Origin of the sequence: Lentzea sp. NPDC051838, from assembly GCF_040681245.1 — a bacterium.
In the GTDB taxonomy this organism is placed as follows: domain Bacteria; phylum Actinomycetota; class Actinomycetes; order Mycobacteriales; family Pseudonocardiaceae; genus Lentzea.
In genome coordinates this window covers 1-56995 of sequence record NZ_JBFAYI010000028.1, presented here as the reverse complement: position 1 = coordinate 56995, position 56995 = coordinate 1, and the positions used below count along the sequence as shown (strand labels likewise).

Below are 56995 nucleotides of genomic sequence, written 5' to 3'. Positions count from 1 at the left end.
GTTCTCCAGCACCACCTTCGCGACGCGCTGCTCGGCGCGCGCGAGGCCCGGCAGCAACGACCGGATCCTCACCAGTGGGCTTGACTCGGCACTGCTCTCAGTGGACACGTGGGAAACTTACTAACCGCCACTGCGAGGGTCAACGGAGTGTGCCCGAAAGTCACCCTCTCGGCTCGTTACCGAACGTCCGGCTTCTTCCGCGTCGACACCGCGATCCGGTTCCACGCGTTGATGGTGAAGATCAGCGAGATCAGCTGAGCGAGCTCCTCGTCGTCGAAGTGCTTCGCGGCCCGCTCGTAGACCTCGTCGCTGACGTAGTCGTGGCTGCTCATGACCGTGACGGCCTCGGTGAGACGCAGTGCGGCCTGCTCCTTCTCGGTGTAGACGTCGCCGGCCTCCTCCCACGCGCTGAGGAGGTAGAGACGGGCCTCGGACTCGCCGGCCTTGCGCGCGTCGACCGTGTGCATGTTCAGGCAGTAGGCGCAGTGGTTGAGCTGGGAGGCCCGGATCTTGACCAGCTCGGCCAGTTGCGGGTCGATGCCCTCGCTGGCGGCGGCGTCGAGAGCGATCATGGCGCGGTAGACCTTCGGGGCCTTTTTGGCGAGGTCGATGCGGTTCGTCATGTCACAAACCTATGGCGCGGATTGGCCCTGGGCATGGTGCAATCCAGTCGTGGAATCGTGGGCCAATCTTGACTTCCACCTCGACCTGTCCGGTCCGGGTGGCCTGCGGCACCGGTTGACGGCGTCGCTGCGGGAAGCGGTCCGTTCGGCTCGGCTGCCTCCCGGTACCCGCCTGCCTGCCTCGCGGTCGTTGGCGGCCGATCTCGGGATCGCGCGGAACACCGTTGCCGAGGCGTACGCGGAACTGGTGGCCGAAGGGTGGCTGACCGCGCGCCAGGGATCGGGAACCGTGGTGGCGCAACGGGTCGCGCCGCCGCGTCCGCTCAAACGCCGCAGTCCGGGCGAGGGGATCCGGTTCGACCTGACGGAGTCCACCCCGGACGTCACCGAGTTCCCGCGCGTCGAGTGGATCCGCTCGACGCGGCGCGCGGTGACGGCGGCACCGGCGGAGGCGTTCGGGGCAGGTGATCCGCAGGGACGGATCGAGCTGCGGACGGCGCTCGCCGAGTACCTGGCGCGGGCTCGCGGTGTGCGGGCCGATCCCGAGCGGATCGTGGTGTGCTCCGGGTTCGCGGACGCCGTGCGGATGTTCAACCGGGTGCTCCAGCCGCCGGTCGTCGTCGAGGAGTACGGGCTGGGCTACCACCGGTCGTTGTGGAAGGCGACGGAGCCGTTGGCGGTGGACGACCACGGCGCGAACACCGAACTGTTGCCCGACGACCGGCGAGCCTGCCTGCTGACGCCCGCGCACCAGTTCCCGCTGGGAGGGCCTCTGCACCCGCGTCGCCGTGCGCTGGCGGTGGAGTGGGCCCGGCGTGTCGGTGGCCTGGTGCTGGAGGACGACTACGACGGGGAGTTCCGCTACGACCGGCAGCCGATCGGCGCGGTGCAGGGACTGGATCCCGAGCACGTCGCGTACCTGGGCACGGCCAGCAAGGCGTTGTCACCGGCGTTGCGAATCGCGTGGATGGTGCTGCCGGACCGGTTCGTCGACCCGGTCCTCGCGTTGAAGACCGATCGCGAGCAGTACATCAGCATGATCGACCAGCTCACGTTGGCCGACTTCCTGTCGTCGGGTGCCTACGACAGCCACGTGCGGCGGATGCGGTTGAGGTACCAACGCCGACGTGATCGGCTCGTGGAGGCCGTCGCGCCGTACACCGCGGTGTCCGGTATCGCGGCCGGGATGCACGCGGTGCTCGACACACCGCACGAGGAAGCCGTCGTGCAGGCGGCGCGGGAACGGGGGATCGAGGTTCTTCCCCTCTCGTCGTTCCGGCACGAGCTGAGCGACGCCGACCGCAGGGGGATCGTGGTCAGCTTCGGAGCGCCCGCGTTTCCACGGGCGCTCCCGCTGTTCGCCGAGGCGCTAGCGGCGTGCCAATGACCAACCGTCAGCCGTGACGTCGCCGCGTGCGTGGACGTAGACGCCACGGCCGTTGTACTGGCCTGCCTTGGTGTAGACGAACCTGGATTTCACCGGTTCGGTTGGGAGCCAACGACGTCCGGTCGTCGTGATGGTCTTCGCGTCCTGCCAGTCGGTGCCGTTCCAGTGCTGGATCGTCAGCTTGTCGCCCTTGTCCCCGTCGACGAACACCTCTGTTGGGCGTTCCGCGGTGAGGGTGCCGCCGGAAGTCGTTGCGCGCCACTGCTTTCCGTGTGACTGGACGGCGAGGGCGTTGGCCAGTCCGTCCGCCACGGCGCGGCGGGCCGGGTTGACGCTGCCCCAGTCGCGGGACGGGTGCACGCGGTTGGTCAGCAGGATCGCGATCGAGCGGGAGGCCTTGTCGATCACGAACGACGTGCCCGTGTAGCCGGTGTGGCCGGCAGTGCCCGGGCTGCTCAACGCGCCCATGTACCAGCGCTGGTCGAGCTCGAAGCCGAGGCCGTGGGCGTTGTCGGGGAACTGCTGGTTGAAGTTCGTCAGCATCAGCTCGACTGAGTGCTCGGTGAGGATCCTTCGGCCGTTGTACGTGCCGCCGTTGAGGATCGTCTGGCCGAGGACGGCGAGGTCCCTGGCGGTGCCGAAGACGCCTGCGTGGCCCGCTACTCCGCCGAGGGACCACGAGTTCTCGTCGTGCACCTCGCCGCGGACCATGCCGCGTGGTGGTGCTGTCTGGAACTCCGTGGCGGCCGTGCGGTCCTTGGCTTTCGGGTTGTAGCCGGTGTCCTTCATGTTGAGCGGCTTGGTGATGCCGTCTTTCACGGCTTCGTCGAGGCGCTTGCCGCTCACCTTGTGGACGAGCTCGCCGAGTGTGATCAGGTTGAGGTCGGAGTAGACGTACGTGGTGCCGGGTGTGGACTTCGGCCTCACGTCCATCACGGCTTTGATGCGGCTCGGGATGTCCGGGTACAGCTTCCACAGCGGGATGAACGGTTCGAGGCCGCTCGTGTGGGTGAGGAGCTGCTTGACGGTGATGTTCTCTTTGCCGTTGACGCCGAACTCGGGCAGGTAGGTGGCGACTTTCTCGTCGATGTCGACCTTGTGTTTTTCGACCTGCTGGATCACCGCGATCGACGTGAAGAGCTTGGAGATCGAGGCGAAGTCGAAGATCGTGTCCTTCTGCATCGGGACGCGTTCTTCTTCCGGCAGCTGGGTTTGCTGATCCTTGTAGAGAACCGCGTAGCCCGTGCGGTCGTGCGTGACGATCTTGCCGTCGTGCACGAGCATGGTGACGGCGCCCGCGAAGAGCGGTTTGCCGTTGGCCTGCGGTTTCTGGAACTCGCGGAGCTGGCGCAGGGCCGCGTTGATCGGCTGCGGGTCGAGGTGGGCCCAGTACGGGTTGGACTCGCGCAGAGTCGTCCAGGGATGCGCGAAACCGTCCTGGGGCTGGTCGAAGTGGCCGGGGATCGCGGCCGTCACGAGTGCGACGGCCAGTGCAGGGATGAGCATGGCGTCCTCACCGGTAGCGCAGGTAGGGCAGGCGGGTGCGGCGGAACTGCTGCAGCTCGTGTTGCCACGCACCGGTGATCTCGTCCAGCGAGGCTTGGGCGTCGATCATCTTGCGGAGGCGGTCGGAGCCGCTGAGCTTGTCGATCCAGTTGTCGGGGCGCCAGGCGAACACGCTGGGGTACAACGACTTCGCGGTGATCAGCATGGCGATGGCCGACTTGATGGCGTCGTGGTTCTGCGGATCGGTGACGTGCAGGGTGACACCGCCGCAGGTCTTGCCCTGGAACTTGTTGAACGTCGGCGAGAAGTAGGTTTCGCGGAACCGGACGCCCCGGAGGTTCAGAGCGTTGAGTTGTTCTGCCCAGCGCCAGTCGATACCTGGTGCGCCAACGGTTTCGAACGGTCTGGTGGTGCCGCGGCCTTCGGAAAGCGTTGTTCCCTCGAACAGGCACGTGCCGGGGTAGACGAGCGCGGTGTCCTGGGTGGGCATGTTCGGGCTCGGCGGCACCCACGGGAGGCCGGTGTCGAGCTGGTTCCTGCGCCACCCCCGGACGTTGACCACGTCGAGTTTCGTGGTCAGGTCGAACTCGCCCTTGAAGAAGCGGGCGAGCTCGCCGACGGTCATGCCGTGTTGCTGGACGATCGGCTTCAGGCCGACACCGGTGGCGTACGCGGGGTCGAGCTGCGGGCCGTTCGCGTTGCCGCCGATGGGGTTCGGGCGGTCGAGGACGATGAAGTCCAGGTTCGGCGCGGCCTGCATCGCCGTGTACATCGACCAGATGTAGGTGTAGAAGCGCGCGCCCACGTCCGCGATGTCGAAGACGACGGTGTCGATGCCCGCCTTGGTGAACATCGCCTGGAGCTTGGTCGCGTTGGCGCCGTACGCGTCGTACACCGGGATGCCGGTGCGCGGGTCTTGGTAGTCGCCCTCGGAGCCGCCTGCCTGGGCGGTGCCGCGGAAGCCGTGTTCCGGTCCGAAGACGGCAGTCGGTGCTGCTTGATGGGCGACCATCGAGTCGACTATGTGGGTCTGGTCCTTGAGGACGCCCGTCGGGTTCGTGAGCACGCCGACCTTGCGGCCCTTGAGCTTGCGCCAGCCGCCTGTGGCCAGCTGCTCGGCTCCCGTGGAGAGTCTCGGGGTCGCGTTGGCGGTCGTGGTGCTGACGAGAGGGACGGACAGGGCGCTTGCCGCGAGGAAGCTCCGCCTTCTCACCAGGTCACTCCGTGTCCGAACGGGTAGGGGTGCGGGCCTGGGACGTCGACCGGGAGCTTGCCCTGCGGCTTGGCCTCGCCGAGCAGGATCTTGGCCAGCGCCTCGATGGAGACGGTCGTGGTCGAGTAGGTGGCGAGCCACGTCTTCGCGTCGGTGTACGCCACGTCGTACGGGTTGCCGGTGGCCGCCGCGATGACCGGCTTGCCCGTGGCGACGAGCTTGTCGAGCAGGTCTCGCTGGGCAGGCCTGGTGCTGAGGTTGTTGGTCAGCACGACGATCTTGTCCGCGGTGGCCGCCGCTGCCAGAGCTTGCTGTGTCTGCGCGGGCGTCGGGCTGGTCGCGGTGACGACCTTGGCGGCCTTGAGCCTGGTCGCGAGGGCCGTCGTGGTGGCGTCGCTGGTGCCGATGACCAGGGGAGCGGTCGCGTTGAGCGGGATCGCCTGGCCGTCGTTGCGGACGGCGGTGATGGTGCGGTCGGCGATCTGCTGGGCCTGCTGGGTGTTCGAGCCGACGATCTGGTCGACCCTGTTCTCGTCGACCTCGGCGCCCAGCATCACGCCGCGCATGAGCTTCATCTTGAGGATGCGCAGCACGCTCTCGTCGATGCGCTGCTCGGAGATCTCGCCGCTGCGGACCGCCTTGACGACGCTGTCGATCGCGAGGCCGAGGTTCGGCGGCATCAGCAGCTGGTCGACGCCCGCCTTGATGGCGAGGATCGGGATCTCCGCGTCGTTGGGGTGGAGCTTGCGGACGCCGGCCATCTCCAGCGAGTCGGTGATGACGACGCCGTCGTACTTCAGCTCTTTCCTGAGCAGATCAGTGATGATCTTCGGGCTCAGCGTGGCGGGTTCGCCGGACGGGTCGATCTGCGGCACCTGGATGTGCGCGGTCATGATCGAGTCGATCCTGGCGTCGATGGCGGCCTTGAACGGGGGCGCGTCGATCTGACGCCACTGGTCGAGGCTGCGGTTCGAGACCGGGAGGCTGGTGTGGCTGTCCTCGGACGTGTCGCCGTGGCCCGGGAAGTGCTTGGCGGTGGAGGTGACTGAGTTCGGGTCGAACCAGCGGCGGCCCTCGTAGCCCGTGACCTGGGCCTTCATCATGTCGGCCGCGAGCTTCGGGTCGCTGGAGAAACTGCGCACGCCGATGATCGGGTTGGCCGGGTTGGAGTTGACGTCGGCGTCCGGGGCGAAGTTCTGGTTGATGCCCATCGCGCGGAGCTCTTGGGCGGTGATTCGTGCGGCTTCTTCAGCGTCTTGCGTGCTGCGGCCGGCGCCGAGGGCCATGTTGCCCGGCAGCTGCGTGGCCGGTGGGCCGATGCGCGTGACGAGGCCCATCTCCTGGTCGGTCGAGATGAGCAGCGGGATCTTCGAGGCCTTCTGCAGGCCGTTGGAGAGCTGCGCGATCTGCTTCGGGGTGTCGATGTTGTCGCGGCTCGAGTTGTTGAAGTAGATGACGCCGCCCGGCTGGTACTTGCGCACCATCTCCGCGGGCGTGGCGACACCGAAGTCGGTCTGGTTCTTGGGGTGCGGGACGTCGGCGGCCTGGCCGTTGACGTACGTGACGAAGAGCTGGCCGACCTTCTGTTCCAGCGACATCCCGCGCAGAGTGGTCACGCTGGCGTCCGCTCTCGCCACCGGCGTGAGGGCGACCATGGCCGTGACCAGTGTCAACGCGGCGAACTTCCGCACTTTGTCCAAGCCTCCCGGTGATGTTCCCACACGTAACTGGCGTATTTCGCAAGTTACTCACGGCTGCGTGGTGGGTCAACGGGCGGACATTCTGCCGTTCGGCGGGTCTTTTTGACGTAACAAGCAGACGGGGCACCCTCGAAAGGGTGCCCCGTCTTCAGCGCGGGCTTGCGAGTTACCAAGCGTGCAACTCCAGTCGTACAACCCTGGCCTCGGCGTCCGGCGTCCCGGTACGCAGGCCCTAGACGACAAGCCTCCCGCGGCGTGCTGCGCGTGGGTACTCGAAGTCCGCGCACGGAGCCCTGCCGGGGTGGAGTCTGGCTTCTCTTCGCCAGGTCCCTGGCCGACCCGAGTTCCGCACCACCCATTTAAGTGCGTGTCGCAGGTCACGGCAAGGGCTCGGACGGGTGCACCGTTCAAGCCACGTTCAGTAGTGAAAGTACTGCGGTTTCAGCGTTTGTGAGGTTTTGTACATGTTCCGGTACCGCTGACAGGGCGTGCGCGTGCACTCACGCGGGTACCACGTGTGCAGGGCGTTGCCGCTACTCGCCGGTACCGGTCTCCTTCGGTGCTGTTGTGCTTAGCGGGCTTGACTAATCGCGGTTCCGCTTGCGTCGCAGGCCGTACCAGGCGGCTCCGGCGGCGGCGACCGCGCCGAGGCTGATGGCCGTGACCGCGACGGCCTTGCCCGACGGGGTGGGGATGCGGGAGCGCAGGCTCACCGGGTCGGAGAACTGCAGCACCGGCCAGCCCTTCTGCGCGGCGGTGCGGCGCAGGCCCCTGTCCGGGTTGATGACGGTCGGGTGGCCCACGACCTCGAGCATCGGCAGGTCCGTGACGCTGTCCGAGTAGGCATAGCTCTTCGCGAGGTCGTAACCGTGCTCGGCGGCGAGCTGTTTGATGGCGACCGCCTTGTTGTCGGCGGCGCAGTAGAAGTCGACATCGCCGGTGTAGCGGCCGTCGTGAACGACCATCTTCGTTCCGACGCTGTAGTCCGCACCGATCATCTGTGCAATCGGGGCGACGAGTTCTTCCCCGGACGCACTCACGATGACCACGTCGTGCCCTTCGGCCTTGTGGTCGGCGATCAACTGAGTCGCCTCTTTGTAGACGAGTGGATCGACGATGTCGTGCAACGTCTCGTTGACGATGCTGCGGATCTGCTCGACGTCCCAACCGGCGGCCAAAGCGGTGATGTGCGCGCGCATGCGGTCCATCTGGTCCGCATCCGCGCCGGCGAGCATGAACACGAACTGCGCATATGCGCTCTTCAGCACGGCACGGCGGTTGATCAGCCCCTCCTGGAAGAAGGGACGGCTGAACGCCAGCGTGCTCGACTTCGCGATCACGGTCTTGTCGAGGTCGAAGAAGGCGGCGATCCGACTCATGTAGCTCAGCTTAGGTGTACTCGTCAGTAGGCCGTTCGGGCGGCATTTCGTTCGTGTACGAAACCGTTGTGCGACACGGTTACCGAAACTTGGCCCGCAGCTGTTGCCGAAGTTGCGCGCAGCACTGGCGCATGGGGATACAGTAGGAGAGTCCGGTTCGACGGACGGGTTCAGTCCGACCCCCCGGGACTGAACCATTGACGACCCCCGTCCCTCCCCCCTGGCGGGGGTCGTCCCATATCCGGACCCCGATTCCGGGTCGGTCCGACTGGACCTCTGCCGCTCTTGGTCTTGCTTTCGGCGCCCAACCCTTCAGCGTCGCACACCACTCCGACACTTCCTGCCGTTGCGGCGCTTCAAGATCGCGACTTGTCCACACCCGGCGATTTGTCCACATCTCGATCTTCGCCCGTTGTGTCGTTCATCACGACCCAGCAGCGTGGACCCCATGACCCACCCCATCGCCCTGCTGACGGACCAGGACCTCCTCGACGAAGTCCTCCGCATGGCCGCCGCCGCGGACTGCTCCCTCTCGTGCGCCCCCGACGTGACTTCGTTGCGCTCGCAATGGCACAACGCCCCGCTGGTCCTGCTGGACTCCTCCGCCGCTTCCGCCTGCCTGGACGCGAATCTCCCTCGCCGCTCAGGCGTCCTGGTGGTCCACGGAGGCGACCCGCCCTGGGCTCCGGCCGTGGCCCTGGGCGCAGACGCGGTGCTGGAGCTCCCTCTGGAGGGCCGCACCCTGGTGAGCGCCCTGACCGATGTGGCAGAGGGCCCACCCTCCGACCGAGGCCGAGTGGTCTCCTTCGTAGGCGGCCGAGGCGGCTCAGGAGCCTCGATCCTGGCCATCGCCTGCGGTCGCGAGGCCGTAGCGGCGGGCGGCGAAGCAATGCTCGTCGACTGCGACCCACTGGGCGGCGGCATAGACCTGGCCCTGGGCACCGAGTCCGACGAGGGAGCCCGCTGGCCAGGAGTCCACTGCACAGGCGGCCGAGTCCCGATGTCGGCCCTGCGCGCAGCCCTCCCGGTCTCCGGCAGCCTGAGCGTCCTGGCCTGCGACCGCTCCGGCCCAGACCCAGAACCAGCAGCAGTAGCAGCCGTCCTGGACGCAGGCCGCCGCTCGGGCTGCACCGTCCTCTGCGACCTCCCACGCCACCCCACCGCAGCAGCCTCAGCGGCCCTGGACCGCACCGACCTCACGATCCTGGTGGTCCCAGCAGAAGTCCGAGCCACAGCAGCCGCCAGCCGAGTGGCCACCCGCCTCCTCACTCAAGGCCGCAACCTCCGCCTGGTAGTCCGCGGCCCCTCCCCGGGCAACCTCAAAGCCACCGAAATGGCCGAGGTGATCGGCATCCCCCTCCTGACCCAGATGCGCCCAGAACCAGGCCTGCCCGAAACGCTCGAACGGGGCCGCTTCCCCCGCAACCCCAAGGGCCCTCTGGCCACAGCAGCCCGCCAGGTGCTGAAGGAACTACGCCCATGACCCGCCCACACCACCCACCGATCCTGCAGGCGACGCACCGCCCAGCCAAACGAGCCGACGCACCAGTCCCACAACAGCAACAGCCCAGCGCGAACGCTCCCCGCTCCGGGGCAACCCGCCCGCCCGAACCTCCACCCACTCCCTCGAGCAGCCCCGCCTTCACCAAACGCGGCCACCCTCCAACCGCCTCCGCCGCAACGGATCAGCAGCCGTGACCCGCCTCCGCCTCCGCGTGGCCATCTGGTTGCGCATGCTCCGTAACCTCTTCGTCTACGGCCGCCCCATCCCACCTCCCTTCGTGTTCAAGGAGGAACCCCCGGAATGAGCCGCTTCCTAGCCTGGTGCCACGAAACCTGGCTCCGCCTAACAGGCCGTGAGATCACCCACGGCCGCCACGCCCGCCGCCCAGAGGCCGCAACATGACCCCCGCCGCCACGGCTCGCGACGACCCCACCGCTCGCGACGATCCCACCGCCGCAATCTCGCCGGGCTCGTTGCGCCGCAACACCTTTGCCGGCAACGGCACCCGCCGGACCCAACCTCCGGAGGCCACCACATGACCACCGCCCTAATCGATCGCGTCCGCCACCGCCTGGCCGGCGCGGACATGGAGATGACCGCCGCCGTAGTCGCCCACGCGGTCCGCTCCGAAGCAGGCGGCGTCCTGGCCGACTCCGACGTCTTGGAAGCACTCCAAGTACTCCGCCAGGAGTTCAGCGGCACCGGCCCGCTCGACCCCCTGCTAGCCGACCCCGGCACCACCGACGTCCTCGTCACCGCACCAGACCAGGTGTGGGTCGACGGCACCGAGGGCCTGAAACGCACCACCATCACCTTCCCCGACGAAGACGCAGTCCGTCGCCTGGCTCAACGCCTGGCGGTAGCCGCAGGAAGACGCCTCGACGACGCCTCACCATGCGTAGACGGCTGGCTCCCAGGCAGCGGAGTCCGCCTGCACGCAGTGCTCCCGCCGATCGCAGACAGCACCTGTCTGTCGCTCCGCGTGCTCCGCCCAGCCACCCACGACCTCAACGCGCTCCAAGCGCTCGGCACGTTCGACGCCGAGATCGCGGACGCGCTCAGGTCGATCGTCCGCAAACGCCTGGCGTTCCTGGTGATCGGCGGCACTGGCTCCGGCAAGACGTCGTTGTTGTCCGCGCTGCTGGGGTGCGTGGCGCACACCGAACGCATCGTGTGTGTGGAGGACGCGGGCGAGCTCCACCCGGACCACCCGCAGTTCGTGCGGCTCGTGGCGCGGCCGCCGAACGTCGAGAGCGCCGGCGAGATCACCGTCAGGGAGCTGGTGCGGGAGGCGCTGCGGATGCGGCCCGACCGGATCGTCGTCGGTGAGGTCAGGGGTGCCGAGGTGAGGGAACTGCTCGCCTCGCTCAACACCGGCCACGAAGGCGGCGCCGGGACGTTGCACGCCAACTCGCCGGCTGAGGTGCCGGCGCGGCTTGAGGCGCTTGGTGCGCTCGCAGGGCTTGATCCGCAAGCACTGCGGAGTCAAGTTTCCGCGGCCGTGCAACTCGTGCTCCACATGCGCCGCGCGGACAACGGCCAGCGGCACCTCGCAGAGATCGGGAGATTCACCAGCACGGTGAAGGGACTTGAGGTCTGTCCAATCTGGACAAAGGAACACGGCTGGCACGAGAAGGAGTTGCTGTGCTGAGCCTCGGACTCCTGGCGGCAGCGCTGCTGGTGTGGCCGCAGCTCAAACAGATCAGACGGCTCAGACCGCAAGGCAAGCGCGAAGTCGTTGTGCCGAAATGGCTTTGGGTGGCCGCGGCAGCGACCATCGCCTACGCGGCAGCAGGTCTGGGCGGGCTGATTGCCGCCGCTGTCATAGCCGCTACAGCGCACCGGATCATCAAGCAGAGCAAGCGGAACAAGGCACTGCGAGCCGCGACGGAAGCGCTCAGCAACGGACTGGCCGGCGTCGTCGACGAACTGCGAGCGGGCGCCCACCCGGCCAACGCGGCCGAAGGCGCGGCACAGGACACCCCGAAGCCGGCCGACGAAGTGTTGCGCGCTGCCGCGGCAACAGCGCGACTCGGTGGCGATGTCGAGCGAACACTCCGCGAACTGAGACAGCCGCTTCTCGCGACGGCTACGGATCAGCTGGCCAAGGCGTGGCACGTGTCGGCCGAACACGGCGTGGCACTGGCGGATGTTTTGGACGCGACGAGACGCGACCTCGACCAACGGGCCGCGTTCGCGCGACAGGTGCATGCGCGGATGGCAGGGCCGAGAGCTAGTGCGGCGGTGCTGGCGGGGTTGCCGGTGTTCGGCATCCTGCTCGGCGAACTGAGCGGAGCGAGACCGCTGCACACACTCGTCGAGACCACGGCGGGACAGCTGTTGCTCGTCCTCGGTGCGCTGTTGCTCGCCGCCGGACTGTGGTGGACGCGCAGGATCACCGAGGTGGAGCCGTGACGCTCCTGCTCATAGCGCTGGCGCTTCTTGTCGCGCCGACACCGCGACGAGCGATCGACCGGTTGAGACCGAAGGCGCACGACCCGCCGCCGACAAACCAGAAGACAGAAGGACCGTTCGAACGAGCGGCGGCGCTGGACCTCATGGCCGCCTGCCTCAAGGCCGGGCTGCCGGTACCGACGGCGATCAAGGCGTCAGGCATCGGAGAGCTGAGTCGTGTCGCCGAACTGCTCGCGTTGGGCGCTGACCCGAACACCGCTTGGGCGGAAGCGCTGAACAACCCGACGACTGCGGCGCTCGCGAGGGCCGCGCGGAGGACGGCGCGGTCGGGTGCGGCGTTCGCGGGGCAGGCGCTGGAGCTGGCTGAGCGGACCAGAGCTGAAGCGAAGGACGAAGCGGAGGCCAAGGCGCAGCGAGCGGGAGTGGCTGTCGCTGCACCGCTGGCTCTGTGTTTCCTGCCGGCGTTCCTGTGCCTCGGCGTTGTGCCGGTGGTGCTGGGGCTGGCCGATCAATTCCTCAACTAGAAGGAGAACGAAGTGGAACTGCTGAAGGACGACAGCGGCATGAGCACGGTCGAGTACGCGATCGGGACGCTGGCTGCGGCCGCGGTGGCTGCGGTGCTGTACGCGATCGCCACGAGTGACTGGATGGAGCACCTGTTTCAAGGGCTGATACAGCGTGCGGTGTCGTCGGTCTGACGACAGCGGCATGGCCACGGTGGAGGCGGCGATCGCCGTGTGTGCGCTGTTGGTGGTCATGTCGTTGGCGGCGGTAGCGCTGACGGCGGTCATCGAGCAGATGCGGTGCACGGACGCGGCGAGAGAAGCGGCGCGGTTGACGGCACGCGGTGAACGGCAGCGCGGTGAGGACGCGGTTGGCCGGATCGCACCCGGAGCGAACAGCTCCATCCAGACGGATGGGGACTCGATCACCGTCGTCGTGACCAAGCGCGGGCCGTTGGGCGTGCCGCTCAGCGCGCGGGCGTTCGCCGCACTGGAGCCGCGATGAACGGTGAAGTGCCTGGTGATGAGAGCGGCTCGGCTGCGGTGAGCGGTGTCGTCGCGATGGTGCTGCTGATCATCGTGACGCTCGTCGGCGCGCAGATCGGGGCGGCGGTCGTCGTGCGGCATCGGGTGACCGGTGCGGCTGATCTGGCGGCTCTCGCCGGTGCGGCGGGATTGGTCGACGGCGACGAAAGTGCTTGTGAGCAGGCGAAACGCGTGGCGGAGGGTAACGGCGCGCGGCTCGAGAGCTGCGCGGTGAGTGGTTGGGAGGTGGTTGCGGAGGCATCGGCCGTTACGCCGTTCGGCCCGGTGAGCGCGCGGTCGAGGGCAGGTCCGGCCGAAGATCGAAGCGTTTGGAGCGCGACGAGCGGTCGTCCTCCGGCGGTGAGCGGACTCACACCGGCGCCGGGACATGCTGAACGGTGATCGAACTAAACGCGCGGAGTTCAGTGGCTCGTTCTCGCAAGGGGCGTTCGCCGTCCCGTAGCTACCAGTTGTCGCGGCGGGGGTTACCAAGCCAGGGGCCGGTGTCGTTAGTTGTAGTAGCGGCACCGACGCGGTGTCCCAAGAACACCGACACCAAGTTCGATGTCGAGTCAGAACCTAGGAAGAAGGCGACGGAAGATGGATTGGTCGGATAGCTGGCGCGGGGCCTTCCGCATCGAACTGCGTGCCGAGGCGGTCAGCCTCGCGTACCGCGGTTGGCCCGTACTGCCCGGCACCTATCCGGCCGGTTCCGAGAACGGCGTGACGCAGTGGGCGGGCCGCAGCGGGCTCGAGCTCCACGGCCCGATCCCGGTGCACCGCGACTGGGTGGACCGCATCGGCACCCGTCCCGACCAGGTCGCCACGTGGTGGACCGGTCGTTCCTACAGCCTGCTCGTCGCGACGGGCCACGTCGTTGACGCGATCGAGGTCGGCACCGACCTCGGCCGCCGCGCCGCCGTCGCCCTGCGCTCGATCGGTGTCCCCGTGCCGATCGCCGCGACCCCGTCCGGCCGGTGGATGTTCCTCGTGAAGTCCGGCTCGAAGCTCAACACCGAGCTGGCCAACAACGCGGACGTGCACCTGTACGGCAAGGGCGAGTACATCCCGCTGCCGCCCACCCCGATGGCGCACGGCGTCGTGCACTGGAGGGTCAAGCCGTCGATCTGCGGCTGGAACCTCCCGGACGCGCACGTCGTGCAGGACGCGCTGACCGAGGCGCTGCACGCCCCGGCCGGCTACCAGCTCGAAACCGTCTGACACAACTGAAAGAAGAGCCCGGCCGTGCTGGGTGTCGTCGTGGACTCTCCCCGACAACCCCGAAGGCGATGCCCTGCACGGCCGTTCCACCCAGCCCGATCCGATGATCGGCCTCTCTACCCCGCACTTGAGGGGCCACGGAGGAACGGGCGAAAAGCCGAACACGCACCCCGAAGGACAGCCTCCCGCGATAACGACCGGGCCGAGGAACGTTAGTGGCAGGGCAACCGCTCTGCCGCGGTCGGTGAAGCCGGCTCCTCCCCGGAGTTCGTCCCGATGACAGTCGACACCGTCGCCTCCCGCGTGTCCTGTCGAGACGAACAACCAGATTCCACCGATGTTCCAAGGGATCCGGTCGCGAAGCGGTAGCAGGCGGGAAAACAGTGTTCGGCACGTGGAGAGCGCGGCGCCTCGGTACCCGTGAGCCGAGGCGCCGCGCCCACGAAACAACTACAGAAGCTCGCAGTAGGCCGCGAAAGCTCGCGTCTGCTCCATGCTTCCCGGACGCGGGGCAGCGTCGGCGTCCCAGCCGAGGTCCCGGTCCTCAAGAGCTTGCTGGATCAGCGGGTGCCACGGCTGATCCAGCACAATCAATCCCCACTCCAAAGCCCCGCGCTTCGAGGTCACCTCAGCGGTGTGGAGTGTGTAGAGCGTCCGGCAGTACTGGGCGACGATGTAGCGCTGAGTCCACGCGACGTCCATCGGCGCCCACGACTTGATGCCCTCCCACAGGATCGGGAGATCAGCACGCATCGTCGAGCGCAACACCGAAGCCGGAACCTCGTCGACCAAAGACGTGATCGGCGGTCCGTCCAGCACGATGCCGTGGTTGCGCAGGATCCACCGGGCGTGGGCGCTGTTGCAGTGCGTGTCCCAGATCAGCGTGCGATGACCGTGGTCGTTGAACAGCCACGGAACCCCCAGGCCTGCCACCGAGCGCAGCGACTCGACGTCGGCATAGGAACCTTCGATCTCGGTCGACCAGTGGCCTGGCCGCAACGGGATCTCGTCGTGCAAAGCGCGCAAACCGGCCTCAGCAGCACCCGAAGGCAGCTCGGTGCAGGCGACGATGAAGTCGCAGTCGCTGTGGATGTCACCGGCGCCCAGAGCGAAAGAGCCCTGGACGTAGGCGCCCACGTAGGTGAGGCCGAGGATCTCGCGGACCGACGAGACGAGGTCGGCGAGCAGTGCGTCAAGATCAGAAAATGGCGTGAACAAGGCAGACTCCAATGAACCCGTGGCCAGAAGGGGAACGGGCGCGGCGGAGCTTTCGACACCCCGCGTCAGCGAGCGTCGGGGCGATCACGCCGCGCGCGAGGGCACGGCGAGCATTCGGCTCTACCGCGCTAGAGGCGACGAGTCCGGTCTGTGGCGTTGCAGCTGCATGCGGTCACGACCCCACCATAACCGGGCGAATCCGGCACGGTCAGGCGATTTTGCCCAGCACGACGTCGAGCACCAGCACGGCACCGGCCTTGTCCAGCGGGTCGTTGCCGTTGCCGCACTTGGGCGACTGCACGCACGACGGGCACCCCATCGGGCAGGCGCACGAGCTGATCGCCGAACGCGTCGCCGACAGCCACGCCCGCAGCGCTTCGAAGCCTCTGTCGGCGAAGCCCGCGCCGCCGGGATGGCCGTCGTGCACGAAGACGGTCGGCATGCCCGTGTCCGGGTGCACGGCCATCGACACGCCACCGATGTCCCACCTGTCGCACGTCGCGAACAGCGGCAGCAGGCCGATCGCCGCGTGCTCGGCGGCGTGCAGCGCGCCGGGGATCCGTTTGCCTTCAACACCTGCGGCGACCAGCAGCGACTCGTCGACCGTGTACCAGACCGCGCGGGTCTGCAGCGTCTGTTCGGGGAGGTCGAGCGGAATCTGGTCCAGCACCACGCCGGACGGCAGCCGTCGCAGGTAGCCGACGACCTGCGTGGTGACCTCGACCTCGCCCAGGCACACCGACACGCCACCGAAATCGGTGCGTTCGACCTCGCGCACCACTGTGATGTCCACGCAGTCGCGCGGCTGCGTCGTCCACTCCGGGTCTTCGCGGTGCACCATCGCGAGGCCGCTTTCCAGGTCGAGCTCGTCGACCACGTACGCACGGCCCTGGTGCAGGTAGACGGCGCCGGGATGCACCTGCCAGCAGGCGGATCCGGGGTCGACGGTGCCGAGCATCCGGCCGGAGTCCGCCTCCACGACCGCCACCTGGTCGCCGCCGGAGCCGCGGATGTCCACACCGGCGTGCGGCCGGTCGTGCGACGACCAGTACCAGCCGGCGGGTCTGCGGCGCAGCAGCTTCTCGGCCACGAGCTCGTCCAGCACGGCCTCGGCCAGCGGACCGCCGAAGTCGTCGAGGCAGGCCGGGGTCAACGGCATCTCGGACGCGGCGCAGGCCAGTTGCGGCCCTAATACATAGGGGTTCAACGGATCCAGCACCGTCGCCTCGACCGGTCGGTCCAGCACCGCGGCCGGGTTGTGCACCAGGTACGTGTCCAACGGGTCGTCGCGCGCCACGAACACCACGAGCGCGCTGTCACCGGACCGGCCGGCGCGGCCCGCCTGCTGCCAGAACGACGCCAAAGTGCCCGGGAAACCGGCCACCACCACGGCGTCGAGGCCGGCGATGTCGACGCCGAGCTCGAGCGCGTTCGTCGTGGCCACGCCCAGCAGGTCGCCCGTGGACAGGGACTTCTCCAGCGCCCGCCGCTCCTCCGGCAGGAACCCGCCCCGGTACGCGGCCACGCGAGAAGGCAGCTCACTGTCCACTTCGGACAGAATGCGCTGGGTGCCGAGTGCCGTCAGCTCCGCTCCGCGCCGGGACCGCACGAAGGCCAGCGACCGTGCGCCCTCGACGACGAGGTCGGCCAGGATTCGCGACGTCTCCGCGCCCGCGGACCGCCGGATCGGGGCGCCGTTCTCACCCTCCAGAGAGGTCAGCGGAGGTTCCCACAGCGCGACCGTCCGCGAGGCGCGCGGCGAAAAGTCGTCCACTACAGCGGAAACGGGCACGCCGAGCAATCGCGCGGCCGAAGCGGAAGGATCAGCCACAGTGGCCGATGCCAAAACGAAGATCGGATCCGCGCCGTATTTCCGCGCGACCCGGCGAAGTCTTCGCATCAACAACGCCACGTGCGACCCGAAAACGCCGCGGTAGGAATGGCACTCGTCGATCACCACGTACTTCAGCCTGCGGAAGAACCGGAGCCATTTCGGGTGCTGCGGCAGGATTCCGCGGTGCAGCATGTCCGGGTTGGTGAAGACCCAGTTGGCGTGCGCCTTGACCCAGTCGCGTTCGGCCATCGGGGTGTCGCCGTCGTAGGCCGCCGCGCGCACTCCCTTGACACCGAGCTCGTCGAGCGACCGGAGCTGGTCCGCCCCAAGGGCTTTGGTCGGTGACAGGTACAGAGCCGTGGCCTTCGTGTCCGCCAAAAGAGTGGAAAGCACGGGCAGTTGGTAGGCGAGCGACTTGCCGGACGCTGTACCTGTCGCCAGCACGACGTGTGACCCAGACCACGCAAGGGAAGCTGCCTCGACCTGGTGCCGCCACGGTTCGCGCACACCGGTTTCGGTGAAGGCGGCGACCACGTCGGCAGCCGCCCACGAGGGCCATTCGACGTGATCAGCCTGCCGCAACGGCAGATCACGCGCGTGTGTGAGAGGCGACTCCCCGGCGGGAACGCCCGCCAGCACGCGGTCCAGCAACCGCCGTCCCTGATCCACCACAGAGCCGAGCTTCGCATACACCACCGACAGTCCTGACTGGGCCGTGCTCGACTTCCTGCGCAGATAACGGTGTGTGCACGGATCGGGACGGTTCGTTGCCCCGTTGCAAGTACCCCCTAGACTCCCCGCTCATCGCATCCAATGAGGGATGCGTCACGTCGCGCTGGGCGGCTGGTCTGCCTTGGCGCTGCACATGGCAACTCACCAGGAGGACGGATGTCCCGGCAATTCCTCGCGGAGAGCCTCGAGCTCTCCGGGGGTGATCGCGGCGTCGTAGCCGTGGTCGCCGTGGTCGCCCTGGCTGCTCTCGCCGTCGGGTACGTGCTGCTCAGGGAGGTGCTGGCCGCGGGCCAGGGCACCCCGAAGATGCAGGACATCGCCAAGGCGGTTCAGGAGGGCGCAGCGGCCTACCTCAACCGGCAGTTCCGCACGCTCGGCATTTTTGTCGTGATCGTGTTCGTACTGCTGTTCGCGCTACCGGCGGACGATCTTGCCGAACGAATCGGCAGGTCGTTGTTCTTCATCGTCGGTGCCGCGTTCTCGGCGACTATCGGCTACCTGGGCATGTGGTTGTCCACGCGCGCCAACGTGCGTGTCGCCGCCGCCGCCAACGAAGGTGAAGGCGGTCGCGAAAAGGCGATGCGCGTCGCTTTCCGCACCGGTGGTGTGGTCGGTATGACGACGGTCGGCCTCGGCCTCTTCGGCGCCGCGCTCGTCGTGCTCGTGTACGCCGGTCAGGCCCCGAAGGTCCTGGAGGGCTTCGGTTTCGGTGCCGCGCTGCTCGCGATGTTCATGCGTGTCGGTGGCGGCATCTTCACGAAGGCCGCCGACGTCGGCGCCGACCTGGTCGGCAAGGTCGAGCAGGGCATCCCCGAGGACGACCCCCGCAACGCCGCCACCATCGCGGACAACGTGGGCGACAACGTCGGTGACTGCGCCGGCATGGCCGCGGACCTCTTCGAGTCCTACGCCGTGACGCTGGTCGCGTCGCTGATCCTCGGCACCGCGGCGTTCGGCGCGCAGGGCCTGCTGTTCCCGCTGATCGTTCCCGCGATCGGTGTGGTGACCGCGGTCATCGGCGTCTACACGACCAGCGCGAAGGCGGGCGAGAGCGGCCTCACGGCCATCAACCGCTCCTTCTACATCTCCGCGGTGATCTCTGCCGTCCTGTGCACGATCGCGGCGTTCGCGTTCCTGCCGAGCTCCTTCGCGGACCTCAACGGCATCAGCGACGCGGTCAAGGCCACCAGCGGCAACCCGGCGCTCATCGCGTCCGTCGCGGTGATCATCGGCATCGTGCTCGCCGGCGTCATCCTCTGGCTGACCGGCTACTACACCGGTACGGACCACAAGCCGGTCAAGGAGGTCGGCCAGACCTCGCTGACCGGTGCGGCCACGGTGATCCTGTCCGGTATCTCGGTCGGTTTCGAGTCGGCCGTCTACACCGCGCTCGTCATCGGTGCGGCCGTCTACGGCGCGTTCCTGCTCTCGGGTTCGGTCGTCGTCGCGCTGTTCGCGATCGCGCTCGCCGGTTGTGGTCTGCTCACGACCGTCGGCGTCATCGTCGCGATGGACACCTTCGGCCCGGTTTCCGACAACGCGCAGGGCATCGCCGAGATGTCCGGTGACGTGCACGGCGAGGGCGCGCAGATCCTCACCGAGCTCGACGCGGTCGGCAACACCACCAAGGCCATCACCAAGGGCATCGCGATCGCGACCGCCGTGCTCGCCGCGACGGCGCTGTTCGGCTCGTACCAGGACGCGATCACCCAGGCGATCATCAAGGTCGGCAACATCCCGGGCGACCTGCCCGTGTCGTTCACCAACCTGGTGTTCAGCCCGAACGTCCTCGTCGGCATCGCGATCGGTGCGGCCGTCGTCTTCATGTTCTCGGGCCTCGCGGTCAATGCCGTGACGCGCGCCGCCGGTGCCATCGTGTTCGAGGTGCGCCGTCAGTTCCGCGAGAACCCCGGCATCATGGACTACTCGGTGAAGCCGGAGTACGGCAAGGTCGTCGACATCTGCACCAAGGACTCGCTGCGCGAGCTCGCGACTCCGGGTCTGATGGCCGTGCTCGCCCCGATCGCCGTCGGCTTCGGCCTCGGCGTCGGCCCGCTGGCGGGTTACCTCGCCGGCGCGATCGCGACCGGCACGCTCATGGCGGTCTTCCTGGCCAACTCCGGTGGTGCCTGGGACAACGCCAAGAAGCTGGTCGAGGACGGCAACCACGGTGGCAAGGGCTCCGACGCCCACGCCGCGACGGTCATCGGCGACACGGTCGGCGACCCGTTCAAGGACACCGCCGGCCCCGCCATCAACCCGCTGATCAAGGTCATGAACCTGGTCTCGGTGCTGATCGCGCCCGCCATCGTCACCTTCTCCATCGGTGACCAGGCGTCCGACCCGATCCGCATCGCGATCGCAGTGGTCGCGGCACTGATCATCGTCGGTGCGGTGGTCGTGTCCAAGCGTCGCGGCACCGCGATCGCCGACGCGCCCGCGGAGACCGTGAGCAACGGCGCCGCGTAGTTCCGCCTCCGGTCGGGGTACGTTCGGGCTTCCCCCGACGTACCCCGACCGAGGAGTTACGACATGAGGCTCCGCCTCGTCGCCACTGCCGTGATCACAGCCGCCGCGCTGGCCGGGTGCACCATTGGCGGCAACTCCGGCACTTCATCGACGCCCACCAGCGGCGCGGCCAGCCCCCAGGCCGTCGCCTACATGGACAAGGTGTGCGGCGCCGCGTCCGAGTTCGCCAAGATCGAGAAGACGGCCCCGAAGCTCGACGCCAGCGATCCCGCGAAGCTCAAGGCCGAGATGGCCACCTACATGGGCCAGCTCGCCGATGCCTTCAGCAAGTCCGCCGAAGGCCTCAAGAACGTCGGTCCGTCACCCGTCGCGGGTGGCGAGGAGGCCGTCAACAAGATGGCCGAGACGTTCACCTCCCTGAGCACCGTCTTCGCCGAGGCCAAGGCCAAGGTCGAGCAGGCGGACCCGAACAACGCCACCGGAGGCCTCCAAGCCGCCGGAGAGGCGATCGCCAAGCTCTCGGAGCTCGCCGACCCGCTGCGGGACCTCAAGGGTGTTCCCGAGCTGCAGAAGGCCACCCAGACGGCGAAGAACTGTCAGGACATGCAGCGCCTCAACATCACGCCGACGAGCTGAGCGAGGCCGTTCGGAGTAGCTTCCGCGCCATGCGTCACCCAATGCGTCACACAGTCATTGCCCTTTTGGCGAGTCTGCTCGCGCTCACGGCGTGCAGCAGCGGAGGTTCGTCCACGTCCCCGACGACGGCCACTGCCAGTGAGGCCGACGTCGTGGCGTGGATGGACAAGGTCTGCGGTGCCGTCGGCGGCACCGTGAAGGCCATGTCGGACGAGCCGAACATCGACATGAACGACCCGTCGAAGCTCAAGACGGGCCTCTCGGACTGGCTCGGCACCAAGGTCGCCGCGGTCGACAAGTCGATCGCGGACCTGAAGGCGCTGGAGAACGGCCCGCACCCGAAGTCGAAGGAGCTGGTCACGGCGGCCGAACAGGGCCTGGGCCAGATCAGGACCCTGCTCGGCGACACCAAGTCGAAGCTCGACTCCGCGACCGACGCCACCCAGGTCGTCACGGCGTTCACCGAGATGATCAGCAAGGCGGCGGCGCTGGAGTCGACGGGCGCCGACGTGCAGAAGAAGTTCGACGAGACGGGTCTCGGCTCGGCCGCGCAGAAGGCCGCCAACTGCAAGGAGCTGAACATCTCGACGGCGCCGACGCCGACTTCCTGACAGATTTCAGGCAACGGATCGAATCCCCCGAACGTGTACCTTCCGCCGGTCTGGTTCGACGTTTCTGGGGGATTCCACCGTGAACACACGTTTTTCGATCATCGCCGCCTGCGCCGCGGCAGCGCTCGCCGTCACCGGTTGCTCGGGCGGCGCGGCGCCGTCCGCGCAGAACAACACGCCTACGACGACCTCGGCGACCCCGGCGGCGTCCGGCGACCCGGTCAAGTGGGCCGGTGCCTTCTGCGGTGGCACGACGCCGGTGCTGACGGGTGCGGTCGAGCTCATCGCCGTCGCCGCCGCGAACGCCGACAACCCGGCGGCGCTCAAGGACGGCATGCTCAAGATCCTCGACACGGGCTCGAAGTCGATGGCCGAGGCCGAGACCAAGCTCAAGGAGATCGGCGCGCCCGGTGAGGACGCCAAGGCCCTGCACGACGAGATGGTGAAGCTGTTCGGGACGGCGGCCAAGGAGTACGTGACGGTCGCCGAGCAGATGCGCAAGCTCGACGCCAACGCGCCCGACTTCATGGACCAGGTCGAGAAGCTCGGCGGCGACTCCGCGGACCCGTCGAAGCTCTCCGAGCAGATCAAGAAGCTCGACTCGGACCCGAAGTACAAGGACGCCATCGCCAAGGCGCCCGAGTGCGTGCAGATGCGCGAGAAGCTCGGGAAGCTGATCGGCAAGTGACGACGTTTCGCCTGGTCGCGGCCGTTCTCAGCACGGCCGCGATCGCCGTGGAGATCCCGAAGTACGGCGAGGTCTTCCGCGCGAACAAGGTGTGCGCCGACTGGCAGAAACTCGCCGGTGGAAAATAGCCACGTGAGGACACGCCTGCTCGCCGTCGCCCTGGCCGGTTCCGTCGCCCTGACCGCGTGCGGTGACAGCAAGGAAGCGCCGCTCACCGACGCCCAGGGCCAGTGGGTCGACGCCTTCTGCAACGGCGTCCTCCCGGGCATGGAAGCGGGCCTTGAGCTGCGCAAACAGGACGCGAAAGACCCAGTCGCGGTGAAGGCGGCCTACGTCAAGCTCGTCACTGCGAACGCGACGGCGTTCGGGACGGCCGAGAAGAAGCTGACCGAGCTCGGCTCGCCGGACGGAGACCTCGACAAGGTCCACGAACGGCTGCTCAAGTTCGTCCAGCAGTCGGCGAAGTCGTATCAGGACGCGCAGGCCCCGGTGGAGAAGCTCGAACCGAACGCGCAGTTCTGGGACGAAGCCGAGAAGATCCTGGCCGCGAAGAACCAGGTCAGCAGTCCGGAAGATCTGCGCGAGACCTTCCAGGACCTGCAGAAACGACCGAAGTACGCCGACGCGCTGGTCAAGTCGGCGCCGTGTTCGGAGATCAAGTCCAAGGGGCAGGTGCTGGGGCAGCAGTAGTCGCTCGACCGGCGTAGTCACACACGCACCACTGGTCACAGTCGAACGCCTGTTCTACTCTGTGGGCCGTGGTTGGGCAGCTGTCCTTCTTCTCGGCCGAGGCGCGCACGCCGGCCAAGGCGGACCTCGCCGGCTTCCTCTGCGGGCCGGGACAGGCCGTCAGCTTCGCGCGCGGCACGGCGGCCCGCGTCTACGTCGAGCTCAGGGACGAGTGGCGCCTGGGGCCGCTCAAGCAGGCGTGCGCCGAGCGCGGCGTGACGACGGAGCTGTGCGTCAACGAGGAGGGCACGCGGTTCGTCCGCACGCCGTTCCGGACGGATCTCACCGGACTGGCCGCCCGCTGGCTGGACGGATCTGCAAAACGAATGCCTGAGGACTTCGAGCTGAACGGAGCAGTGCTGCGGGTCTGGGCGCTGGCCGCGGGCAGCTGGATGGAGTCGGCGTACCTGCTCGGTTTGGACCCCAACGCACCGCAGACACACCTGCCGTTGCAAAATGCCCTGCTCGCGTCGGGACTTCCGTGCACCCTGGTAGGGGCACCCGCGTTGCGGGTAACCGGCCGTCGGCGCCTCGCGAGGCTCGCTGAGCTGGTCGGAAGCCCTCCGCACGGGGTGGCGTGCAGCACCTGGCCGGCGGCCTGAGCGGGCGGTCCGGCAAGGTTGTGTCACTCTGTCTCGTCGTACAGGCGTCGCGGATGGTGTGCTTTTCGGCCGACGCTGGGCAACACTGGCGGGCCTGGGAACCGGGTTTGGAAGAGAGCGGGACGGCGAGTGGCTGGATCGACACGGACGAGAAAGAGCAGCGGAGGAGCGGGCAGCACCCGACGACTTGTGATCGTCGAGTCGCCCACGAAGGCGCGCAAGATCGCGTCCTACCTCGGCGCCAACTTCGTCGTGGAGTCCTCCAGGGGACACATCCGGGACCTGCCGCGCGGTGCCGCCGACGTTCCCGCGAAGTTCAAGGGCCAGGCGTGGGCGAGGCTCGGCGTGGACGTCGACCACGACTTCGAGCCCCTCTACGTGGTCTCCGCTGACAAGAAGTCGCTGGTCACCGAGCTCAAGGAAGCGTTGAAGGACGTCGACGAGCTCTACCTCGCGACAGACGGTGACCGCGAGGGTGAGGCCATCGCCTGGCACCTCCTCGAGACCCTGAAGCCCAAGGTCCCGGTTCGCCGGATGGTGTTCCACGAGATCACCGAGTCCGCGATCCAGGCCGCTGCCGCCAACCCCCGTGACCTCGACCAGGACCTGGTCGACGCGCAGGAGACCCGCCGCATCCTCGACCGCCTCTACGGCTACGAGGTCAGCCCGGTGCTGTGGAAGAAGGTCATGCCGAAGCTCTCGGCTGGCCGCGTGCAGTCCGTGGCGACCCGTCTGGTCGTGGAGCGCGAGCGCGAACGCATGAAGTTCGTGAGTGCGAGCTACTGGGACATCTCCGCGCAGATGGACGCCGGTGCCGAGGCCACGCCGCGTCAGTTCGGCGCGCGTCTCGTGGCCGTCGACGGCACGAGGCTCGCCACGGGTCGCGACTTCGGCTCGGACGGCAAGCTCACCGGCAAGGCCGACGTGGTCGTGCTGGACGAGCAGCAGGCCAGGGCCATCGCGGCCGGGCTGCAGAACGCGCCGGTCAAGGTCAGCTCCGTCGAGGAGAAGCCGTACACGCGCAAGCCGTACGCGCCGTTCATGACCTCGACGCTGCAGCAGGAGGCCGGCCGCAAGCTGCGCTTCTCCGCGGACCGCACGATGCGCACGGCCCAGAAGCTGTACGAGAACGGCTACATCACCTACATGCGTACCGACAGCACGACGCTGTCGGAGACCGCGATCAACGCGGCCCGCACGCAGGCGACGGACCTCTACGGCGCCCAGTACGTGTCGCCGCAGCCCCGCCAGTACACGCGCAAGGTCAAGAACGCGCAGGAGGCTCACGAGGCGATCAGGCCGGCGGGAGAGGTCTTCCGCACGCCCGGCCAGGTGGCCGCCGAGCTCGACGCGGACGAGTTCAAGCTCTACGAGATGATCTGGCAGCGCACGATCGCCTCCCAGATGGCCGACGCGCGGGGCAACACGACCAGCGTGCGCATCGTGGGTCGCGCGGGCACCGGCCAGGAGGTCACGTTCGCCGCGTCCGGCCGCACGATCACGTTCGCCGGCTTCCTCAAGGCCTATGTCGAGACCGTCGACGCCGAGGCCGGTGGAGAGTCGGACGACGCGGAGTCGCGCCTGCCGCAGCTGGTGAAGGACCAGGACCTGACGATCGCGGAGCTGTCCGCGGACGGTCACACCACCTCGCCGCCCTCGCGCTTCACCGAGCCGTCGCTGATCAAGACGATGGAGGAGCTCGGCATCGGCCGTCCCTCCACCTACTCGTCGATCATCAGCACCATCCAGGACCGCGGCTACGTGTGGAAGAAGGGCGCAGCGCTGGTCCCGTCGTGGGTGGCGTTCGCCGTGGTCGGGCTCCTGGAGGGCCACTTCGGCCGCCTGGTCGACTACGACTTCACCGCCGCGCTGGAGGACGAGCTGGACGGCATCGCCGCCGGTCGTCAGCAGCGCACGACGTGGCTGTCGGGCTTCTACTTCGGCGGCAGCATCGGCCCGGACGGCTCGATCGGCCGTTCCGGCGGCCTGAAGAAGCTGGTCGGCACGGGTGTCGAGGACATCGACCCGCGCGAGGTCAACTCGATCCCGCTGTTCAGCGACTCCGAGGGCCGCACGGTCGTCGTGCGCGTCGGCCGGTTCGGGCCGTACCTGGAGCGCGAGGTCGACGGTGCCGCCCAGCGCGCGAACCTGCCGGACGACCTGGCGCCGGACGAGCTGACCGACGAGATCGCCGAGAAGCTGTTCTCGACGCCGCAGGAGGGCCGTTCGCTCGGCACCGACCCGGTCTCGGGCAACGAGATCGTGGCGAAGGAGGGCCGCTTCGGCCCGTACGTGACCGAGGTGCTGCCCGACCCGGCCGAGAACGGCGCCGCGCCGTCGAAGGCGAAGGCTCCCAAGCCGCGCACGGGCTCGCTGTTCAAGTCGATGTCGCTGGACACGGTGACGCTGGACGACGCGCTGAAGCTGCTCTCGCTGCCGCGCGTGGTGGGCAAGGACCCGGAGACGGGTGCCGAGATCACCTCGCAGAACGGCCGCTACGGCCCGTACCTGAAGAAGGGCACGGACTCGCGGTCGCTGACGGACGAGGCGCAGATCTTCACGGTCACGCTGGAAGAGGCTCTGAAGATCTACTCTGAGCCGAAGAAGCGCGGTCGTGCGGCCGCCGCACCGCCGTTGCGCGAGATGGGCAACGACCCGGTGTCCGGCAAGCCGATGGTGATCAAGGAGGGCCGCTTCGGCCCGTACGTCACCGACGGTGAGACCAACGGGTCGCTGCGCAAGACGGACAGCGTCGAGTCGATCACCGACGAGCGCGCGGCCGAGCTGCTGGCCGAGAAGCGCGCCAAGGGGCCGGTCAAGAAGAAGGCTCCTGCCAAGAAGCCCGCGGCCGCGAAGAAGCCGGCGGCCAAGAAGGCTCCGGCCAAGACCAAGAGCTGAGCAGGGGGTGGCGGTGCCGATCAACGAGTTCGGTCCGGACGGGACTCAGGCCCCGCCACCTCCCCGGCTGTTCCCCGACCCGCTGGCGGGCCTGGTGACGGCCGACGTCTTCATCGCTCCTCAGTGGACGTCCGGGTACGCCACGTCACGTGTGTCGGTGCCGACACCGCCGACGCCCACGGACGAGATGCGTCAGGCCATCTGGAACCAGATGCAGCAGGAGCAGCGCAGGCCGCGCGGCCGCCGTCCGCGAGCGCCCCAGCAGCAACCCCAGCCGAGCCTGCAGCAGTTCGCGCCGGCGCCGCAGTTCCCTGGGGCGCAACAACAACAGCCCGCCAAGCAGTCGAACGGCGTGGCCGCGTTCATCGGCTGCCTGATCGTGATCGGCTTCTTTGTCCTGGTGCTCGTGAACATTCTTGGGGCGATCTTCAGCGGCTGAGGCTGAGAGTCCGGCGTTGCGGCGTGCCTGCGCCGGTTACCCTGATCCCACGGGTTGGGCCGATGAGGGGTGACTGAGATTCAGGACGCGGACACAGGAGTGACCGAGGCAGGCCAGGCAGGGTCCGCCCAGTCCAGCGTGTCCACGGTCCACCGGCTGCGGTCGGTGCTCGCGATCCGGCCGTTCCGCCGGTTGTGGCTGGTCACGTACCTGTGCAGCGTCGGTGACTGGCTGTCGCTGCTCGCGCTGACCGGCCTGGTCTCCGAGATGATGAACAGCTACCAGTGGCAGTCGTTCGCGCTGTCGCTGGTCGTGCTCACCCAGCTGCTGCCGGGCATCCTGTTCGCGCCGATCGGCGGGGTGCTGGCGGACAAGTTCGACCGCCGCAAGGTGATGGTGGTCTGCGACGTCCTGCGCGGCTCGCTGTTCATCTCGATCGCGCTGATCGGCTCTCCGATCTGGCTCTTCGTCGCGAACTTCCTGGTCGGCTGCTGCGCGATGCTGTGGATCCCGGCCAAGGAGTCGGCGGTCCCGAACTTGCTGCGCCGCCCTGACCAGGTGGAGTCGGCGAACCAGCTCGGCCTGGTGATGACCTACGGCATCTCGACGATCAGCGGCTTCGGCCTGTACTCGCTGATCGCGGGCGTGCCGGCGTACCTGAACCTGACCGGCGGCGACCTCGAGTTCCGCATCGCGACCATCGCGGTGATCATCAACGGGCTCCTGTACTTCACATCGGCCGTGTTGATCGCGACCCGCCTGCCCGAGCTCTCCGGCCGCGTCGAGACCAGGAAGAAGGAGGTCGAGGCCGACAAGCCGGGCTTCGTCGCGATGTTCCGCGACGGCATCCGCTTCGCCGCCGCGACCCCGCTGGTCCGCGGCCTGGTGATCGGCATGATCGGCGCGTTCGCCGCGGCCGGTGTCGTGATCGCGACCGCCAAGCTCTACGCGGAGTCGCTGCTGGGCGGCGCCTCGACGTTCGGCCTGTTGTTCGTGGCCGTGTTCCTCGGCCTCGCGGTGGGTATGGCCACCGCACCCCGGCTGGCCCGCCGCCTCGCCTACAACCGCCTCTTCGGCATCACGATCGTCGGCGCGGGCATCACGCTGGTGCTGGTCGCGCTGGCTCCGCACCTGTGGATGGCGCTGCTGATGGTGGCGCTGGTCGGTGCGTGCGCCGGTGTGGCGTTCCTGACCGGTCTGACGATCGTGGGTTCGCAGGTCGAGGACGAGATGCGCGGCCGCACGGTCGCGTTGATCCAGTCTCTGCTCAAGATCGTGCTGTTCGGCGCCTCGGCCGGTGCTCCGCTGGTCGTCGCTCTGCTGCAGAAGCGCCAGGTCAGCGTGTTCGGGCATCCGATGGAGGTCGACGCGACCCGTCCGGTGATGCTCGGCGGCGCGGTGATCGCCATCGTGCTCGGTCTCGTCGCGTACCGGCAGATGGACGACCGGCGCGAGGAGCCGGTGCTGTCGTCGTTGTTCGCGGCGCTTCGAGGCCGCCGGCAGACCAAGGGCCTGCTGATCGCGGTCGAGGGCGACACCCGCGAGGACACGTCGGTGCAGGCCCGCCGCCTGGCTGCCGCTCTGCGCGCCGAGGGTCTCGACGTGCTGCTGGCCGCCGATCCCGAGCACGACGAACGCCGTCTGCGCACGATGCTGTCGTCGGTCGAACTGGCCGGCGTGCGCGCGCAGGCCCTCGTTGCTGCTGCTGTGCGTGCCGATGTCGTCGAACGGCAGGTGCGGCCCGCTCTGGACGAGGGTTCCGTCGTCGTGATGGAGCGCTACGTCGACTCACCGCTGGCCCACTTCAGCGCGACCTCGACTTTGGAACACCAGGAGCTCGAAGGCCTGGTCGACTGGGCCACGGGCAGGTTGCGGCCCGACCTGACGATCCTGCTGGACCGGCCCGTCGCGGACGGCAAGTCGATCGCTCTGGAGCACCACTGGCGGGTGCAGCGGCTGCTCAGCGAGATGGCCGCCGCCGATCCCGACCGCTACGTGGTGGTCGAGGCCGACGGCGACCCGGACGCGACGGCCGAGCGAGTCCGGTCCGCTGTGGTGCCGTTGCTCGCCACCCGCAAGCGGGCGGTCCCCGAAGCCGCCGTCTGATCCCGCGCTGGAAGACTGGCTGTCATGAGCGTGTGGGACGAGGTGGTCGGCCAGCCGGACGCGGTGGCGACCCTGTCTGCGGCTGCCGAGGCCGCTGCCACGATCGTTGCGGGCGGAACTCCGGCGCCGGGCGTGATGACGCACGCGTGGCTCTTCACCGGGCCGCCCGGATCAGGCCGTTCGTCCACCGCCAGGGCCTTCGCGGGCGCACTGCAGTGCGTGGTCACCGACGACCGGCCCGGTTGCGGCGAGTGCACCGGCTGCCGGACCTCGTTGCACGGCACCCACGCCGACGTGCGCGTCGTCGCTCCTGAGGGACTGTCGATCTCAGTCGCCGAGATGCGCGCGCTCGTGCAGATCTCCGCTCGCCGGCCCACCTCGGGCCGGTGGCAGGTGGTGATCATCGAGGACGCCGACCGCTTGACCGAGGGCGCGGCCAACGCGCTGCTGAAGGCCGTCGAGGAGCCGCCGGAGCGAACCGTCTTTCTGCTGTGCGCGCCCTCCGACCACCCGGACGACGTCTCGGTGACCATTCGCTCGAGGTGCCGCCTGGTGTCGTTGGGGTCGCCTCGGCCTGCTGCCATCGCGTCGGCTCTCGAAGCCGTCGACGGGGTGCCCGCGGAGATGGCGTCCTGGGCGGCATCCGTTTGTGGCGGCCACGTCGGGCGGGCTCGGCGGCTGGCGGTCGATTCGGACGTCCGGGCACGACGGGAGGCGGTGCTGCGGATCCCGCTGGCGTTGCGCAAGCCCGCCGACGTCTTCACCTGCGCCGATGAGCTGATCAAGGCCGCTGAGGAAGACGCGTCCACGGCCAACGAGGCGCGCAACGAGGCCGAGCGCGAGGCCCTGGAGACCGCGATGGGGGCGGGCGGCACCGGCAAGGGCACCGCCGCCGCCACCCGTGGAGCCAAGGGGGCGTTGAAGGATCTGGAGAAGCGGCAGAAGTCGCGTGCCACCCGAACCCAACGCGACTCGCTGGACATGGCCCTGGTCGACCTGGCCGGCTTCTACCGGGACGCGCTGGTGACGCACACCGGGTCCGAGGCCGCGCTGATGCATCCGGACAGGGCAGGCGACTCCAGGACCGCTGCCGCGCAGTGGTCCCGGGAGTCGATCCTGCGGCGGTTGGAGGCCGTGCTGGCCTGCCGGGAGGCGATCGAGGTCAACGTGAAGCCGCGCATCGCCGTCGAGGCGATGGTGACGACGCTCCACCGGGGCTAGGCCCAGTCCTGCGAGTCTCGTCCGGCGACAGTGGCAGCCGAGGGACCCGGAGGCGGCACCGCCGCCCGGTATGAGGGCATTCCGGCGGCACCGCCTCCGGGTCTCTCGGCCGCGCCTCTCACCGAACGAACTCGCAGGACCGGGCCTAGGCCCAGCCGAGCGCCGCCGACACCTCTCCCGCCGCCTGAACGACGCGTGGGCCCAGCGCGATCAGCTCCTGCAGCGAGTGCTCCATCGCCAGCGACGACGCCGACAGCCCGCCGATCACCACACCCGCGTGGTCCCGGACGGCAGCGCCCACGCACCGGACGCCGACCTCGTTCTCCTCGTCGTCCAGCGCGAAGCCCGACCGTCGCACCCTCGACAGCTGGGACTTGAGGCGCGTCGCCGACGTGATGGTGTGCGGTGTGCGGCCCGGCAGGCCCGTGCGGGCGATGTAGGCCTCCAGTTCGGACTGCGCCTGGGAGGCCAGCACGGCCTTGCCGATGGCCGTCCCGTGGGCAGGCAGGGACATGCCCAGCCGGGACGCCATTCGGTAGGGCTTGTTGGCCTCGATCTTGTCGACGTAGACCAGTTCGTCGCCGAAGAGCACGGCCAGGTGCACCGTGCAGCCCGTCGACTCCTGCAGCGAGCGCAGGAACGGCCGGGCCCGCTCCACCGTGTCGAGAGGCCGGAGAACCTTGCCCGCGAGGGCGAGCACCCGCGGCCCGGTCAGGTACCCGTCCGAGCCCAGGGTCGCGAAGCCGCGGTCCACCATCGTCTGGAGCAGGCGGTGGACCGTGGACTTGGGCAGGCCGGTGACCCGCGCGATGTCGGTGATGCGCGTGTGGTCGGCCAGGGCCTCCAGCACGGCGAGCGTCTTTTCGACGGCGGTATCGGTCATCTCGCCAGCCAGCCTCCGTCGACCACCAGTACGTGTCCGGTCACATAATCGGACGCGGCGGACGAAAGGAACACCGTTGGGCCGACAAGATCTTCCGGTTTGCCCCAACGGCCGGCGGGAATCCGGTCCCTGATCGCCGGTTCGCGGTCGGGATCGGCCCGCAGCGGCGCCGTGTTGTTGGTTTCGATGTAGCCCGGCGCGATGGCGTTGACCTGCACGTTCGACGCCGCCCACTCGTTGGCGAGGAGCTTGGTCATGCCGACGAGTGCGTGCTTCGACGCCGTGTAGGCCGAAACGAGGATTCCGCCCTGGAAGGACAGCAGTGAGGCGATGTTGACGACCTTGCCGCTGCCCTGCGCCACCATCCGGCGGCCGCAGACCTTCGAGATCTCGAACGCCGAGTCGAGGTTCACGGCCATGATCCGTTGCCAGTCGGCCAGCGAGACGTCCACGGCGGCGCCGCGGTGGATGGTGCCGGCGTTGTTGACCAGGATGTCCACGCCGTGCTCTTCGACCACCGGGGCAAGCGCGGGTTCGACCGAGGCCGGGTCTTGCAGGTCGGCCGAGACGGTGGCGAGCGACGGGGCTACGTCGGAGAGGTCGCCGCGGCCAACCAGGATCAGTTGAGCGCCCGCGTCGTGGAGACCGCGGGCGATGGCGCGGCCGATGCCGGTGCGTGCACCGGTGACGACCGCGGTTTTGCCTTCGAGAGAGAAGCTCACCGCAGCTCCGTGACGGCGACCGGGTCCATGTCGTCGTAAGCCTGGTTTTCGCCGCCCATGGCCCAGACGAAGGTGTAGTTGTGCGTGCCCGCTCCACTGTGGACGGACCACGAGGGGGAGATCACCGCTTCTTCGTTGCGCACCACGATGTTCCGCGTGTTCTGGGGCTCGCCGCAGAGGTGGATCACGCGGTGGGCTTCCGGCAGGTCGAAGTACAGGTAGCACTCGGTGCGGCGGTCGTGCGTGTGCGGCGGCATGGTGTTCCAGACGCTGCCCGGCGCCAGCGACGTCACGCCCAGGACCAGCTGGGAGCTGCGGATGCCGTCCGCGTGCACGAACTTGCGGATCTCGCGGACGTTCGCGGTGCTCTGGTCGCCCAGCTTCAGCACGTCCACCTCGTCGAACCGCGCGACGGCCGTGGGGAACGAGGCGTGCGACGGCGTGGAGAAGAGGTAGAAGCGGGTGTCGTCGTCGGAGGCGTGGAACTCGACGTTCTCCGCGCCCTGGCCCACGTAGAGGCAGTCGCGCGTACCGAGTTTGTGCTCGGTTCCGTCCACGGTCACCGTTCCGGTACCGCGGATGGCGAGGATCGCGAGCTCACGGCGTTCGCAGAAGTGCGCAGACCGGAGCGGGGGAGCGCTCTCAAGCTTGAGCGGAGTGCCCACGTTCGGCGTGGCTCCGCCGATGACGATGCGGTCTTCGTGCGTGTAGACGGTCCGGATCTCGCCCGGTACGAAGAGGTCGTCCACCAGGTAGTGCTGCCGCAGCCCGTCCGTGTCGAAGCCCGGCAACTGCGCCGGATGGGTCGAGTGCCTGATTTGCATCTGAGGATGCCTTCCGATCGGGGCGGCGGAGTGACACGATGTGCGCCGACCACCATGGAACTACGTTCCGTGCAATGGAACAAGCCTGAGGCCTCCACGCCGCCGGAGTTCAGGCTTATGAAAGGCGGCCTTGGTGTACCAGCAGAATCCGAATCCGACAGGCTCGCTGTTCCTGTCGGCTCTGCTCGCGTTGATACCGCTCGTTGCCGTGCTCGTGCTGCTCGGCGGTCTCAAGTGGAAGGCTCATTGGGCGGGGCTGACCGCCCTCGCGCTGGCGATCGGCGTAGCCCTGTTCGGCTACTCGATGCCGCTCGGGCAGGCGCTCAACTCCGCGGCGTTCGGTGCGGCTACCAGCGTGCTCGTGGTCCTGTGGATCACGTTCAACGCCATCTGGATCTACAACCTGACGGTCCACAGCGGACATTTCGCCGTGCTGCGCAGGTCGTTCAGCTCGATCTCGGACGACCAGCGGGTGCAGGCGATCGTCATCGCGTTCTCGTTCGGTGCCTTGCTGGAAGCGCTGGCGGGCGGCGGCGGTCCTGTCGCGATCTGCTCGGTCATGCTGATCGCGCTGGGCGTCGACCCGATGAAGGCGGTGGCGTTGTCGCTGATCGCCGACACCGCGCCGGTCGCGTTCGGCGGCATGGGCAACCCGATCACGGTGCTGAACACGGTCACCGGGCTGCCCGCTGACACGTTCGGCGCGATGACCGGTCGCCAGGTGCCGATCCTCGCGTTGCTCGTGCCGTTCGTGCTGATCTTCGTGGTGGACGGGAAGCGCGGCCTCAAGCAGGCGTGGCCGGCCGCTCTGGTCGCCGGTGGCTCGTTCGCCGTGACGCAGTACCTGGTCTCGAACTTCTGGTCCTACAAGCTGTGCGACATCATCGCGGCCGTCGCGTCGGTGCTCGCGGTGATCGTCTTCATGCGCGTGTGGCAGCCGGCGCGGTCGATTCCGCCGGTGATCGCCGGTGGTTCGACGACGGACTCGCGGCGCGACGTGATCACCGCGTTCACCCCGTACGCGATCATCGTGGTGATCTTCTCGATCGCGCAGATCGTGCCGGTGAAGAAGTTCCTCGACTCGCTGACGTACAAGTTCCTCTGGCCCGGCATGCATCTCACGAACGCCGCCGGCAAGCCGATCAAGGTCGAGTACGCGCTGAACTGGGCGTCCGCGACGGGTTCGCTGCTGTTCCTGTCGGGCCTGATCACGCTGGTGGTGCTCGGGATCAGCGCGCGCAAGGGCCTGGAGATCTACGGTCAGACGATCAAGCAGTTCAGCTGGGCGATCCTGGCGATCCTCGCGGTGTTCTCGTTGTCGTACGTCATGAACTACTCCGGCCAGATCACGACCCTGGGCCTCTGGCTCGCGGGCACCGGCGCGTTCTTCGCGTTCCTGTCACCGGTCGTCGGCTGGTTCGGCGTCGCGATCACCGGCACGGACGCGGGCTCCAACGCGTTGTTCGGCGGTCTGCAGGTCACCGCGGCCCAGCAGCTCGGGGCGTCACCGTTCCTGTTCGGTGCCTCGAACAGCTCGGGTGGCGTGATGGCGAAGATGATCTCGCCGCAGAACCTGGCGATCGGCACCGCGGCGGCGGGCATCGTCGGACGTGAGGGCGACCTGTTCCGCAAGGTCTTCGGCTGGAGTCTGTTGCTGCTGCTGGTGACGTGCGTGGTCGCGTACCTGCAGTCCACACCCGTGCTCGGATGGATGGTGCCGTGATGGTCAGTCGCAGGACTCTGCTCGGTGCGGCTGCGGCGGCACCAGTTGTGGCTGGTGCAGCGGGGGAAGCGTCGGCTGCTTCTTCCCGGCTGTTCCGGGATTCTTTGGACTTCGCGTTGCGGAGGCTTCGTCAGGTCGCGCCGAACGTCACCTCGTTCCCCGAGGAGACGAAGTTCGAGAAGTGGATCTACGTTGCCTCCGGTGGCTGGGTCGGCGGGTTCTGGCCGGGCATGCACTGGTTGGCGTTTCTCGACTCCGGTGACGAGCAGTTCAAGAAGTGGGCGGTGGAGTCGGCGCTGCGTTTGTCGCCGCGGCGCACCGACACGTCGATCCACGACCTGGGCTTCCTGTTCTACCCGTCGTGGGTGACGGCGTACCGGCTCACCGGCGACGTCTCGTGGCGTGACGGGGCGGTGCAGGCCGCGTCGTCGTTGATCCAGCGCTACAACGACAAGGGCCGCTTCATCAGGGCGTGGGGTGCTCTGGGCACGCCGAACAACGCCGGCCGCGCGATCATGGACACGATGATGAACCTCGACCTGCTGACGTTCGCGTCGGAGCAGACGGGGGAGTCGCGGTTCCTGGACGTCGCGGTGGCTCATGCACTGACGACGCGGGCGAAGTTCATCCGGCCGGACGGGTCGACGCCGCACGTGTTCGACTTCAACCCGGAGACCGGCGAGGACATCGGTCCCAACACGAACCAGGGCTACAGCCCGACGTCGTGCTGGTCGCGTGGTCAGGCTTGGGGCATCTACGGCTTCACGACGATGTACCGGCGTTCTCGCCGTCGTGAGTTCCTCGACGCGGCTCGCCAGTTGGCGGACTACGCGCTGGATGCCCTTACACCGGACCACATTCCGGTGTGGGACTACCGCTCACCGTTGGCGCCCAACGACGTCAAGGACTCGTCGGCGGGCGCCATCATGGCGTGCGGCCTGCTGGACCTGGCTGCGGTTTCAGGGCGACTGTCGTACCGGGTCGCGGCGTTGCGGATCCTGGATGCGTTGTGCCGCACGTGTTTGACGACTCGCGCCGAAAAGCACGAGGCCATCCTGGCGCGCGGCACCCGCAACCGTCGCATCGAGACCGGCATCGAGGTGTCTTTGCCCTACGGCGACTACTACCTCATGGAGGCGTTGCTCAGGGTCCTGAAACCCCGGGAGCTCGGACGCGCGATCGGCTTGTCCTGACCGGCAGCGCGGCCACCAGGACCACGCCCGCGAGCAGCAGTCCCGTGCCGACCCAGAACAGCGGGATCGACTGGTACGCGGCGTTGGTGTAGGCGAGCGGCGGCGCCTTCTGCTTGGGAGGCGCTGCCGCACCGCCGGGGTTTTCGGGGGTTTGTGGCGGCTGGGCGGTTCCGCACACCACGCCACCCTGCGGCGCCGCGGCCCGCACGATCTGCTCACCGAGCGAGATCTGCGCCAATGCGGTCGGCAGGTTCGGCAGCTTCAGCTTGTCCGTCGGCAGCAGCTGCACGTCGAGCATCCGTGCAGTGGCCCCGAGCTGGAACCCGCTGAACCCGTTGCCGCTGAAGCTCGCCTTCTTCTCGTTGAGCCCGGCGATCTGCAGCTTGATCACGGCCAGGTCGAGGACGAGCGGAATGTCGAGGGTGGGATGCGCGGCGTCCAACGTGCCGAGCTCCTTGCCGTTCTGACTGACCTTCAGGACCGGCGCGGTGTAGGTGATCTTCGAAGTCTTCTCGTCGCCGGTAGCCGTAGCCGTGAGCGTCGGCGGCGTGGCCACGTCGATCTTGATGCCACCCGCGATCTCCACGCTCACCGCGCGCATGGTCGACGTCGACTCGACTGCCTTGTTCTTGCTGCCGGGCAGGTCGACGAGCCTGACGTTGGAGTTGGCCTCGAACGTGTCCGGGATGCTGACCAGGCTCTTCGACGGCAACGGCACCTCGGCTGGCAGCGCGCTCAAGATTTCGAGACCGGCGAGAGAGGTCTTGGCGGTGGCCAGCGGGCTGATGCACGGCCCGAGCTTCTCGTCCCACCGCGCGTGCACGCTGCCGTTGAGGACCTTGAGCTTGCCCAGCGGCGTCTCGGGAATCGGCAGCCCGCCGTTCGTGGGCTGCGGATTGTCCGGAATGGCCGTCTGCACGAGCGTCCCCGGCGACTGCGGCGACCGCCCGGCCACCGCGAACCCGAACGGGTTGGCCTGCGTGACCACCCGCTCGGTGCTCAGGAACGCCTCGGTGTTGACCTGCGCACTCGCGAGCCCCAGCCCGAACTCGGTGACCGACTGCTTGGGCAACTGCTCGCTGAGCCCGGGCAGGATCGTGTTCGTGGGCACCCCCTGCGGCCCGAGCCTCACGACGCTCAGTCCGGTCCCCGCATCCCCGACCGCGTGCGCAAGCGACTGCGGCCCGTTCGGCGCCGACGCGGGCGGCTGGTTCGGGTCGCGCGGCCCCGGCACCGGCGTGGTCGGAGGCTGCGCGAGCGCGGGCGCCGCGACGAGCGCGAGCAACAACCCGGCCAGCGGCACGGACAACGAACGGCGCATGAACCCAGCTCCTCGGCGGTTAGGAGGTGGTGACATCGGTCACGGTCCGTACAACGAAGCCGACCCCCGTGAGTAACGCGCTTGCGGGTCGGTTATAGTTATCGCGTCTCGCCGCCTTAGCTCAGTCGGCCAGAGCGGCTCACTCGTAATGAGCAGGTCATCGGTTCGATTCCGATAGGCGGCTCGGTGAGACGGAAGGGCCAGGTCACTCGCTGACCTGGCCCTTCTGCTGTCTGGGGAGCCTGGTTCCCGATCATGACAGCAACAACGCCACGCGTGGCCGGCCTGACTTCTCCCGTATGCCGGGCCCTGGCCTGAACCGAGGACTACGCTCGGCCGTATCCGGTGGAAGACGCAGTGACCAGGCGCTTCTGCCGGGTCACCTAAGGTGAGTTCGGCCTAGGTGGATAACATCGCCGACCTTCGTGCGATCAGTCCACCAAGGGACCGGCGAGCCTCCACTGTCGCCTGGTGCGGTGGTGAACGGTTGCGCATCACCTCGTAGGCAGAAGGAGGAACGCACACCATGTCGTACATGGGCGGCGAGAACGGCGACAAGTGAGTCGCTGAGCTGAGCTTGAGTGAACCTGTCTTCAGGTGCCTGCACCGCACCCGGCCGTGCAGGCCTGACTACCTCTTGAGCTCCAGCATCATGCCGACCTTGCGGTTGGCGGGCAGGTTCTTGAGCGTCAGTTTGATCTCAGTGCGACCGCCAGAGGTCGACGGGACGATTTCGAAGTCGTCGCGCGGCCTGGTGAGCGAAACCACGCCCCATCTGGCGTCAACGCCGGGCGGCAGAACGATCTTGTAGGTCGCGCGTTCCACGGGTCGCCGGAATGAGAAGACGAACCGGTCCGGCCTCTGGTGAACCATCAGCGGAACGCATTTTCTGGGCCAGGTCCACTCCATCTTGAGTCGTACTTCGCTGTCCACTTCCGCGGGTGAGTGGAAATGCGACACCATGTCGAGTCTTCCGTCATCACGCCAATGCGAGGTCACGACGAAGCTTGGGCCTTCGGTGCCGTCCACCTCGAGGCTGCGGACTCTGGCGGTCACTTCCTTCTGGATCGCCTTCGGCTGGTCCCAGCCCGCACCGAAGACCAGCCTGAAGAAGGCCGCGTCCGCTTCTCTGATCACCGCGGTGACGGTGATGAACTCCCTGGTGTCGCCGTTGGTCTCGATGACGGCTTCCTGCTCCCAGACCTTGATGTCGAACACGCTGGACTGGAGCTCGGTGAGCATCTCGCAGTAGGTGGACAGCAGGCTGCGGTACTGGCGGGACTCCGACTCGAGTTTGGCGACGCGGGCGGACAGGTGGACCATCAGCACGAACACGAGGAGAAGCGCGGTGGCGACGAATGCGGCGCGAATGGCGACCGAACCGAAGAAGGCGGACAGGACTGCGCCGAACGTGACGAAACCGAGCAGTCCCTTGACGACTCCGACCGCTCCTTCGTCCTGGAGGAATTTCTCCAGCCACTGCGAGAACGACTTCAGCACCCGGTCCACCCCTCTGTCCGGCCCACACGCGCCGGACTAGGCAGGATAACTCGGGCCCTGTCCAGTCGTCATCGAAGTTGGTACGAATGGGTGGAGGGTGCAATTGTCATTCAATTGGCATTGTTTCGCGGCTTATGTCGCAGGAGGTGTGTCACAGGTGGCGAGCGCGTTTTCCAGGGCCGCGCGTTCCGCCGGCGCCACCGTCAGCCCGTACGCCACCTTCACCGTGACGTAGATCCGCCCGTACGAGCACGCATACGAGGCGTTGGGCGGCATCCACTCGTCAGGCGTCTTGTCGCCCTTCGACTGGTTGACCTTGCCCGACACCGCGACCAGGTTCCGCAGGTCGTTGGCCGCCGTCACCCGCTTCTCCAGGACCCACCCGGCCGCCCCGCTGCGCCACATCTCGGCCAGCGGCACCACGTGGTCGATCTGGATCTTCGACACGTCGGTCAGGCGCGTGCTGGTGTAGGGGTCGTCCAAGGTGCCGGACTGCACCGAGCAGCGGCCTGGCTTGCGGGAAACGCCGGACAGGTCGCGGGCCAGGACCTGGCTGCGTTGGTCGCAGCCGTCGCCGTCGGTGTCGAACCACGGCTGGCCGAACACGCACGCGCCGTGGGAGCAGTCGCGCGAGTAGCCGTCCAGGCGGCCCGCCGCGGCGACGGGGAGGGCCGCGAGAGAGGTGCGCGCGGTCACGGCGTCGAGGGTGCCGGGTGGCACTCGGTCCGTTTGCGGAGCGGGTGACAGGGGTAGAGCGGAACAGCCGGTCAGCAGGATGATCAGCAGTAACCACCGCATGAGAAGGGCATACCCGCTACAAGGGGCGGGGAAGGCCGCTCAACGGCGTAACTCTGGGGGACGGATGTCCGAAGTCAACGCGCTCGCCGATCGCCTGTTCGACCTCATCCTCGAGCGCTATCCGCTCGATGCGAGCCTGATGGGGTTCGACCTCGACCACGAGTCGCTCGTCGACCACAGCGAGGAGGCTGACCGGCAGTTCGCGCTCCGGCTGAGAGCCATCAGCGATGAGGCGCGCGCACTTCAGCCCTCTGACCTGTCCGAACGCATCACGCTGGGGATCATCGGCCATGAGGTGCGCACGCAGGAGGACGACCTCGCCGCCAAGCAGATCGAGTTCGGCATCAGCGCCAACATCCGCACGGCGGTGCCCGGCACGCTCGCGTTCCTGCCGCGGCTGGCGGTCGACACGGACGAGCGGCGCAACGGGTACCTGGAGCGGCTCCGGAGGCTGAGCGCGTTCCTCGAGACGATCATCGAACGCCATCGCACCGGCTTCGAGAACGGGCGCACGCCGGTGAAACACCTGGTGGAGCAGGCCATTGAGCTGATGGACGCCCACCTCGACAACCTCGAAGCCTTCGACGTGGTCGACGAAGCGAGCGAGGTCGTGGAGCAGCACGTCAAGCCCGCCATCGAGAACTACCGCGCCTTCCTGCACAAAGAGGCGCTGCCGCGAGGACGCGACACCGAGCACCCCGGCCTGTGCTGGCTGCCCGGCGGTGACGAGGCCTATCGGATGGCGATTCGCACGCACACGACCGAGGACCTCGACCCGGAAGACCTGCACGCCACGGGCATCAAGCTCATCGAGGAGCTCAAGCGCGAGTTCGCCCAGTACGGGGACGACGTGTTCGACCGCATCCGCAACGACCCCGCGTTCCGGCACACCAGCGGCGAGGACCTGCTCACGGCCGCCCGGGAAGCCGTCGCGAAGGCTGAAGCCGTTGCGCCGCAGTGGTTCCGCACGATGCCGGACGAGAAGTGCGCGATCGAGGCGACTCCAGCCGCTGTGCCCGCGCACGTGCCGCCGCACTACCTCCCGGCGTCGGAGGACGGCAGCCGGCCAGGCACGTACTTCGTCAACGTCAAGGAGCCGCAGAACCGGCTGAGGATCGAGGACGAGGCCACGGCGTACCACGAGGCCGTGCCGGGGCATCACTTCGAGCGCTCGAAGGCCTCGCTGCTCAAGGACCTGCCCGTGCTTCGGCGCAAGGCCCCGATCAGCGTGTTCGGCGAGGGCTGGGCGTTGTACTGCGAACGCCTCGCGGACGAGATGGGTCTGTACAGCAACGACGAGTCGAAGCTCGGCATGCTCACGATGGACGCCATGCGCGCGGGACGGCTCGTCGTCGACACCGGCCTCCACGCCAAGGGGTGGAGCCGGCAGCAGGCCATCGACTTCCTCCTCGAGAACACCCCGATGACGCCGATGCTGATCGAGTCCGAAGTGGACAGGTACCTCGGCGAACCCGGTCAGGCGCTCGCGTACATGGTGGGGCGCCTCAAGTTCGAGGAGCTGCGGCGCAAGGCCGAGGCCGCGGGCCAGGACGTGCGCGACTTCCACGAGGTCGTGCTCAGCCAGGGCCGGCTCACGCTCGCGCTGCTCGACGAGGTCGTCGACGGGTGGCTCGCCGATGCGTGACCTCGCGGAGCGGCTGTCCGACCTGACCTTCGACCACCACGCGCTGCGAGCGAACCTGTTGGGACTGCGTCACGACGGCGTCCTCCAGGACCACAGCGAGGAAGCCGACCAGGACCATCTGCGGCGCTACCGGGAGATCGGCGAAGAGGCGGAGCGACGGACCGCGGAATCCGAGGACGACCGCATCACCAAGGGCCTGGTCCTGCACCTGACCCAGGTGGAGATCGATGCGATCGAGTCGAAGACCGTCGAGTTCGGCGTGAGCGGCTACCTCCAGGACGCGGTGCCCGAAGTGCTCTACTTCCTGCCGCAACTGAAGAGCCGGCACGCCGTCCAGCGGTTCCTCGCCACCGTCGCCGAACGGCACCGCGCGGGTGTCGCCGCCGGTCGGACGCCCGTCAGGCACCTCGTGGAACAGGCGATCGCGCTCACCGAGCGGCACGACGTGCCGGGAATCGAGCACTACCGCGACGTCCTGAAGAACGACCTCCTGCCGAACGGCCGCGACGAGCAGCACGCCGGGCTGTGCTGGTTGCCGGACGGCGAAGCGTTGTACCGCAAGGCGATCCGCTGGCACACGACGCTGGACCTCGACCCGCGCGAACTGCACGCCACCGGCCTCGCACTCGTCGAGAACCTCAAGAGCGAGCTCGGTGACCATCGCGGCACCAACTACTCCAGTGCCGAGGAGATGCTTCAGGACGCTGAAGCAGCTTTGCGCAGGGCTGAAAGCGTTGCCCCGCAGTGGTTCCGCGCGGTTCCGGACCAACGGTGCGTGATCGCCGAGACTTCGCCGGAACTGCCGGCGAGCACCCCTCCGCACTACGTGCCGTGTGCGCTCGACGGCAGCCGCCCCGGCACCTACTACGTCAACACCAAGGAACCGCACACCCAGCTGCGGAGCCTCGCGGAGGCGACCGCGTTCCACGAAGCGGTTCCCGGCCATCACTTCGAGAGCGAAAGGATCCTGCTGCTGCAGGATCTCCCGCTGTTGCGCCGCAAGGCGCGCATCACCGCGTTCAGCGAGGGCTGGGCGCTCTACTGCGAACGCCTCGCCGACGAAATGGGTCTGTACAGCTCCTCGGAAGCCCGCGCGGGCATGCTCACCAACGACGTCAAACGCGCGGGCAGGCTCGTCGCCGACACCGGGCTGCACGCGCTCGGCTGGAGCCGGGCGCAGGCCGTCGACTACCTGCTCGGCAACACCCCGATGCCGCGCGAGCTCGTGGAGGGCGAGGTCGACCGCTACCTCGCCCAACCCGGCCAGGCGCTCGCGTACATGGTGGGCCGCCTCAAGTTCGCCGAACTGCGCAAGAGGTCCGACGAAGCGGGCAGGGACGTGCGCGACTTCCACGAGACGGTGCTGGGCAGGGGCCGGCTAACCCTGACGTTGCTCGACCAGGTCGTCACGGACTGGCTCGCCGAGAGCTGACCTCATCGCGGAGACGTCCAGCAGCCCTTCCCAGCGCGACACCACGAACGTCGCCACGCAGTTGCCCAGCAGGTTCGTGAAGACGCGCATCGAGTCCATGATCCGATCGGCGCCGAGCAGCAACGCGACCGCCGCGGCCGGGATCGACCCGACCGCGGCGACCGTCGCCGACAGCGCCAGGAACGCGGAGCCGGGTACGCCCGCCATGCCCTTCGACGTCAGCACGAGGACCAGCACGATCGTCAGCTGGTCGCCGAGGTCCAGCGGCACGTTCAACGCCTGCGCGAGGAACACCGTGGCCAGCGACAGGTAGATCGAGGCGCCGTCGAGGTTGAACGAGTACCCGGTCGGCAGCACCAGGCCGACGGACGTGGGCGCGCACCCGGCCTTCTGCAGCTTCACCATCATCCGCGGCAGCACGGCCTCGGACGACGCGGTGCCGAGAGCCAGCAGGAACTCCTCCCGCGTGTACCTGATGAAGCGCAGGATGTTCACCCGCGCGAACGTCCACGCGATCACGCCCAGCAAGGAGCAGAACAGCAGCGCCGCACCGTAAGCAGACAGGATCAGCCACAGATACGTCCGCAGCGAGCCCAGCCCGTACTGCCCGACGAGGAAAGCCATGGCGCCGAACGCACCCAGAGGCGCCAGTTTCATCACGTAGCCGAGCACCGTGAAGAACGCCAGGTTGATGCGTTCCAGGAGATCCACAACGGGCGTCGCGCGCTCGCCGAGCTGGGCCAGCGCGCAGCCGAACAGCACCGCGAACAGCAGCACCTGAAGCAACGCGTTGCGCGCCAACGCGTCCACCACACTGGAAGGAATGAGATCCAGCAGGAACTGCACGACGCCGGGGAGGTGACCACCCTGCGTCTTCGCGTCCACAGCGGAGGCGTCCAACGTGGACGGGTCCACGTTCATCCCCGCACCGGGCCGCACGACGTTGCCGACCAGCAGCCCGAACGCCAGAGCGGCCGTCGACACCACCTCGAAGTAGATCAGCGCCTTCACGCCGATCCGGCCGACCGCACGCAGGTCACCGACCTTCGCGATGCCCGTCACCACGACGCAGAAGATCAGCGGCGCGATCACCATCTTGATCAGCTTGATGAAGCCGTCCCCGATCGGCTTCAGGTCGGCGCCGAAAGCCCGGAAGAAGTGGCCCACCAGCACACCGGCGACGACCGCGACGAGCAGCTGCAAGAAGAGCGACCGAGTTTTCACATCCCGGAAGCTAAATCTCATTTATGAGCGATGGAGTGCCCTGAGTGTTACGCCTGCGCTATCCGACGAGTGACAGACTGCCGCGCATGAAGCCAGTCGCGGCGCTCGCCGCCCTGCTCCTGCTCGTCGCCTCCTGCAGCACGAGCGAACCCGAGGCACCGCCCGTCGAGCTTCCGCCCAGCGGCGGCAAGTTCGACTACCAGATCGGCGGCGTCTACCAGCCGGAGGCGCGGGTCAAGATCGTCGTGCGCGACCGCGGCAAGCTCCCCGTCGGCGACCGCTACAACATCTGCTACCTCAACGCCCTGCAGACCCAGCCGGACCCGATGGAGGGCAGCCTGAGCTGGTGGAAGCAGAACCACGGCGACCTGCTGGTGAAGAAACCGGACGGCGAGCCGATGATCGACCCGGAGTGGGAGGAGGGCATTCTCGACATCTCCACGACGGAGAAGCGCGGGAAGATCCTCGACATCCAGAAGAAGTGGATCGAGGGCTGCAAGACCTCGCGCTACCAGGCCATCGAGGCCGACAACCTGGACTCGCACACGCGGGCCGGCGGGGCGTTCGACATCAACGCCACCAAGGAGTTCATGAAGGCGTTCGTGAAGCACGCGCACCAGAAAGGGCTCGCGGTCGCGCAGAAGAACGGCGGTGAGCTCGGCGACTCCGGCAAGAAGTACGTCGGCTTCGACTTCGCGATCACCGAGGACTGCCAGGCCAACGACGAGTGCAAGGCGTACTCGGACGCGTTCGGCGACAACGTCTTCCAGATCGAGTACACCGACGAGGCGTTCCAGAAGTCGTGCTCCGATCGCGGCGGCAAGACGTCGATCATCCGCCGCGACCGGAACGTGGTGCCGTACGGGCACTCCGACTACGTCTACGAGGTCTGCCCCGCCAGCTGAGTCAGGAACGCCTGCCACTTCTCGGCCTGACCGGTCGCGTCACCGAAGAGGTGGTGACCGACGGCGTTCGTGCCGTGGAAGCGGTAGATGGCGTCCTCACCGCGCACGCCGAGGAAGTCGTGCAGGTCGTGGCGGACGATGTAGTCGACGACGCCGGTGACGCCGAACGGTTCGAGGACGACCTCGTCGCCGACCTGCGCGTTCTCGGGAACGCCGAGTGCCGCGAGCAACGCCGGAAAGCTCTTCGTTCCTTCCGGCCACTGCGCGAACACGTACGTGCCGGGCCTGCCCGCGAAGTGCTTCACGTACTCGGCCATCGTGAACAGGTACATGTCCCAGCCCTTCGACTGCTGGTCCACGAACTCGTCGCCCCAGCCGTCGGCGAGGATGCCGCTGTGCACGAACCGGAGCACGGTCGAGCCGCCGTCACGGGCCTCGACCAGGTACTCCATCGCGTGGAACGTGCCGTCCTCGCCCTTGTCGGACTGGTAGGCGAGGTGCTTGCCCGGCTCCCACGCGGTGATCGTCGAAGCCTCCTGGAAGAAGCCCAGGTCGAGCGTCATGCGGCCGCCGACCCGTCCGTCGACGGTGTGCGGGCCCATGAACCACGAGTCGATGCCGGGTCCGGTCGCGATGGCGTCCCAGACCTGCTCGGGGGTTCCCTCGACCTCGACTTCCTTGGTGATCTCGAACTCGTGGGTCACGACTCTTCCTCCTTGGCACTGACGCTGGGGTGCAGGGCGACGACGACTCGGTGCGCGCGCCCTCCTTCGGCCTGTTCGTCGTGGTACTTGGACACGAGCTGCGTCACGGCCGAGGCGAGCTCCTCGGCGAACGCGGCGCGGTCGGCCGCCGTCGCGAACCTGATCTCGCCGTCCAGCGCGAACGTCGCGAGCCGCTTCTTGGCCTTGGTCGCGCCCGTGATCAACGTGCCCACGTCGCGCACCAGCCTGGCCGAGACCGCGAGGAGCCACCGCGCGGACAACCGGTCGGGTGAGCGCGCCGGGTCCGGTTGCACGGCGGCCAAAGCGGTCGGCGAGATGACGTAGGACGCCGCCGTCGCCTGCAGCAGGCGCTCGTTGACGTTGCCCTTGCGTCGTTCCTCGACGAGCTCCACCAGTCCGTGCTGCTCCAGCGTGCGCAGGTGGTAGTTCACCTTCTGCCTGGGCAGGCCCACCTTCGCGGCGAGCATCGTCGCCGATCCCGGCTCTGCCAGCTCCGCGAGCAGGCGTGCCCGCACGGGGTCCAGCGACACCTCGGCCGCTGCCGGATCCTCGATCACCGCCACTTCGAACATGGATCCACCGTCGCACCGAAAACAAAATTAGTCAAGAACTGAGTTGCTGTCGGTGACTTTGCTCCACCTGGGTGGCTTTGGACCCGCTACCGTAAGCGGTGTCTCGATTGGTCGTTGCTTGTTCGCAACCCCTGAGGAGACACATGATCACGATGCTCGTCCTGACCCTGCTGGCTTTACCGTTCGCCCTGACCGCCGCCAACGTGGGCAGACGCAGATGGATCCGCAAGAGGGGCGTCGCCAGAGTGCGCGCCGAGCTCGACGCTTTCCACGCCGAGCTCGCACGGCAGGGCCTGAGTCACTTCTCGGGCAGGTGAAGCACGTTCGCGGACGGTGAGATCCGCGTGACCACGTCGCCGAAGCGCTGGTCGAAGCCCGCCCTGATCTCCTCGGGTGACCCCACGACGGCGAACGTCCGCAGCACGTCGTCGTCGATCAGCTCGGCCATCTCGGTCCACTGCTGCCGCCGGGACATCCGGTGCAGCTCCTCGTGCAGCGCGCCCCAGCCGTGCAGGTCCAGCACCGGCTTGTACGCGGGCGTCGACCCGTAGAACGCGATCTGCCGCTTGACGTCGGCGATCTCCTCGTCGGTGGACGCCGCGAACACGGGCCCGCTGATCTCGAAGCCCTCCAACGTCTTTCCCGCCTTCGCGCGGCCGCGTTCGAGCGCCGGCAGCGTCACCTCGCGCAGGTACCGCTCGGTCGTGAAGTTGTGGCACAGGAAGCCGTCCGCGACCTCGCCCGCCACCTCGGTCATCAGCTCGCCGACGCCCGCGAGGTAGATCGGCGCGGTGCCGTGCGGGTTCGGGCCCGGATCGAAGAACGGCGTCATCAGCGTGTGCCTGTAGAACTCGCCGCGGAACGCCAGCCGCTCGCCGGTCTCCCACGCGTGCCAGATCGCGCGAACAGCCAGCACGAACTCGCGCATGCGGGCGGCGGGCTTGCTCCACGGCATGGAGAACCGCTTGGTGATGTGGGCTTCGATCTGCGAGCCGAGGCCGAGGTTGAACCGGCCACCTGACAGCAGCCGCAGGTCGTTCGCCGTGGTCGCGATGGTCATCGGGTTGCGCGCGAACGCCACCGCGATCGCCGTCCCGAGCTCGATCCGTTCGGTTGCCGCGGCTGCTCCGGCCAGCGCCAGGAACGGGTCGTGCTTGGTCTCGGCGAGCCAGAACCCGTCGTAGCCCCGGTCCTCCGCCCGCTTCGCGATGGCCCCGACGTCGCCGGGCGTGTAGTCGACGGCACTCCTGTCCAGCTTCATGCCGTTGAGGTTAGAAAACCTTCGAGCAGCGCGTTGAACTCAGGAGCTTCCGGCACGAGATGGTCGCGGCCGCGGCACACCTCCCGGCGCGCGCCGGACTCTCGCGCGATGGTGTCGCAGATGATCTCGTTCGCCTCGCTGTGGCCACCCGAGACGACCAGGATCGGGAACCCCGCCTCGCGCAACGCGGCCAGCGGCGGCTCGGCTTCGTCCGGCGGTCGGGCGCCCAGCAGCTGCCGCATGCCCTTGATCAGCGTCTCGTGCGGCTGGTCCGGCACCTCGACCGGAACGCCCGCGATCGGGAAGAACCGGCGCAGCCCTTCGACGGGGTCCACTCCGGACTCGACGATCGCGCGGGTGGCCGCTCCGTACGCGTCCACGACCGGCACGCCGCGCGCCACGCCGGCGGCCGGAGGTTCCAACAGGGTCAGCGACCGCACGTTCTTCGGGCGCAGGGCAGCGGCGTACATCGACACGATCGCGCCGTACGACAGCCCGACGAGATGGCTCGGCTCGTCCAGCAACTGGTCGGCGACCAGCGCGGCTTCCGGCTCGAAGTCCTGCCGTGCGGGCGGCGACTGGCCGTGGCCGGGCCGATCAGGTGCGAGCAGCGTCCACCGTTCGGTCAGCGGTCGCTGGGCTCGCCACGTCTCCCGGCCACCGAGCACACCGCCGTGCACCAGCACGACCCGCGGGCCCTGGCCCCACTCGTGAACGTGCAGGCGCATGCTCCGGAGTATTACCGGTAACCGCCGCTGTACCGCGACTCGCAGGCGATTCCGTTCCGGTTGTCGTCGAGCTCGACGCGATAGCCGGGCTGACCCCAGTACAGCGGTGCCGCACCGGCCCGCCGCGCGTCGTCGCAGGTCGCGTAGAAGACGGGCTGGGGCTTCGGTTGCGTGGTCGGCTTGGGCTTCGTCGTCGTGGGAGCGGGCGGTGGCGGCGGAGGCGGGGGAGTCGGCGTCTCGGTGACGTCCTTGCCTCCGCACGGCGTGCCCCACAGCCCCATCGGAACGCGCTGCGCGGCTCCTTCGGCTTCCTTCTGGGCGGCGTTCGGGGTGCCTGTCGTGCGGCCGGCGCCGTTGCCCAGTGCGAGCAACGTGTAGTCGGTGCCGTCCGCGAGGCTGAGCGCGCCCGTGACCCGGTCGTAGCGGACCTGCTGGTTCAGCAGCATGGCCTTGGCGAAGCTCGTCGCGGCCTCAGCCCAGCACGGTCCCGGCACGGCCAGACCCGCGACCTCCGCCTTCGAGCCGTCGGACAGCATCACCGAACGACCGTCCACGATCGACGCCACCGTGATGCCCAGCTGGGCCGGCGGCACCGACGCGGACGTCGTCGTCGCCGGCGCGTCGTCCTCCGCCGGTTTCTCCACGGCCACGGGAGTCGTCTGCTGTGCCGTCGCTGTGCACCCGGCGGTGAGCGCCACCAGCAGGATTCCGCCGCTCACAGTTCTCCACCCCGACATGAACCCGAATAGTGCTCCCATGTCGGAGAGCGGCCAAGGTTACGTATTTGGCTCGGATCGGTTCACAAGGAGTCCGAACTGAAATACGGAGATCTCCAGTTCAGCGTGCCGGCTTCAAGGTCCAGACCACGGTCATCTCGCACGTGGTGACGCCCTCGGCATTGGTGATCATGATAGACACGGGGAATTCGGGGCGCGTACCCGACTCCAGTTCGGCGAGAACCTCGTCGGCGGAGCGTCCGAGAACGGCTTCGGCGCGCACCGCACCCATTGCGATCTTCTTGTAGGCGATCTCCGCGCGAACGGCGAGCGGCGTCGCTTTGGCGAGGTGCGCGGCGAACGCGGCCATCACGACGGCGCCGGACGCGGACTCGCCGAGACCGAACATCATCGCGGCGTGCGGCCCGCCGATGTGGTTGTGCAGCGCCGGGTTGTCCGGCAGCGACGCGACGATGCGGTTCGGGGAGACCTCCTCGAACTCGATGCCCGTCGTCTTCACGTACGGCACGGCCTGCTTCATGGCTTCGGCGAGGAACGACACGTCTTGGCTCATGAGACGGATGCTACCGACGGGTAACCCGCTCGGCTACCCGTCGGTAACCGCCACTCGCGGTGCTTGTACCGCTCCACAGTGGAGTGAGACCTGAAACTCACTTGCAATCCGGCGTACCGAGATGGATGCTTGTACCGAGCAACTAGTTGGGTGATACAAGCAATGAGGTGGCAGATGGTCGATCCGGGCAGGTGCCCCGACCTCGATCCCGAGCACGAGCTCGCTGATCGGGTGGGCATGGCGATGGTGCGACTGAACAAGATGCACGCCCAGGTTGCCCATCAGATGGCCAAGCAGGGCATGGACAAGTCCGCCTTCGTGCTCCTCGCGACGCTCTCCGGACTCGGTGAGTGCCGCTCGAGCGGCTTGGCGGAGGCGGTGCTCTCCGACCCGTCCACGGTCAGCCGGCAGGTAGCCGGGCTGGTGAAGGACGGGCTCGTGGAGAGGCGAGCTGATCCGGCGGACGGCCGGGCCAGCGTGCTGGCGGTCACCGAAGCGGGACGCCAGCTGATCCGGGAACGACGCCGGCAGCGCAACGAGGCGATCGAGCAGGTGTTCGCGGACTGGGCCGACGAGGACTTCAAGGGCTTCGCGGACCTGTTCGAACGCTTCGTCCAGGACTACGAGCGCACGATTCCGGCGCTCATGACCGAACGCGGGACGGGGACCCGCGCAGGAGGGGAAAAGTAGAGATGTCATCAACAACCGAGGCGACACCCACACCAGGGGTCTCCCTGACGCACCGGCAGATCATGACGGTGCTGTCCGGCCTTCTGCTGGGCATGTTCCTCGCCGCGCTGGACCAGATGATCGTCGCCAGCGCCATGAAGACCATCGCGGACCAGCTGCACGGCCAGACCCTGCAGGCGTGGGCGACCACCGCCTACCTGATCACCGCGACCATCACGACCCCGTTGTACGGCAAGCTGTCGGACATCTACGGGCGCAAGCCGATGTACCTCGCGGCCATCTCGCTGTTCCTGGCGGGTTCGCTGCTCTCGGGCATCGCGACGTCGATGTACGAGCTCGCCGCGTTCCGCGCGGTGCAGGGTCTCGGCGCCGGCGGTCTGATGTCGCTGGCGTTCGCGATCATGGCGGACATCATCTCGCCGCGTGAGCGCAGCAAGTACTCGGCCTACTTCATGGCCGTCTTCGGTTCGGCCAGCGTGCTCGGGCCGGTCATCGGCGGTGTGTTCGCGGGTCTCGACTCGTTCATCGGCATCTCGGGATGGCGCTACGTCTTCCTGGTCAACGTGCCGATCGCGCTGCTCGCGCTGTTCGTCGTCGGCCGCGTGCTGAACATCCCGCACCAGCGGGTGGACCACCGCGTCGACTACCTGGGCGCCGCGACGCTGACCGTCGGCCTGGTGCCGCTGCTGATCGTGGCCGAACAGGGTCGTGAGTGGGGCTGGGCGTCCGGTACGTCGATCGCGATGTACGTGATCGGTGTGCTCGGTCTGGCCGCGTTCATCTGGGCCGAGTTCCGGGCGGGCGACGAGGCGCTGCTGCCGATGCGGATGTTCCGCAACCACACGTTCGCGCTGGGCAACGCGATCAACTTCGTGCTCGGCATCGGCATGTTCGGCGGCATGGTCTCCATCCCGCTGTACCTGCAGATCGTGAAGGGCGTGACGCCGACCGTCGCGGGTCTGATGCTGCTGCCGATGACGTTCGGCATCATGTCGGCCACGGCGATCGCGGGTCGCGTCACGTCGAAGACCGGCCGCTACAAGATCTTCCCGATCCTGGGCGCCGGCCTGATGACCGTCGCGCTGATCCTGCTCAGCACCATCGGCACGGACACGCCGAACTGGGTGACCATGTCGTTCATGTTCATCATGGGCGCCGGGCTCGGCCAGTGCATGCAGACGCTGCTGCTGGCGATCCAGAACGACGCCGAGCCGCGTGACATGGGCGTGGCGACCGCTTCGGCGACGTTCTTCCGCCAGATCGGTGGCACCGTCGGTACCGCGGTGTTCCTGTCGATCCTGTTCAGCACGGTCGGCGACAAGATCGCCGAGGGGCTGAAGGCGGCGATGCAGACCGAGGCGTTCATGACGGCGCTGCGTCAGAACCCGCAGTTCGCGCAACAGCTGCAGAACGGCGGCGGCAACGGGGTGGACATCAACAACACCGAGTTCCTCAACCACCTCGACCCGGCGCTGGCCAAGCCGTTCCTCGACGGGTTCTCCAGCGCGATCGACACCGTCTTCCTGACCGGCGGCATCGTGATGATCGCGGCGTTCGTCCTCGTGTGGTTCCTGCGCGAGAAGCCGCTGTCGACCAAGTCGGGTCTGGAGCGGGTCGCGGACGCCGAGTCCGTGGCGATTCACTAGCGGGCAACGAAAAAGGGCCGTCCTCCTCGCGGGGGACGGCCCTTTTCGTTGTCCTAGTGGAAGGACTCGCCGCGTTCCTCGGCGTCCTTCAGGCGCTGGTAGGAGCGCTTGATCTCGGCCTCGGCCTCGGTGCGGCCGACCCAGGACGCGCCCTCGACGCTCTTGCCGGGCTCGAGGTCCTTGTAGACCTCGAAGAAGTGCTGGATCTCCAGGCGGTCGAACTCCGCCAGGTGGTGGATGTCCCGCAGGTGCTCGTGCCGAGGGTCGTTGGCCGGGACGCACAGAACCTTGTCGTCGCCGCCCTTCTCGTCGGTCATGCGGAACATGCCGATCGCACGAGCGGCGATCAGGCAGCCCGGGAACGTCGGCTCCTGGACGAGGACGAGGGCGTCCAGGGGGTCGCCGTCCTCACCCAGGGTGTTCTCGATGAACCCGTAGTCGGCCGGGTACTGCGTCGACGTGAACAACGTGCGGTCGAGGCGGATGCGACCACTCTTGTGGTCCACCTCGTACTTGTTGCGCACGCCCTTGGGGATCTCGATCAGGACGTCGAACTCCACTGGTCCTCGCTCATGTAGCCCATTCGTGACGCCCACTAGTGTGGACCACGACGCCTTGTCAACCCTCATCGGAGCGGTGGTTGGTGGGTGTGAGATTGCCCGTACCGAGCTGACGGAGGCCCCTTTGCCGGACGAGCCCCAGTGGCCGACCGACGATGACGACGCGGACCAGGACGAGGTCCTCGCCGAGCCAACGGTGCAGGTCAGCCGCCCGTCGCTGGACCAGCCGACCATGCGCTTCCCGGTCGCTGCCGTGCTCACGTCACCGTCCACACCGGAGCCGCCGCGCTCGTCGCCGGTTCGTTCCGTCCCGAACGGTGCTGGTCCCGCCGCCGGCGTCACGACTGTGCCTTTGAACGGTTCCGGTGCCGTTTCCGGTCCTGCCGGTGGATCTTCGGGTGGGAAGTCTCACGGGCAGGTTCGGCCGGACGGCGGCCAACCTCGGCAGGACTCCTCGAAAGGCGAGCCGCCGCGGGCCGCGCCGGTGCGGATCGCGCCCGCGGTGGAGCCGAAGAACGACCAGACCCGCGTGGTGCCGAAGCCCGAGCAGAAGACGACGGACCTGACGGTTCCCGCCAAGACGGCTCGGGTCGACCAGCTGCCGATGGGCGAGAAGTCGTGGTTCGACCAGCCGGTCAGACCTGAGGCACCGGCTCCGCGTCCGCAACCGCCGCGCCAGGAACCACCGCAGCCTCCGCGTCAGGAGCCTGCTCCGCGTCCGGTTTCTGTGCCTGAGCAGCCCAAGCCGCGGGAAGAGCCGATCCGTGAGACCCTCCCCGTCTCCGGTTACGACGAGGACCCGGAAGACCGCCTCAACGACGACGAGCCGAAGAAGGGCCGCAAGGGTCTCGCGGTCGTCCTGGGCCTGTTCGTCGTCGCCGCACTCGCCGGCGCCACGATCTACGCGGTCAACGAGTTCGGCGGCCCTGCGGCGATCGAGACCAAGCCTCCTGCCCCGCCCGCGCAGGTTCAGCCGCTGGTCAAGGCCGTCACCGCGGGCGCACCGACGCCGTCGCCGGCGGGAGTGAAGGCCGCGCTCACCGGGCCGGCCGGCAACGCCGCGCTCGGCACGCTGACCGGCAGCGTCATCGACCCGGCCAGCGGCACGGCGTTGTGGCAGCAGGGCGACACGACGGCGGCGACCCCGGCGTCGAGCCTCAAGATCCTCACGGCCGCGGCGGCGTTGCTCAGCCTGGAGAAGACCGAGCAGCTGTCCACGAAGGTCGTCCAGGGCGCGGAGCCCGGCACCGTGGTGATCGTCGGCGGTGGCGACCCGACCATCTCCGGCACGCCCGGAAGCTCGGTCTACCCCGGCGCCGCGACGCTCGACGACCTGGTCAACCAGGTGAAGCAGAAGGGTGCGGTCACCAAGGTCCAGTTCGACCTCAGCCGCTACACCGGCGAGGCGCTCGGCCCGCAGTGGGAACCGGGCGACATCGCGGGCGGCTCGGTCGCGCCGATCGTGCCGTTCATGCTCGACGGCGGCCGGCTGGACCCGAAGAAGGACGTCGCGGCCCGCACCGGCAGCCCTGCCCAGTCGGCGGCGGACGCGTTCGCGCAGCGCATCGGGGCTCCTGGTGCCACGGCGGGCACGGCACCTGCCAATGCTCAGGTGCTCGGCGAGATCAAGTCGGCGCCGATCGAGCAGCTCGTCGACAACATGATGCAGATCTCCGACAACGTCCTCACCGAGGCGGTCGCGCGCGAGATCGCGATCAAGTCCGGCAACGAGCCGTCGTTCGCGGGCGGGGTCAAGGCCGTGCGGGACATCCTGACCAAGAACGGGTTCGACCTCACCGGCGCGAACTTCGTCGACGGCAGCGGGCTCTCCGCCACGAACAAGATCCCGGCCAAGCTGCTCACCGACGTGCTGGCCACCGCGGCCAAGCCCACGCTGGACGACCCGCGCACGGCGAAGCTGCGGCCGTTGCTGACGGCACTGCCGGTGGCGGGCGGCAGCGGCACGCTGGCCGAGCGCTACAACGGCAGCGCGGCGGCGGGCAAGGGCTGGGTGCGGGCCAAGACCGGCACGCTCACCGGCGTCAACGCGCTGGCCGGCGTGGTCGTCGACGTGGACGGGCGGGTGCTGGTGTTCGCGTTCATGTCGGCGAGCAACAGCGACCCGCTGACCGCGGTCCGGCCCGCGCTGGACGTGATGGCCACTGCGTTGCGGGGCTGTGGCTGTTCGTAGCGGGGCGTGCGCAGGTAACTTCGGCAGGGTGAACGGCGCGACGGAGGCAGAGCTCGGCCCGGTGGACTGGGAGCTGGCGGTTTCGACCGCCGTGCGGCTCGTCCGGCCGGGTCCCGTGATCGGCAAGGACGAGGCCGACCACGTCGTCGGAAGACTTCGCGAGCTCGCGCCTCAGGCCGAGGTGCACGTCCGCGAGCTGACGGGGCTGGGTCAGGGCCTGCCGCTGCTGCCAGGTGAGGTCGTCGACCGTCCCGCGTGGGTCCGTGCGGCCGCGCAGGGGCTGGCGGCGTTGACGGGTCCCGCGATGCCGCGTCAGGCCGGTGCGATGGCGAGCATCCTCGCGGGCACCGCCGGTGTGCAGGCAGGTGTCGTGATGGCGTTCCTGTCGTCGCGCGTGCTCGGTCAGTACGACCCGTTCAGCCCTACCGACCAGCTGGCCGGACGACTCTTGTTGGTCGCACCGAACATCGTTGGCGCGCAACAGGCCCTGGACGTCCCCGCAGACGACTTCCGCATGTGGGTGTGCCTGCACGAGTGCACGCACCGCCTGCAGTTCACCGGTGTGCCGTGGCTGCGCCAGTACTTCTCGGACCAGGTCACCACGCTGCTCTCCACAATGGACGACGACCGCGCGCCGCTGCCCGAGGTCATCCGCGACTTCCGGCACAAGCTGCGCGCCGGCGACGGCCCGATCGGACTGATCGAGCTCATCCAGTCGCCGCAGCAGAAACTCGTGCTGGACCGGCTGATCGCACTGTCCACTTTGCTCGAAGGCCACGCGGACCACGTGATGGACGCGGTCGGCCCGTCGGTGGTGCCGTCGGTCGGGACGATCCGCAGCCGCTTCACCGCCCGGCGCAAGGGTGGCGGGTTGCTGGACCGGATTCTCCGCACGGCGCTCGGCGTGGACGCGAAGGTGCGCCAGTACGAGGAAGGCGCCGCGTTCACGGAGTTCGTCGTCGAACGCGTCGGCATGGACGGGTTCAACGCGATCTGGACCTCCGCCGAGACGCTGCCGACGCGTGCCGAGATCACCGAGCCGATGACCTGGCTGCGTCGCGTGGCCCCGTGAACGGTCCGGTCGCTTCGGTTCGAGGAGCGGTCCGCCGGTTCCTCGACGAGGTGCGTCCGGACGCGGTGACGGTCGCGGTCTCCGGCGGTGCCGACTCGCTGGCGCTGGCCTACGCCGTGTCGCGCCTACGCCAAGACGCGTGCGCAGTCGTCGTCGACCACCAACTCCAGCCGGGCTCCGCTGTTGTTGCCGCGCGCGCAGCTTCGACGTGTGTGGGGTTCGGACTCACGGCGCGTGTGGAGACCGTGCGCGTGGACGGCCCCGGCGGCCCTGAGGCGGCGGCTCGACGAGCCCGTTATGCCGCGCTGACACCGGCTTCCGGCGTGGTGCTGCTCGGTCACACACTCGACGACCAGGCCGAGACAGTGCTGCTCGGCCTGGGCCGCGGCTCCGGCCCGCGTTCGATCGCCGGCATGCGCTCCTACGATCCGCCGTGGGGCCGACCTCTGCTGGGCGTGTCCCGTGCGGTCACCCGTGCGGCGTGCGTCGAGCAGGGCATCGACGTGTGGGAGGACCCGCACAACGTCGATCCGTCGTTCACTCGGGTGCGGCTGCGGTCCGAGGTGCTGCCGTTGCTGGAGGACGTGCTGCAGGGCGGTGTTGCCTCGTCGTTGGCGCGCACGGCCGCCCAGTTGCGGGAGGACTGTGACGCACTCGACTCCCTGGCGGCGGCGTTCACAGGTGACCGCTGTGCTGTTGGTGATCTTGCGGAGTTGCCCGTCGCACTTCGACGCAGAGTGCTCAGGTCGTGGCTGATCGAGGTCGAGGTGCCCGAACTGTCCGATTCGCACCTGCGACGTGTTGACGCACTGGTGAGTGAATGGCGCGGTCAGGGCGGTGTCTGGCTACCAGGTGGCTTTGTCGTGCGGCGCTCGCATGGCAGGCTCGTTGTCGAACCGGAGTCTGAAGCGAGGTCTGGCGCAGGAACTGCACCGGAGTCTCGAGCAGAGTCCGAACCAGAGTCTTGAAGCAGAGGGGACCTGTCCGTGTACGACGGCGACATCGCATCTGTGCTCATCACCGAGCAGGAGATCAGCGACAAGGTCACCGAGCTCGCCAAGCAGGTCGCGGACGATCACCCAGAAGGTGACTCCGACCTCGTGCTGATCACTGTGCTCAAGGGCGCCGTGATGTTCATGGCGGATCTCGCACGTGCGCTGCCCGTTCCGGTGCAGCTCGAGTTCATGGCCGTTTCGTCCTATGGGTCTTCCACTTCGTCTTCGGGCGTGGTGCGGATCTTGAAGGATTTGGATCGGGACATTGCTGACCGGAACGTGGTGATTGTCGAGGACATCATCGATTCTGGGCTGACGTTGTCTTGGTTGCTCAAGAATTTGCAGTCTCGGCGGCCTCGGTCGTTGGAGGTTTGCACGTTGTTGCGCAAGCCGGATGCTGTCAAGGTTGAGGTGCCGGTTAAGTACGTTGGGTTCGACATTCCTAACGAGTTTGTTGTTGGGTATGGGTTGGACTATGCGGAGCGGTATCGGGATCTGCCTTACATCGGGACGTTGGATCCTAAGGTTTACTCGAGCTGATTGATCTGGGGCGGCCTTCGGCCGCGCGCGGCCTGTCCGTAGGTCGTCCCCCTGTTGCGTCGGCGGCTGGCGGTTTCGTGTCCGACGGCGTTCCCCTGTTGCGTAGTCAGAGTTCCTGTTGCGAGTCGCGGCCTTGTGGGTGGTCGGGTTGCGTGGGGCGCGTTCCTGTTGCGTGCTTCCCCTTGGGAGCTCCGCCCCAAACCCCGCCAATCTGATCAGGGGGCCAGCGCCTTCAGCGGGCTGATGGCACGCCTGTTGCTTTGGGCGGCTGCCTGTTGCGTAGGTGGTGCGGTCCGGCGGGCCCCGTCACGAGTCGTACCGGAGCGAGCCACAGCCGGGAAGGGGTGTCAACTCGACGAAAAGCGTGTCGAGTTGACACCCCTTCTCGGGCGCGGC

The 56995-nt window shown here is 68.0% G+C and carries 54 protein-coding genes and 1 tRNA gene (1 of these 55 cut by a window edge); 33 read left to right on the top strand and 22 right to left on the bottom strand.

All coding sequences use genetic code 11. From position 1 onward, the window contains the following. Together AB0M24_RS37815 and AB0M24_RS37810 are read right to left on the bottom strand one after the other, a co-directional pair. A protein-coding gene (locus AB0M24_RS37815; RefSeq protein WP_363778293.1) for a MurR/RpiR family transcriptional regulator crosses the window boundary here: on the bottom strand, window positions 1-108 show its start. The gene continues 813 nt to the left of window position 1, outside the view; only the first 108 of its 921 coding nucleotides appear in the window; its start codon is at window positions 106-108; the stop codon falls past the left edge of the window. A 68-nt stretch (window positions 109-176) separates the two neighbouring features. After that, window positions 177-623 (bottom strand): carboxymuconolactone decarboxylase family protein, encoded by a 447-nt coding sequence (locus AB0M24_RS37810; protein ID WP_363778292.1) that lies wholly within the window; start codon window positions 621-623, stop codon window positions 177-179. 49 nt (window positions 624-672) lie between these two features. On the opposite strand from AB0M24_RS37810, the gene AB0M24_RS37805 reads away from it, so the two are divergent. Then, window positions 673-2010, top strand: a complete 1338-nt coding sequence (locus AB0M24_RS37805; protein ID WP_363778291.1) for a PLP-dependent aminotransferase family protein — start codon at window positions 673-675, stop codon at window positions 2008-2010. Here the strand turns inward: AB0M24_RS37805 and AB0M24_RS37800 are convergent. From AB0M24_RS37800 to AB0M24_RS37785, 4 genes are all read right to left on the bottom strand, one after another. Further along, the gene (locus AB0M24_RS37800; protein ID WP_363778290.1) at window positions 1993-3516 is read right to left on the bottom strand and encodes a serine hydrolase domain-containing protein; all 1524 of its coding nucleotides are present in this window, start codon (window positions 3514-3516) and stop codon (window positions 1993-1995) included. The genes AB0M24_RS37805 and AB0M24_RS37800 overlap by 18 nt on opposite strands. A gap of 7 nt (window positions 3517-3523) precedes the next feature. Further along, window positions 3524-4729: a DUF1343 domain-containing protein gene (locus tag AB0M24_RS37795; protein ID WP_363778289.1), complete on the bottom strand. Its 1206-nt coding sequence runs from the start codon at window positions 4727-4729 to the stop codon at window positions 3524-3526. Continuing rightward, window positions 4726-6384: a glycoside hydrolase family 3 N-terminal domain-containing protein gene (locus AB0M24_RS37790; protein ID WP_363778348.1), complete on the bottom strand. Its 1659-nt coding sequence runs from the start codon at window positions 6382-6384 to the stop codon at window positions 4726-4728. Before AB0M24_RS37790 ends, AB0M24_RS37795 begins: the two co-directional genes overlap by 4 nt. A 629-nt stretch (window positions 6385-7013) precedes the next feature. Then, the gene (locus AB0M24_RS37785) at window positions 7014-7808 is read right to left on the bottom strand and encodes an HAD-IB family hydrolase (RefSeq protein ID WP_363778288.1); all 795 of its coding nucleotides are present in this window, start codon (window positions 7806-7808) and stop codon (window positions 7014-7016) included. Window positions 7809-8256: 448 nt separating this feature from the next. On the opposite strand from AB0M24_RS37785, the gene ssd reads away from it, so the two are divergent. The 8 genes from ssd (at window position 8257) to AB0M24_RS37745 (ending at window position 13976) form a co-directional block, all read left to right on the top strand. After that, a complete protein-coding gene (gene ssd / locus AB0M24_RS37780; RefSeq protein WP_363778287.1) occupies window positions 8257-9291 on the top strand; it encodes a septum site-determining protein Ssd in 1035 nt (344 codons plus the stop codon). A 556-nt stretch (window positions 9292-9847) separates the two neighbouring features. After that, the gene (locus AB0M24_RS37775) at window positions 9848-10963 is read left to right on the top strand and encodes a TadA family conjugal transfer-associated ATPase (RefSeq protein WP_363778286.1); all 1116 of its coding nucleotides are present in this window, start codon (window positions 9848-9850) and stop codon (window positions 10961-10963) included. Beyond that, the gene (locus AB0M24_RS37770; RefSeq protein ID WP_363778285.1) at window positions 10957-11727 is read left to right on the top strand and encodes a type II secretion system F family protein; all 771 of its coding nucleotides are present in this window, start codon (window positions 10957-10959) and stop codon (window positions 11725-11727) included. The genes AB0M24_RS37775 and AB0M24_RS37770 overlap by 7 nt, the downstream gene beginning before the upstream one ends. Further along, the gene (locus AB0M24_RS37765) at window positions 11724-12251 is read left to right on the top strand and encodes a type II secretion system F family protein (protein WP_363778284.1); all 528 of its coding nucleotides are present in this window, start codon (window positions 11724-11726) and stop codon (window positions 12249-12251) included. Before AB0M24_RS37770 ends, AB0M24_RS37765 begins: the two co-directional genes overlap by 4 nt. A gap of 12 nt (window positions 12252-12263) precedes the next feature. Then, window positions 12264-12425, top strand: a complete 162-nt coding sequence (locus AB0M24_RS37760) for a DUF4244 domain-containing protein (protein WP_363778283.1) — start codon at window positions 12264-12266, stop codon at window positions 12423-12425. Window positions 12426-12435: 10 nt separating this feature from the next. After that, window positions 12436-12735, top strand: coding sequence for a TadE family type IV pilus minor pilin (locus AB0M24_RS37755; protein WP_363778282.1), 300 nt, complete (start codon window positions 12436-12438; stop codon window positions 12733-12735). Then, window positions 12732-13157, top strand: coding sequence for an Rv3654c family TadE-like protein (locus AB0M24_RS37750; RefSeq protein ID WP_363778281.1), 426 nt, complete (start codon window positions 12732-12734; stop codon window positions 13155-13157). Before AB0M24_RS37755 ends, AB0M24_RS37750 begins: the two co-directional genes overlap by 4 nt. Window positions 13158-13355: 198 nt before the next feature. Then, a complete protein-coding gene (locus AB0M24_RS37745; RefSeq protein WP_363778280.1) occupies window positions 13356-13976 on the top strand; it encodes a bifunctional DNA primase/polymerase in 621 nt (206 codons plus the stop codon). Between the two features lie 450 nt (window positions 13977-14426). On the opposite strand, the gene AB0M24_RS37740 is transcribed toward AB0M24_RS37745, so the two are convergent. Together AB0M24_RS37740 and AB0M24_RS37735 are read right to left on the bottom strand one after the other, a co-directional pair. Beyond that, window positions 14427-15194: an aminoglycoside adenylyltransferase domain-containing protein gene (locus tag AB0M24_RS37740; protein ID WP_363778279.1), complete on the bottom strand. Its 768-nt coding sequence runs from the start codon at window positions 15192-15194 to the stop codon at window positions 14427-14429. Between the two features lie 208 nt (window positions 15195-15402). Continuing rightward, on the bottom strand, window positions 15403-17724 hold the full coding sequence (locus AB0M24_RS37735; RefSeq protein ID WP_363778278.1) for a DEAD/DEAH box helicase: 2322 nt from the start codon (window positions 17722-17724) through the stop codon (window positions 15403-15405). Window positions 17725-17916: 192 nt separating this feature from the next. Between AB0M24_RS37735 and AB0M24_RS37730 the strand changes: the two genes are divergently transcribed. The 11 genes from AB0M24_RS37730 (at window position 17917) to AB0M24_RS37680 (ending at window position 30159) form a co-directional block, all read left to right on the top strand. Then, window positions 17917-20229: a sodium-translocating pyrophosphatase gene (locus AB0M24_RS37730; RefSeq protein WP_363778277.1), complete on the top strand. Its 2313-nt coding sequence runs from the start codon at window positions 17917-17919 to the stop codon at window positions 20227-20229. Window positions 20230-20292: 63 nt separating this feature from the next. Beyond that, window positions 20293-20865 carry a hypothetical protein gene (locus AB0M24_RS37725; protein WP_363778276.1) on the top strand — a complete coding sequence of 191 codons (573 nt, stop codon included), beginning with the start codon at window positions 20293-20295 and terminating at the stop codon, window positions 20863-20865. Between the two features lie 29 nt (window positions 20866-20894). After that, window positions 20895-21476 (top strand): hypothetical protein, encoded by a 582-nt coding sequence (locus AB0M24_RS37720; RefSeq protein ID WP_363778275.1) that lies wholly within the window; start codon window positions 20895-20897, stop codon window positions 21474-21476. A gap of 79 nt (window positions 21477-21555) precedes the next feature. Continuing rightward, window positions 21556-22164 carry a hypothetical protein gene (locus AB0M24_RS37715; protein ID WP_363778274.1) on the top strand — a complete coding sequence of 203 codons (609 nt, stop codon included), beginning with the start codon at window positions 21556-21558 and terminating at the stop codon, window positions 22162-22164. Next, window positions 22161-22292 carry a hypothetical protein gene (locus AB0M24_RS37710; RefSeq protein ID WP_363778273.1) on the top strand — a complete coding sequence of 44 codons (132 nt, stop codon included), beginning with the start codon at window positions 22161-22163 and terminating at the stop codon, window positions 22290-22292. Before AB0M24_RS37715 ends, AB0M24_RS37710 begins: the two co-directional genes overlap by 4 nt. Window positions 22293-22296: 4 nt before the next feature. Beyond that, entirely contained in the window at window positions 22297-22854 is a 558-nt protein-coding gene (locus AB0M24_RS37705) for a hypothetical protein (protein WP_363778272.1), read from the top strand. Between the two features lie 68 nt (window positions 22855-22922). Continuing rightward, window positions 22923-23495, top strand: a complete 573-nt coding sequence (locus AB0M24_RS37700) for a hypothetical protein (RefSeq protein WP_363778271.1) — start codon at window positions 22923-22925, stop codon at window positions 23493-23495. Window positions 23496-23624: 129 nt separating this feature from the next. Further along, window positions 23625-26393: a type I DNA topoisomerase gene (gene topA / locus AB0M24_RS37695; RefSeq protein WP_363778270.1), complete on the top strand. Its 2769-nt coding sequence runs from the start codon at window positions 23625-23627 to the stop codon at window positions 26391-26393. Between the two features lie 13 nt (window positions 26394-26406). Further along, a complete protein-coding gene (locus AB0M24_RS37690) occupies window positions 26407-26832 on the top strand; it encodes a hypothetical protein (protein WP_363778269.1) in 426 nt (141 codons plus the stop codon). Between the two features lie 69 nt (window positions 26833-26901). Beyond that, complete coding sequence (locus tag AB0M24_RS37685; protein WP_363778268.1) at window positions 26902-28938, top strand: MFS transporter; 2037 nt, start codon at window positions 26902-26904, stop codon at window positions 28936-28938. 24 nt (window positions 28939-28962) lie between these two features. Further along, window positions 28963-30159 carry a DNA polymerase III subunit delta' gene (locus AB0M24_RS37680; protein ID WP_363778267.1) on the top strand — a complete coding sequence of 399 codons (1197 nt, stop codon included), beginning with the start codon at window positions 28963-28965 and terminating at the stop codon, window positions 30157-30159. 145 nt (window positions 30160-30304) lie between these two features. Here AB0M24_RS37680 and AB0M24_RS37675 read toward each other — a convergent pair whose 3' ends face one another. The 3 genes from AB0M24_RS37675 to kduI are packed head-to-tail and all read right to left on the bottom strand — an operon-like array spanning window position 30305 to window position 32588. After that, on the bottom strand, window positions 30305-31042 hold the full coding sequence (locus tag AB0M24_RS37675; protein WP_363778266.1) for an IclR family transcriptional regulator: 738 nt from the start codon (window positions 31040-31042) through the stop codon (window positions 30305-30307). Next, window positions 31039-31764, bottom strand: coding sequence for an SDR family oxidoreductase (locus tag AB0M24_RS37670; protein WP_363778265.1), 726 nt, complete (start codon window positions 31762-31764; stop codon window positions 31039-31041). Before AB0M24_RS37670 ends, AB0M24_RS37675 begins: the two co-directional genes overlap by 4 nt. After that, window positions 31761-32588 (bottom strand): 5-dehydro-4-deoxy-D-glucuronate isomerase, encoded by an 828-nt coding sequence (gene kduI, locus AB0M24_RS37665; protein WP_363778264.1) that lies wholly within the window; start codon window positions 32586-32588, stop codon window positions 31761-31763. The genes AB0M24_RS37670 and kduI overlap by 4 nt, the downstream gene beginning before the upstream one ends. A gap of 133 nt (window positions 32589-32721) precedes the next feature. Here kduI and AB0M24_RS37660 point away from each other — a divergent pair, with 133 nt between their 5' ends. Together AB0M24_RS37660 and AB0M24_RS37655 are read left to right on the top strand one after the other, a co-directional pair. Further along, a complete protein-coding gene (locus AB0M24_RS37660; RefSeq protein WP_363778263.1) occupies window positions 32722-34311 on the top strand; it encodes an L-lactate permease in 1590 nt (529 codons plus the stop codon). Next, window positions 34311-35504, top strand: coding sequence for a glucuronyl hydrolase (locus tag AB0M24_RS37655; protein ID WP_363778262.1), 1194 nt, complete (start codon window positions 34311-34313; stop codon window positions 35502-35504). Before AB0M24_RS37660 ends, AB0M24_RS37655 begins: the two co-directional genes overlap by 1 nt. On the opposite strand, the gene AB0M24_RS37650 is transcribed toward AB0M24_RS37655, so the two are convergent. Continuing rightward, the gene (locus tag AB0M24_RS37650) at window positions 35455-36825 is read right to left on the bottom strand and encodes a hypothetical protein (protein ID WP_363778261.1); all 1371 of its coding nucleotides are present in this window, start codon (window positions 36823-36825) and stop codon (window positions 35455-35457) included. The genes AB0M24_RS37655 and AB0M24_RS37650 overlap by 50 nt on opposite strands. 110 nt (window positions 36826-36935) lie before the next feature. Here AB0M24_RS37650 and AB0M24_RS37645 point away from each other — a divergent pair. After that, window positions 36936-37009 (top strand) — tRNA-Thr (locus AB0M24_RS37645). Between the two features lie 446 nt (window positions 37010-37455). On the opposite strand, the gene AB0M24_RS37640 is transcribed toward AB0M24_RS37645, so the two are convergent. Together AB0M24_RS37640 and AB0M24_RS37635 are read right to left on the bottom strand one after the other, a co-directional pair. After that, complete coding sequence (locus AB0M24_RS37640; RefSeq protein WP_363778260.1) at window positions 37456-38325, bottom strand: hypothetical protein; 870 nt, start codon at window positions 38323-38325, stop codon at window positions 37456-37458. A gap of 132 nt (window positions 38326-38457) precedes the next feature. After that, window positions 38458-39123, bottom strand: a complete 666-nt coding sequence (locus AB0M24_RS37635) for an HNH endonuclease family protein (protein ID WP_363778259.1) — start codon at window positions 39121-39123, stop codon at window positions 38458-38460. Window positions 39124-39187: 64 nt separating this feature from the next. On the opposite strand from AB0M24_RS37635, the gene AB0M24_RS37630 reads away from it, so the two are divergent. Further along, the gene (locus AB0M24_RS37630) at window positions 39188-40768 is read left to right on the top strand and encodes a DUF885 domain-containing protein (protein ID WP_363778258.1); all 1581 of its coding nucleotides are present in this window, start codon (window positions 39188-39190) and stop codon (window positions 40766-40768) included. Next, entirely contained in the window at window positions 40761-42200 is a 1440-nt protein-coding gene (locus AB0M24_RS37625; protein ID WP_363778257.1) for a DUF885 domain-containing protein, read from the top strand. The genes AB0M24_RS37630 and AB0M24_RS37625 overlap by 8 nt, the downstream gene beginning before the upstream one ends. On the opposite strand, the gene dctA is transcribed toward AB0M24_RS37625, so the two are convergent. After that, a complete protein-coding gene (gene dctA, locus AB0M24_RS37620) occupies window positions 42147-43424 on the bottom strand; it encodes a C4-dicarboxylate transporter DctA (protein ID WP_363778256.1) in 1278 nt (425 codons plus the stop codon). The genes AB0M24_RS37625 and dctA overlap by 54 nt on opposite strands. 86 nt (window positions 43425-43510) lie before the next feature. Here dctA and AB0M24_RS37615 point away from each other — a divergent pair, with 86 nt between their 5' ends. Then, complete coding sequence (locus AB0M24_RS37615; RefSeq protein WP_363778255.1) at window positions 43511-44329, top strand: endo alpha-1,4 polygalactosaminidase; 819 nt, start codon at window positions 43511-43513, stop codon at window positions 44327-44329. Here AB0M24_RS37615 and AB0M24_RS37610 read toward each other — a convergent pair. Together AB0M24_RS37610 and AB0M24_RS37605 are read right to left on the bottom strand one after the other, a co-directional pair. After that, the gene (locus AB0M24_RS37610; RefSeq protein WP_363778254.1) at window positions 44305-45033 is read right to left on the bottom strand and encodes an SRPBCC domain-containing protein; all 729 of its coding nucleotides are present in this window, start codon (window positions 45031-45033) and stop codon (window positions 44305-44307) included. The genes AB0M24_RS37615 and AB0M24_RS37610 overlap by 25 nt on opposite strands. Continuing rightward, a complete protein-coding gene (locus tag AB0M24_RS37605; protein ID WP_363778253.1) occupies window positions 45030-45626 on the bottom strand; it encodes a helix-turn-helix domain-containing protein in 597 nt (198 codons plus the stop codon). Before AB0M24_RS37605 ends, AB0M24_RS37610 begins: the two co-directional genes overlap by 4 nt. Window positions 45627-45769: 143 nt before the next feature. Between AB0M24_RS37605 and AB0M24_RS37600 the strand changes: the two genes are divergently transcribed. Beyond that, window positions 45770-45943, top strand: a complete 174-nt coding sequence (locus AB0M24_RS37600) for a hypothetical protein (protein ID WP_189255981.1) — start codon at window positions 45770-45772, stop codon at window positions 45941-45943. On the opposite strand, the gene AB0M24_RS37595 is transcribed toward AB0M24_RS37600, so the two are convergent. The 4 genes from AB0M24_RS37595 to AB0M24_RS37580 form a co-directional block, all read right to left on the bottom strand. Next, on the bottom strand, window positions 45925-46887 hold the full coding sequence (locus AB0M24_RS37595; protein ID WP_363778252.1) for a TIGR03617 family F420-dependent LLM class oxidoreductase: 963 nt from the start codon (window positions 46885-46887) through the stop codon (window positions 45925-45927). The two genes, AB0M24_RS37600 and AB0M24_RS37595, sit on opposite strands and share 19 nt — an antisense overlap. Continuing rightward, a complete protein-coding gene (locus tag AB0M24_RS37590; protein WP_363778251.1) occupies window positions 46884-47615 on the bottom strand; it encodes an alpha/beta hydrolase in 732 nt (243 codons plus the stop codon). The genes AB0M24_RS37595 and AB0M24_RS37590 overlap by 4 nt, the downstream gene beginning before the upstream one ends. Window positions 47616-47626: 11 nt before the next feature. Beyond that, complete coding sequence (locus tag AB0M24_RS37585; RefSeq protein WP_363778250.1) at window positions 47627-48334, bottom strand: excalibur calcium-binding domain-containing protein; 708 nt, start codon at window positions 48332-48334, stop codon at window positions 47627-47629. Between the two features lie 118 nt (window positions 48335-48452). Further along, window positions 48453-48905 carry a DUF4442 domain-containing protein gene (locus AB0M24_RS37580; RefSeq protein ID WP_363778249.1) on the bottom strand — a complete coding sequence of 151 codons (453 nt, stop codon included), beginning with the start codon at window positions 48903-48905 and terminating at the stop codon, window positions 48453-48455. Between the two features lie 162 nt (window positions 48906-49067). Here AB0M24_RS37580 and AB0M24_RS37575 point away from each other — a divergent pair, with 162 nt between their 5' ends. Further along, entirely contained in the window at window positions 49068-49595 is a 528-nt protein-coding gene (locus tag AB0M24_RS37575) for a MarR family transcriptional regulator (RefSeq protein WP_363778248.1), read from the top strand. A gap of 2 nt (window positions 49596-49597) precedes the next feature. Beyond that, the gene (locus tag AB0M24_RS37570; RefSeq protein WP_363778247.1) at window positions 49598-51241 is read left to right on the top strand and encodes an MDR family MFS transporter; all 1644 of its coding nucleotides are present in this window, start codon (window positions 49598-49600) and stop codon (window positions 51239-51241) included. Window positions 51242-51294: 53 nt separating this feature from the next. On the opposite strand, the gene AB0M24_RS37565 is transcribed toward AB0M24_RS37570, so the two are convergent. Then, complete coding sequence (locus AB0M24_RS37565; protein ID WP_363778246.1) at window positions 51295-51801, bottom strand: inorganic diphosphatase; 507 nt, start codon at window positions 51799-51801, stop codon at window positions 51295-51297. A 124-nt stretch (window positions 51802-51925) separates the two neighbouring features. Between AB0M24_RS37565 and dacB the strand changes: the two genes are divergently transcribed. From dacB to hpt, 4 genes are read left to right on the top strand one after another with little or no spacing between them, the layout of a single operon-like run. Beyond that, window positions 51926-53992, top strand: a complete 2067-nt coding sequence (gene dacB / locus AB0M24_RS37560; protein WP_363778245.1) for a D-alanyl-D-alanine carboxypeptidase/D-alanyl-D-alanine-endopeptidase — start codon at window positions 51926-51928, stop codon at window positions 53990-53992. Between the two features lie 28 nt (window positions 53993-54020). Beyond that, window positions 54021-55064, top strand: a complete 1044-nt coding sequence (locus AB0M24_RS37555; protein ID WP_363778244.1) for a zinc-dependent metalloprotease — start codon at window positions 54021-54023, stop codon at window positions 55062-55064. Next, window positions 55061-56032: a tRNA lysidine(34) synthetase TilS gene (gene tilS / locus AB0M24_RS37550; protein WP_363778243.1), complete on the top strand. Its 972-nt coding sequence runs from the start codon at window positions 55061-55063 to the stop codon at window positions 56030-56032. The genes AB0M24_RS37555 and tilS overlap by 4 nt, the downstream gene beginning before the upstream one ends. Before the next feature lie 18 nt (window positions 56033-56050). Then, window positions 56051-56599, top strand: coding sequence for a hypoxanthine phosphoribosyltransferase (gene hpt, locus AB0M24_RS37545; RefSeq protein ID WP_030472607.1), 549 nt, complete (start codon window positions 56051-56053; stop codon window positions 56597-56599). Window positions 56600-56995: the final 396 nt, after the last annotated feature.

Coding starts and splice junctions, on each gene's coding strand:
- AB0M24_RS37810 (WP_363778292.1), bottom strand. CDS start 623: ATGACGAACCGCATCGACCTCGCCAAAAAGGCCCCGAAGGTCTACCGC.
- AB0M24_RS37800 (WP_363778290.1), bottom strand. CDS start 3,516: ATGCTCATCCCTGCACTGGCCGTCGCACTCGTGACGGCCGCGATCCCC.
- AB0M24_RS37790 (WP_363778348.1), bottom strand. CDS start 6,384: ATGGTCGCCCTCACGCCGGTGGCGAGAGCGGACGCCAGCGTGACCACT.
- AB0M24_RS37785 (WP_363778288.1), bottom strand. CDS start 7,808: ATGAGTCGGATCGCCGCCTTCTTCGACCTCGACAAGACCGTGATCGCG.
- ssd (WP_363778287.1), top strand. CDS start 8,257: ATGACCCACCCCATCGCCCTGCTGACGGACCAGGACCTCCTCGACGAA.
- AB0M24_RS37775 (WP_363778286.1), top strand. CDS start 9,848: ATGACCACCGCCCTAATCGATCGCGTCCGCCACCGCCTGGCCGGCGCG.
- AB0M24_RS37755 (WP_363778282.1), top strand. CDS start 12,436: ATGGCCACGGTGGAGGCGGCGATCGCCGTGTGTGCGCTGTTGGTGGTC.
- AB0M24_RS37750 (WP_363778281.1), top strand. CDS start 12,732: ATGAACGGTGAAGTGCCTGGTGATGAGAGCGGCTCGGCTGCGGTGAGC.
- AB0M24_RS37745 (WP_363778280.1), top strand. CDS start 13,356: ATGGATTGGTCGGATAGCTGGCGCGGGGCCTTCCGCATCGAACTGCGT.
- AB0M24_RS37730 (WP_363778277.1), top strand. CDS start 17,917: ATGTCCCGGCAATTCCTCGCGGAGAGCCTCGAGCTCTCCGGGGGTGAT.
- AB0M24_RS37725 (WP_363778276.1), top strand. CDS start 20,293: ATGAGGCTCCGCCTCGTCGCCACTGCCGTGATCACAGCCGCCGCGCTG.
- AB0M24_RS37720 (WP_363778275.1), top strand. CDS start 20,895: ATGCGTCACCCAATGCGTCACACAGTCATTGCCCTTTTGGCGAGTCTG.
- AB0M24_RS37680 (WP_363778267.1), top strand. CDS start 28,963: ATGAGCGTGTGGGACGAGGTGGTCGGCCAGCCGGACGCGGTGGCGACC.
- AB0M24_RS37675 (WP_363778266.1), bottom strand. CDS start 31,042: ATGACCGATACCGCCGTCGAAAAGACGCTCGCCGTGCTGGAGGCCCTG.
- kduI (WP_363778264.1), bottom strand. CDS start 32,588: ATGCAAATCAGGCACTCGACCCATCCGGCGCAGTTGCCGGGCTTCGAC.
- AB0M24_RS37655 (WP_363778262.1), top strand. CDS start 34,311: ATGGTCAGTCGCAGGACTCTGCTCGGTGCGGCTGCGGCGGCACCAGTT.
- AB0M24_RS37650 (WP_363778261.1), bottom strand. CDS start 36,825: ATGCGCCGTTCGTTGTCCGTGCCGCTGGCCGGGTTGTTGCTCGCGCTC.
- AB0M24_RS37635 (WP_363778259.1), bottom strand. CDS start 39,123: ATGCGGTGGTTACTGCTGATCATCCTGCTGACCGGCTGTTCCGCTCTA.
- AB0M24_RS37630 (WP_363778258.1), top strand. CDS start 39,188: ATGTCCGAAGTCAACGCGCTCGCCGATCGCCTGTTCGACCTCATCCTC.
- AB0M24_RS37625 (WP_363778257.1), top strand. CDS start 40,761: ATGCGTGACCTCGCGGAGCGGCTGTCCGACCTGACCTTCGACCACCAC.
- AB0M24_RS37615 (WP_363778255.1), top strand. CDS start 43,511: ATGAAGCCAGTCGCGGCGCTCGCCGCCCTGCTCCTGCTCGTCGCCTCC.
- AB0M24_RS37605 (WP_363778253.1), bottom strand. CDS start 45,626: ATGTTCGAAGTGGCGGTGATCGAGGATCCGGCAGCGGCCGAGGTGTCG.
- AB0M24_RS37600 (WP_189255981.1), top strand. CDS start 45,770: ATGATCACGATGCTCGTCCTGACCCTGCTGGCTTTACCGTTCGCCCTG.
- AB0M24_RS37595 (WP_363778252.1), bottom strand. CDS start 46,887: ATGAAGCTGGACAGGAGTGCCGTCGACTACACGCCCGGCGACGTCGGG.
- AB0M24_RS37590 (WP_363778251.1), bottom strand. CDS start 47,615: ATGCGCCTGCACGTTCACGAGTGGGGCCAGGGCCCGCGGGTCGTGCTG.
- AB0M24_RS37580 (WP_363778249.1), bottom strand. CDS start 48,905: ATGAGCCAAGACGTGTCGTTCCTCGCCGAAGCCATGAAGCAGGCCGTG.
- AB0M24_RS37575 (WP_363778248.1), top strand. CDS start 49,068: ATGAGGTGGCAGATGGTCGATCCGGGCAGGTGCCCCGACCTCGATCCC.
- AB0M24_RS37570 (WP_363778247.1), top strand. CDS start 49,598: ATGTCATCAACAACCGAGGCGACACCCACACCAGGGGTCTCCCTGACG.